This is a genomic window from Shewanella sp. KJ2020 (assembly GCF_024197625.1).
In the GTDB taxonomy this organism is placed as follows: domain Bacteria; phylum Pseudomonadota; class Gammaproteobacteria; order Enterobacterales; family Shewanellaceae; genus Shewanella.
In genome coordinates, this window is the sequence record NZ_JAKUKD010000002.1 from 1 (window position 1) to 57,671 (window position 57,671).

General features: G+C 46.0%; 55 protein-coding genes and 1 riboswitch (1 of these 56 running past the window's edge). Of the genes, 28 read left to right on the forward strand and 27 right to left on the reverse strand.

The window, feature by feature from the left end:
* Positions 1-161 precede the first annotated feature (161 nt).
* From MJO46_RS00290 to MJO46_RS00310, 5 genes are all read right to left on the reverse strand, one after another.
* Positions 162-437, reverse strand: a complete 276-nt coding sequence (locus tag MJO46_RS00290) for an HU family DNA-binding protein (RefSeq protein ID WP_253987605.1) — start codon at positions 435-437, stop codon at positions 162-164.
* Positions 438-693: 256 nt separating this feature from the next.
* Positions 694-1,623: an ABC transporter ATP-binding protein gene (locus MJO46_RS00295; RefSeq protein ID WP_253987606.1), complete on the reverse strand. Its 930-nt coding sequence runs from the start codon at positions 1,621-1,623 to the stop codon at positions 694-696.
* Positions 1,620-2,450: an ABC transporter permease subunit gene (locus MJO46_RS00300; RefSeq protein ID WP_253987607.1), complete on the reverse strand. Its 831-nt coding sequence runs from the start codon at positions 2,448-2,450 to the stop codon at positions 1,620-1,622. The genes MJO46_RS00295 and MJO46_RS00300 overlap by 4 nt, the downstream gene beginning before the upstream one ends.
* A 69-nt stretch (positions 2,451-2,519) precedes the next feature.
* Positions 2,520-3,173 (reverse strand): YceH family protein, encoded by a 654-nt coding sequence (locus tag MJO46_RS00305; RefSeq protein ID WP_253987608.1) that lies wholly within the window; start codon positions 3,171-3,173, stop codon positions 2,520-2,522.
* A 133-nt stretch (positions 3,174-3,306) separates the two neighbouring features.
* The gene (locus MJO46_RS00310; RefSeq protein ID WP_253987609.1) at positions 3,307-4,149 is read right to left on the reverse strand and encodes a S1 RNA-binding domain-containing protein; all 843 of its coding nucleotides are present in this window, start codon (positions 4,147-4,149) and stop codon (positions 3,307-3,309) included.
* Positions 4,150-4,683: 534 nt separating this feature from the next.
* Between MJO46_RS00310 and MJO46_RS00315 the strand changes: the two genes are divergently transcribed.
* The 8 genes from MJO46_RS00315 (at position 4,684) to MJO46_RS00350 (ending at position 11,341) form a co-directional block, all read left to right on the forward strand.
* Positions 4,684-4,836, forward strand: coding sequence for a hypothetical protein (locus tag MJO46_RS00315; RefSeq protein WP_253987610.1), 153 nt, complete (start codon positions 4,684-4,686; stop codon positions 4,834-4,836).
* Positions 4,837-5,323: 487 nt separating this feature from the next.
* Positions 5,324-7,237: a biosynthetic arginine decarboxylase gene (gene speA / locus MJO46_RS00320; protein WP_253987611.1), complete on the forward strand. Its 1,914-nt coding sequence runs from the start codon at positions 5,324-5,326 to the stop codon at positions 7,235-7,237.
* Positions 7,238-7,383: 146 nt separating this feature from the next.
* Positions 7,384-8,325 (forward strand): S-adenosylmethionine decarboxylase proenzyme, encoded by a 942-nt coding sequence (locus tag MJO46_RS00325; RefSeq protein ID WP_253987612.1) that lies wholly within the window; start codon positions 7,384-7,386, stop codon positions 8,323-8,325.
* A gap of 151 nt (positions 8,326-8,476) precedes the next feature.
* Complete coding sequence (gene pdxH / locus MJO46_RS00330) at positions 8,477-9,115, forward strand: pyridoxamine 5'-phosphate oxidase (protein WP_253987613.1); 639 nt, start codon at positions 8,477-8,479, stop codon at positions 9,113-9,115.
* Positions 9,116-9,157: 42 nt separating this feature from the next.
* Positions 9,158-9,610, forward strand: a complete 453-nt coding sequence (locus MJO46_RS00335; protein ID WP_253987614.1) for a YaiI/YqxD family protein — start codon at positions 9,158-9,160, stop codon at positions 9,608-9,610.
* A gap of 200 nt (positions 9,611-9,810) precedes the next feature.
* Entirely contained in the window at positions 9,811-10,386 is a 576-nt protein-coding gene (locus MJO46_RS00340; RefSeq protein ID WP_253987615.1) for a YceI family protein, read from the forward strand.
* Between the two features lie 174 nt (positions 10,387-10,560).
* Positions 10,561-10,917, forward strand: coding sequence for a DUF3802 family protein (locus MJO46_RS00345; RefSeq protein WP_198780289.1), 357 nt, complete (start codon positions 10,561-10,563; stop codon positions 10,915-10,917).
* Between the two features lie 43 nt (positions 10,918-10,960).
* Complete coding sequence (locus MJO46_RS00350) at positions 10,961-11,341, forward strand: STAS/SEC14 domain-containing protein (RefSeq protein ID WP_253987616.1); 381 nt, start codon at positions 10,961-10,963, stop codon at positions 11,339-11,341.
* A 90-nt stretch (positions 11,342-11,431) separates the two neighbouring features.
* Here the strand turns inward: MJO46_RS00350 and MJO46_RS00355 are convergent, their stop codons facing one another.
* From MJO46_RS00355 to nhaB, 3 genes are all read right to left on the reverse strand, one after another.
* A complete protein-coding gene (locus tag MJO46_RS00355; protein WP_253987617.1) occupies positions 11,432-14,041 on the reverse strand; it encodes a PAS domain-containing protein in 2,610 nt (869 codons plus the stop codon).
* A 173-nt stretch (positions 14,042-14,214) separates the two neighbouring features.
* Positions 14,215-14,742 (reverse strand): disulfide bond formation protein DsbB, encoded by a 528-nt coding sequence (gene dsbB, locus MJO46_RS00360; protein ID WP_253987618.1) that lies wholly within the window; start codon positions 14,740-14,742, stop codon positions 14,215-14,217.
* Between the two features lie 152 nt (positions 14,743-14,894).
* Positions 14,895-16,493, reverse strand: coding sequence for a sodium/proton antiporter NhaB (nhaB, locus tag MJO46_RS00365; RefSeq protein WP_253987619.1), 1,599 nt, complete (start codon positions 16,491-16,493; stop codon positions 14,895-14,897).
* A 304-nt stretch (positions 16,494-16,797) separates the two neighbouring features.
* Between nhaB and fadR the strand changes: the two genes are divergently transcribed.
* Positions 16,798-17,514 (forward strand): fatty acid metabolism transcriptional regulator FadR, encoded by a 717-nt coding sequence (fadR, locus tag MJO46_RS00370; protein WP_253987852.1) that lies wholly within the window; start codon positions 16,798-16,800, stop codon positions 17,512-17,514.
* Positions 17,515-17,599: 85 nt separating this feature from the next.
* On the opposite strand, the gene MJO46_RS00375 is transcribed toward fadR, so the two are convergent.
* From MJO46_RS00375 to sodB, 4 genes are all read right to left on the reverse strand, one after another.
* Positions 17,600-19,120, reverse strand: a complete 1,521-nt coding sequence (locus tag MJO46_RS00375) for a SpoVR family protein (RefSeq protein WP_253987620.1) — start codon at positions 19,118-19,120, stop codon at positions 17,600-17,602.
* A 9-nt stretch (positions 19,121-19,129) separates the two neighbouring features.
* Entirely contained in the window at positions 19,130-20,398 is a 1,269-nt protein-coding gene (locus MJO46_RS00380; RefSeq protein WP_253987621.1) for a YeaH/YhbH family protein, read from the reverse strand.
* Between the two features lie 65 nt (positions 20,399-20,463).
* A complete protein-coding gene (locus tag MJO46_RS00385; RefSeq protein WP_198780282.1) occupies positions 20,464-22,398 on the reverse strand; it encodes a PrkA family serine protein kinase in 1,935 nt (644 codons plus the stop codon).
* Between the two features lie 258 nt (positions 22,399-22,656).
* Positions 22,657-23,241, reverse strand: coding sequence for a superoxide dismutase [Fe] (gene sodB, locus MJO46_RS00390; protein ID WP_198780281.1), 585 nt, complete (start codon positions 23,239-23,241; stop codon positions 22,657-22,659).
* Between the two features lie 225 nt (positions 23,242-23,466).
* Between sodB and MJO46_RS00395 the strand changes: the two genes are divergently transcribed.
* Positions 23,467-23,799 carry a Grx4 family monothiol glutaredoxin gene (locus tag MJO46_RS00395; protein WP_253987622.1) on the forward strand — a complete coding sequence of 111 codons (333 nt, stop codon included), beginning with the start codon at positions 23,467-23,469 and terminating at the stop codon, positions 23,797-23,799.
* A gap of 140 nt (positions 23,800-23,939) precedes the next feature.
* On the opposite strand, the gene MJO46_RS00400 is transcribed toward MJO46_RS00395, so the two are convergent.
* A complete protein-coding gene (locus MJO46_RS00400; protein WP_253987623.1) occupies positions 23,940-25,178 on the reverse strand; it encodes a uracil-xanthine permease family protein in 1,239 nt (412 codons plus the stop codon).
* Between the two features lie 217 nt (positions 25,179-25,395).
* Here MJO46_RS00400 and MJO46_RS00405 point away from each other — a divergent pair, with 217 nt between their 5' ends.
* Both MJO46_RS00405 and hda read left to right on the forward strand, forming a co-directional pair.
* Entirely contained in the window at positions 25,396-26,487 is a 1,092-nt protein-coding gene (locus tag MJO46_RS00405) for a DUF2066 domain-containing protein (protein ID WP_253987624.1), read from the forward strand.
* 80 nt (positions 26,488-26,567) lie between these two features.
* Positions 26,568-27,278: a DnaA inactivator Hda gene (gene hda / locus MJO46_RS00410; protein ID WP_198780278.1), complete on the forward strand. Its 711-nt coding sequence runs from the start codon at positions 26,568-26,570 to the stop codon at positions 27,276-27,278.
* 85 nt (positions 27,279-27,363) lie between these two features.
* On the opposite strand, the gene MJO46_RS00415 is transcribed toward hda, so the two are convergent.
* The 4 genes from MJO46_RS00415 to MJO46_RS00430 all read right to left on the reverse strand — a co-directional run bounded on the left by MJO46_RS00415 (position 27,364) and on the right by MJO46_RS00430 (position 31,944).
* Positions 27,364-29,313, reverse strand: a complete 1,950-nt coding sequence (locus MJO46_RS00415; protein WP_253987625.1) for a hypothetical protein — start codon at positions 29,311-29,313, stop codon at positions 27,364-27,366.
* A gap of 237 nt (positions 29,314-29,550) precedes the next feature.
* Positions 29,551-29,931: a DUF2069 domain-containing protein gene (locus tag MJO46_RS00420; protein ID WP_253987626.1), complete on the reverse strand. Its 381-nt coding sequence runs from the start codon at positions 29,929-29,931 to the stop codon at positions 29,551-29,553.
* A gap of 62 nt (positions 29,932-29,993) precedes the next feature.
* Positions 29,994-30,344, reverse strand: a complete 351-nt coding sequence (gene arsC, locus MJO46_RS00425) for an arsenate reductase (glutaredoxin) (protein WP_253987627.1) — start codon at positions 30,342-30,344, stop codon at positions 29,994-29,996.
* Positions 30,345-30,474: 130 nt separating this feature from the next.
* The gene (locus MJO46_RS00430; protein ID WP_253987628.1) at positions 30,475-31,944 is read right to left on the reverse strand and encodes a M48 family metalloprotease; all 1,470 of its coding nucleotides are present in this window, start codon (positions 31,942-31,944) and stop codon (positions 30,475-30,477) included.
* A gap of 114 nt (positions 31,945-32,058) precedes the next feature.
* Here MJO46_RS00430 and MJO46_RS00435 point away from each other — a divergent pair, with 114 nt between their 5' ends.
* On the forward strand, positions 32,059-32,283 hold the full coding sequence (locus tag MJO46_RS00435; protein ID WP_198780273.1) for a sulfurtransferase TusA family protein: 225 nt from the start codon (positions 32,059-32,061) through the stop codon (positions 32,281-32,283).
* Positions 32,284-32,377: 94 nt separating this feature from the next.
* Positions 32,378-33,460, forward strand: a complete 1,083-nt coding sequence (locus MJO46_RS00440) for an AI-2E family transporter (protein ID WP_253987629.1) — start codon at positions 32,378-32,380, stop codon at positions 33,458-33,460.
* A 77-nt stretch (positions 33,461-33,537) separates the two neighbouring features.
* Here MJO46_RS00440 and MJO46_RS00445 read toward each other — a convergent pair whose 3' ends face one another.
* Entirely contained in the window at positions 33,538-34,458 is a 921-nt protein-coding gene (locus MJO46_RS00445) for a LysR family transcriptional regulator ArgP (RefSeq protein WP_253987630.1), read from the reverse strand.
* 124 nt (positions 34,459-34,582) lie between these two features.
* Between MJO46_RS00445 and MJO46_RS00450 the strand changes: the two genes are divergently transcribed.
* A complete protein-coding gene (locus MJO46_RS00450) occupies positions 34,583-35,200 on the forward strand; it encodes a LysE/ArgO family amino acid transporter (protein WP_198780270.1) in 618 nt (205 codons plus the stop codon).
* A 129-nt stretch (positions 35,201-35,329) separates the two neighbouring features.
* On the opposite strand, the gene bcp is transcribed toward MJO46_RS00450, so the two are convergent.
* On the reverse strand, positions 35,330-35,800 hold the full coding sequence (gene bcp, locus MJO46_RS00455) for a thioredoxin-dependent thiol peroxidase (protein ID WP_253987631.1): 471 nt from the start codon (positions 35,798-35,800) through the stop codon (positions 35,330-35,332).
* A gap of 3 nt (positions 35,801-35,803) precedes the next feature.
* Positions 35,804-36,352, reverse strand: coding sequence for a glycine cleavage system protein R (locus tag MJO46_RS00460; protein ID WP_198780268.1), 549 nt, complete (start codon positions 36,350-36,352; stop codon positions 35,804-35,806).
* Positions 36,353-36,524: 172 nt separating this feature from the next.
* On the opposite strand from MJO46_RS00460, the gene dapA reads away from it, so the two are divergent.
* The 4 genes from dapA (at position 36,525) to MJO46_RS00480 (ending at position 43,043) form a co-directional block, all read left to right on the forward strand.
* A complete protein-coding gene (gene dapA, locus MJO46_RS00465) occupies positions 36,525-37,409 on the forward strand; it encodes a 4-hydroxy-tetrahydrodipicolinate synthase (RefSeq protein WP_253987632.1) in 885 nt (294 codons plus the stop codon).
* Positions 37,410-37,412: 3 nt separating this feature from the next.
* Positions 37,413-38,510: an outer membrane protein assembly factor BamC gene (bamC, locus tag MJO46_RS00470; RefSeq protein WP_253987633.1), complete on the forward strand. Its 1,098-nt coding sequence runs from the start codon at positions 37,413-37,415 to the stop codon at positions 38,508-38,510.
* A 358-nt stretch (positions 38,511-38,868) separates the two neighbouring features.
* A complete protein-coding gene (locus tag MJO46_RS00475) occupies positions 38,869-39,951 on the forward strand; it encodes an efflux RND transporter periplasmic adaptor subunit (protein WP_253987634.1) in 1,083 nt (360 codons plus the stop codon).
* Positions 39,948-43,043: an efflux RND transporter permease subunit gene (locus tag MJO46_RS00480; RefSeq protein ID WP_253987635.1), complete on the forward strand. Its 3,096-nt coding sequence runs from the start codon at positions 39,948-39,950 to the stop codon at positions 43,041-43,043. The genes MJO46_RS00475 and MJO46_RS00480 overlap by 4 nt, the downstream gene beginning before the upstream one ends.
* Before the next feature lie 115 nt (positions 43,044-43,158).
* Here the strand turns inward: MJO46_RS00480 and MJO46_RS00485 are convergent, their stop codons facing one another.
* The 4 genes from MJO46_RS00485 to MJO46_RS00500 form a co-directional block, all read right to left on the reverse strand.
* The gene (locus MJO46_RS00485) at positions 43,159-43,593 is read right to left on the reverse strand and encodes a GNAT family N-acetyltransferase (protein WP_253987636.1); all 435 of its coding nucleotides are present in this window, start codon (positions 43,591-43,593) and stop codon (positions 43,159-43,161) included.
* Between the two features lie 65 nt (positions 43,594-43,658).
* Positions 43,659-44,855 carry a PQQ-dependent sugar dehydrogenase gene (locus MJO46_RS00490; protein ID WP_253987637.1) on the reverse strand — a complete coding sequence of 399 codons (1,197 nt, stop codon included), beginning with the start codon at positions 44,853-44,855 and terminating at the stop codon, positions 43,659-43,661.
* Positions 44,856-44,980: 125 nt separating this feature from the next.
* Positions 44,981-45,730, reverse strand: a complete 750-nt coding sequence (locus MJO46_RS00495; RefSeq protein WP_253987638.1) for a sulfite exporter TauE/SafE family protein — start codon at positions 45,728-45,730, stop codon at positions 44,981-44,983.
* A gap of 119 nt (positions 45,731-45,849) precedes the next feature.
* Positions 45,850-46,176 carry a cytoplasmic protein gene (locus tag MJO46_RS00500; RefSeq protein ID WP_253987639.1) on the reverse strand — a complete coding sequence of 109 codons (327 nt, stop codon included), beginning with the start codon at positions 46,174-46,176 and terminating at the stop codon, positions 45,850-45,852.
* 424 nt (positions 46,177-46,600) lie between these two features.
* On the opposite strand from MJO46_RS00500, the gene MJO46_RS00505 reads away from it, so the two are divergent.
* Complete coding sequence (locus MJO46_RS00505; RefSeq protein WP_253987640.1) at positions 46,601-46,951, forward strand: cytochrome c3 family protein; 351 nt, start codon at positions 46,601-46,603, stop codon at positions 46,949-46,951.
* A gap of 131 nt (positions 46,952-47,082) precedes the next feature.
* On the opposite strand, the gene MJO46_RS00510 is transcribed toward MJO46_RS00505, so the two are convergent.
* A complete protein-coding gene (locus tag MJO46_RS00510) occupies positions 47,083-47,829 on the reverse strand; it encodes a cytochrome b/b6 domain-containing protein (RefSeq protein ID WP_253987641.1) in 747 nt (248 codons plus the stop codon).
* 302 nt (positions 47,830-48,131) lie between these two features.
* Between MJO46_RS00510 and MJO46_RS00515 the strand changes: the two genes are divergently transcribed.
* Complete coding sequence (locus MJO46_RS00515) at positions 48,132-48,767, forward strand: LuxR C-terminal-related transcriptional regulator (protein ID WP_198780257.1); 636 nt, start codon at positions 48,132-48,134, stop codon at positions 48,765-48,767.
* Positions 48,768-48,974: 207 nt separating this feature from the next.
* Here MJO46_RS00515 and MJO46_RS00520 read toward each other — a convergent pair whose 3' ends face one another.
* Entirely contained in the window at positions 48,975-50,741 is a 1,767-nt protein-coding gene (locus MJO46_RS00520) for a M61 family metallopeptidase (protein ID WP_253987642.1), read from the reverse strand.
* A gap of 145 nt (positions 50,742-50,886) precedes the next feature.
* On the opposite strand from MJO46_RS00520, the gene hinT reads away from it, so the two are divergent.
* The 6 genes from hinT to tsgA all read left to right on the forward strand — a co-directional run bounded on the left by hinT (position 50,887) and on the right by tsgA (position 54,943).
* Positions 50,887-51,243 (forward strand): purine nucleoside phosphoramidase, encoded by a 357-nt coding sequence (hinT, locus tag MJO46_RS00525; RefSeq protein ID WP_007649030.1) that lies wholly within the window; start codon positions 50,887-50,889, stop codon positions 51,241-51,243.
* Positions 51,240-51,767: a PaaI family thioesterase gene (locus MJO46_RS00530; RefSeq protein ID WP_253987643.1), complete on the forward strand. Its 528-nt coding sequence runs from the start codon at positions 51,240-51,242 to the stop codon at positions 51,765-51,767. Before hinT ends, MJO46_RS00530 begins: the two co-directional genes overlap by 4 nt.
* Positions 51,754-52,284 carry a PaaI family thioesterase gene (locus MJO46_RS00535; protein ID WP_253987644.1) on the forward strand — a complete coding sequence of 177 codons (531 nt, stop codon included), beginning with the start codon at positions 51,754-51,756 and terminating at the stop codon, positions 52,282-52,284. The genes MJO46_RS00530 and MJO46_RS00535 overlap by 14 nt, the downstream gene beginning before the upstream one ends.
* A 13-nt stretch (positions 52,285-52,297) precedes the next feature.
* Positions 52,298-52,693: a YcfL family protein gene (locus MJO46_RS00540; protein WP_253987645.1), complete on the forward strand. Its 396-nt coding sequence runs from the start codon at positions 52,298-52,300 to the stop codon at positions 52,691-52,693.
* A 319-nt stretch (positions 52,694-53,012) separates the two neighbouring features.
* On the forward strand, positions 53,013-53,717 hold the full coding sequence (deoD, locus tag MJO46_RS00545) for a purine-nucleoside phosphorylase (protein WP_253987646.1): 705 nt from the start codon (positions 53,013-53,015) through the stop codon (positions 53,715-53,717).
* A gap of 50 nt (positions 53,718-53,767) precedes the next feature.
* Positions 53,768-54,943, forward strand: coding sequence for an MFS transporter TsgA (gene tsgA / locus MJO46_RS00550; protein WP_253987647.1), 1,176 nt, complete (start codon positions 53,768-53,770; stop codon positions 54,941-54,943).
* A 66-nt stretch (positions 54,944-55,009) separates the two neighbouring features.
* Here the strand turns inward: tsgA and MJO46_RS00555 are convergent, their stop codons facing one another.
* Positions 55,010-55,690 (reverse strand): Crp/Fnr family transcriptional regulator, encoded by a 681-nt coding sequence (locus tag MJO46_RS00555; protein WP_253987648.1) that lies wholly within the window; start codon positions 55,688-55,690, stop codon positions 55,010-55,012.
* A 210-nt stretch (positions 55,691-55,900) separates the two neighbouring features.
* A riboswitch (TPP riboswitch) is annotated at positions 55,901-56,025 on the forward strand.
* 54 nt (positions 56,026-56,079) lie between these two features.
* Between MJO46_RS00555 and MJO46_RS00560 the strand changes: the two genes are divergently transcribed.
* Positions 56,080-57,671, forward strand: partial view of a TonB-dependent receptor gene (locus MJO46_RS00560; RefSeq protein ID WP_253987649.1) — the 5' portion only. The gene runs 598 nt beyond the window's last position; 1,592 of the gene's 2,190 nt are visible here — the first part of the coding sequence; its start codon is at positions 56,080-56,082; its stop codon lies beyond the right edge, outside the window.

The following is a 57,671-nucleotide window of genomic DNA, read 5'->3' on the forward strand; positions in this document are numbered from 1 at the left end:
TAGCAATATACAACGATATGAGACCGCATCTGAGTTTGAATATGGCAACCCCTAATCAGGTGCACAATAGAAAAGGCCAGCTACTGGAGCTGGCCTAAAAACTGTCAACCTATCTTAGGACGGGACAAACCTATCTTAGGACGGAACACACTTGCGTTATCCTAATTGTTAATCGCTTGTTTTAGCGCCGTTGCCGCCTTAAAACTTGGCTGATTAAACCCTGCGATCTCCATTGTTTCACCTGTCTGCGGATTACGGCCAGATTTAGGCAAATGATAACGTAACTCAAAGGTGCCAAATTGGGGCAAAAAGACCTTTTCTCCTTCACTCAAGGCTATATGGATCTGTTGCAGGATTTGCTCGACTACCGGCTTAGTGCTGGCTTGGGACTGTTCAAGCGATGTGGCAATACGTTGAATAAGTTGTGCTTTGTTCATTGAAACCTCTGAATTCAGCGAAAGAGCAGGAAGGGGGGAGTTATAACAAGCTTAAGATCAGATTGAAAGCCAAGGTTTGCCAAAGGGACTTAACTGCTGTTTTATTGATTATTGGTGGCTGTCTATTGTGCAACGAGCTTATTTATTGGCTTTTATTAGAATAGGGCTTGTTGGGTGGCGTTGAGCCATGGATACGCAAATTCGCGACTAACCATGATCCGTGGGGAAGCGCCCTCGCGGGCGCAATGGGTTATTGTTATGAGAACAAGGTTTCTTCTAATGTGCGCCCCTTCATCAGCATCTTGTATTGCCAATGGTGATGGTTAAAGAGGGAAAGTAGTTTCATTTCAAACTGATAGTTATCGATCGCAGATTGTTCCGCCGTCTTATCTTCATTCGGTGCGAGTTGGATAACAAAGCTATTGCTTTGCTTGGCACTCACATTGATGACGCCGCTAAGCTTAGCCACTTCCTGCAATAATTTTTCACTGTCGCAGTTCTGCATGGTCAAGGTGAGATAGTCACTGTCGGTGTTGGCGCGCATGGAGACGGATTGGCTTAGTTCACCCTTATCTAAGTACAGCACTTGATCGCAGAGTTTTTCCAGCTCGTCTAAATTATGGGAGCTGATCATGAATGTCGTTGTGGGTGAAAGGGCTTTCACCAATTCACGTACTTTTTTGGCATTGGCGGGGTCGAGTCCTGCGGTAGGTTCATCCAGCAGAACGAGTGTCGGTGAGCCTATCAAGGCTTGGGCTATGGCGACACGTTTTCCCATGCCGTGGCTTAAACTCGGTGGCTTTTGCTGAGCGACATCGACCAAATCCACTAAGCTCAGAACCCGTAAAGCTTCTTCTGCGGCTAATTTGGCATTCATGCCCTGCAGACGGGCAAACAGAGCCAGTTGACTGGCAATGGTTAAGTTAGGATCTAGGGTTGCATCCTGTGGTAGCGCCGCGACTTTGCCTAAGAGTTTAGGGCTGTTTGGGACTTCTCCTAGCAAATGGATAGTGCCTTCACTCGGCGATAAATAGCCACATAACAGGCTAAATAGGGTGGTTTTACCCGCACCATTGGGGCCGACAAGGGCAATGGGCGCCCCCGGGTTTAAGCTAAAGCTGACATTCTTTAATGCCTTTTTGCTGCCGTAGGACTTAGATAAACCTTGGCACTGGATAAGACTCATACTGAGCTCCTTTGCATGTAAACTCGGCCAAGTAATAGGGCTGCCGCAGTTTGTAATAATGGGATGTAGGCAAAGGCTAAACTATTGAGACCATTAGTATTGATCATGTTGGAAAGCTGAGCGCCAGGCAGCAACCATTGAAGTTCAGCTAACAGGCTCGATTGATGACTCAGGAGTAATATCGCGAGTGACACTAATGTCCACAGGATAGTTGCCAATACCATCGCCTGACGCGCGGTGCGGGCATATAAAGATAATAGGGTCATCACTGCAGTAAAGGGCAAAATCACGATGATCAAATTCAAACCTACTAAGGCACCAGAGCTTATTGCCTGTAAAAACAACTGACTGTCTCTGCTAAGGGCGAGGGCGATAGTGGCTATTATCGTCAGTAAAATCAGCAGGCCTTGGATCAATATTTGCCCGAGGAAGCGGCCAAATAATAAGCTATCACGGCTGGTGCGAATGGTGTAGAAACGCAGCGTGCCACGGGTTTTGTCCGATGAAAACTGATCGGCGGCAATCAAGATGCTAAACATCGGGAATAGATATAGCGCAAAACACCAAAATACCGCCATCTCTGCCACTGGCCATTCAAATAAGACATTAAGGGTATTTTCGCCAAAGAGGCCATCGATTAAGTCTTTGATATTCGGTTGCATCAACATCGCCGATGCCCCTTTAATGGGGTAGAGCAACAAAATTCCCCACACCAGAGCAAAGGCTATTAGTGCAATAATGCCACGGGTATTAAAGAAAAATTTTCGCAGTTCAAAGACAGCGATAATAAACATGTTATTGAATGTACTGGGCGGATTATGTGTCATTCGCTGTCTCTATTTTTGAAAGTTCGAACTGTATACAAGCAGCATAAAAGCCCTACTTGCATAAAAGCATTAGCTAAGTGATGCGAGCAGCTCATCAAGCTTCTCGGTCAGGGCCGCAACTTGCTGTTCTAATTGTGTCACTCTGGCGACCAGTTCTGCATCTGTCGTTTGTTCAAGGGCCGCACTGGCCACTGGCGCATTTGAGCTCTGAGTCTGGGCGGATGCCTCTGAAAATAGCTCAATATAGCGACACTCCCTACGACCAGGCTCCCTTGGCAGCTGTTTTAAAATCGGTTTTTCACGGCTCATAAGTTGCTTGATGCAATCTTCAACGTCTGTGACATCCTTAAATTCATGGAGTCTATTACTGCGGGTGCGCAGTTCTCCGGGAGTTTGCGGGCCGCGAAGCAGGAGTAAACAGACGATAGCGACGGCGGCAGGGGATAATTGCAACTCACTGAATTCGGTGTTGCAGAATCTATGTTTATACTTGACCACACGGCTACCAAAGCCAGATTGCTCGCTGATCAAACGTTTTTTATTCAGGGAATCAAGGGCATCTTGGACTTGGGTTTCGCTTAAGTCCAACACGGGCTCGCGGCTGGTTTTTTGATTACAGGCTAAGGTCAAAGCGTTTAGCGAGAGTGGGTATTGCTCGGGAGTGGTGATTTCTTTTTCCAGCAGGCATCCGATGACTCTGGCTTCGTGTAACGTGAGTTCCATATAAGCTCCAAAGAAAAAAGCATGGCTTTGTTTATAACAGAGCCATGCTTAATATCCTAGACGTTGTCAGTTAAACTCAGCCTTAGTGGCGGTAAACTGTACAATTTTAACGCTAAGTACTGAATAGAGTTGATTATTCTGCGGTTGTAGTTAAACGCAATCCATCATTATCTATACTCAGTTGGCCATTTTTAAAGAGGCCACCTATGGCTTTTTTAAAGGCTTTTTTACTCATTCCTAGCTGATCGTAGATGATTTCAGCGTCGGTTTTATCGGTTAAGGCCAAGAAGCCGCCAGAGAGTTTGAGTTTACTTAAGATAATGTGGGCGTGTTTATCTAACTCTTGCTTACTGCCCTGTTGCAGTACTAGATCGATTTTACCATCACGGCGTACTTGTTTAATAAAGCCTTTGACGCGCTGGCCAAATCGCAACTTTTGGAAGACTTCATTCTGGTAAATCACCCCCCAATGGGCATGATTGATAATGGCTTTGTAACCTAAATCTGTGGTGCCGCCGATATACAAATCCACTTGTTCGCCCACCTGATAGTCAGGTTCAGTTTTGTCGAGGAATTTATCGATTTTAGATGAAGCGACAATTCGCTCATCGGCACGGTTGGCATGCACATAGACTAAATAGGAGCGACCCTCTTCGATTGGCTTATGCTGCTCACCGAAGGGGAGTAACAGATCTTTATCTAAGCCCCAGTCTAAAAAGGCGCCATAGGGCCCAGTAGATACCGCTTTTAAATAGGCAAACTCACCCACCTGTGCCAATGGACGGCGAGTGGTGGCGATCACTATATCTTCAGAATCTAGGTACAGAAACACCTCAAGCCAATCACCGACTTGGCAGTCCTTTGGGGTGGCTTTATTTGGCAGCAATACTTGCCCTAGTTCGTGCGCGTTGAGATATACGCCAAAACTGACTTGTTTTACAACTTCAAGTTTGCAGGTTTTACCTATCTGTACCATGGATTTCTCTGTGCATATGGATGTGATTCAGCGGCGATTATAACCGCTTTAGCATTGAAACAGCAGCTTTATTGCCACTGAGATTGATCATAGTGGGCCTGCAAGGGAGTTAAAATATGACTGTGCTGCTGACTCATATCCAAGCCACGCCGAGAGAAAGAAATCCAACAGCAGCAGATGTGAGGTTATTCTTATAGTTGGCATTGTCAATTTTTGTGCTAAAGCTATTAAAAAATATTGAACAGAGCTAATTTGCGATATCTAGCTAAGCCTCTTATTTTTATGAGTAAAAATGGTGGTAATGGTCGATGTTTGTTACGCGGGTGTTTATTATATTTTAACGTAAAATATTAAATGAGATTCTTGCTTGCATTCTGTGACATTGCGCGGTTTAATTGCGCCGTTTAACGAGTTAGCTCGTTGCAAATAGATCAATATTACGTGAGTAGTAAAGGTTTTATGGTTCACTGGTCATTAACCGTGTAACAAACAATCTATAGCTGTTACATGGGGTTAAGAGGGTTTTTTTAGCTAATGCACAAGCATCCATTTTTTGCACTTTGCCTTAAAGCATCACAATGTCAGCATGCTATTGTCGTACCCTACGATGATACTGGCCTTAAGCATCTCACGTTAATTCGCATCAACTCTGGCCGTGAAGAAGCCAACAGTCCCCAGTTTCTTTAATCTTGTCTTTTATTAGGTGGATAAGCTCAAGCTGTGCCACCTAATGTGTGATGTTGTTCCCTAGTGTTATTTGTTTTTGGTGTTGTTTGCACTCTTTATAGAGGGATTGCGGCCGTTTGGGCTTAAACCGCTAAAGTGTGACTCTCACTGTAACTTCGGCTTTTTGAGTGTTTTTTAGCCATAGCTAGGGGTATGGTAAACACTCCGCTGATCGGTAGAACTCGGTTGGCAAAAAAGGAATACATAGATTTGTATTTCCTATAATTGAATACCCAATAATGCGGCATTGGACTACTCCCTGCGGTATTAATGAAAATAGCATCAAGGTCGCCTAAACTTGCGTGATTTTGCTGCACCAATAAAAGGTGATATTCACCTTTAATGTATGTCAGGTAAGGTATCCCTTTGCCTGGGTTTGTCGAACGGGCGGTCTTGTAACAAGCAAATGGCCGTCCAACCCATTTTTTAATAGACGGGCTAAATAAAAATGAATGATTGGTCTATTGATGATGCTCGTGCTGGGTACAATGTTACTCACTGGAGCCAAGGTTTTTATGGGATCAGCGACCAAGGTGAGGTGACAGTGTCACCGGATCCTAAAAATCCTGATTACAAGATTGGTTTAAATGAGCTAGCCAAAGATATGGTTAAGGCGGGGGTCGCTTTACCTGTGTTGGTGCGTTTTCCGCAGATCCTGCATCACAGAGTCAACAGCCTGTGCCAAGCATTTGACCAAGCGATACAAAAGTATGAGTATCAGGCGGACTATTTGCTGGTTTACCCCATTAAAGTAAACCAACAGCAAACCGTGGTGGAAGAGATCCTGGCGAGTCAGGCATCAAAAGAAGTACCACAACTGGGTTTAGAAGCGGGCAGTAAGCCTGAGCTGATGGCTGTGTTAGCCATGGCGCAAAAAGCCAGTTCAGTCATTGTATGTAATGGTTATAAAGATAATGAATATATCCGTTTAGCACTGATTGGTGAAAAGTTAGGCCACAAGGTTTATATCGTATTAGAGAAACTGTCTGAGCTTAAGATGGTGTTGGCAGAGTCTAAGCGTTTGGGTGTTAAGCCTCGTTTGGGCTTACGTGCTCGCCTTGCCTTCCAAGGTAAAGGTAAGTGGCAGGCCAGCGGCGGTGAGAAATCTAAGTTTGGTTTATCTGCTGCCCAGATTTTGACTGTGGTCGATCAGTTAAAGCAACACGATATGCTGGATTCGCTGCAGTTACTGCATTTCCATTTAGGTTCGCAAATTGCCAATATCCGCGATATTCGTCAAGGTGTGAGCGAAGCGGGGCGCTTCTACTGTGAATTGCGTGAGCTGGGTGCAAGCGTGAACTGCTTCGACGTGGGCGGTGGTTTAGCGGTGGATTACGACGGTACTCGTAGCCAAAGTAATAATTCGATGAACTATGGCCTGACCGAGTATGCCAACAATATCGTTAACGTATTGACCGATATCTGTAATGAATACGAGCAGCCAATGCCACGTATTATTTCAGAATCTGGCCGTTACTTGACTGCGCACCATGCCGTGCTTATCACAGACGTGATTGGTACCGAGGCTTATCTGCCTGAGGATATTCAACCGCCAGCGGAGGACTCGCCACAATTATTACACAACATGTGGCATTCATGGTCTGAGATCAGTGGCCGTGCCGATCAGCGTGCCTTGATCGAGATTTACCATGATAGTCAAAGTGACTTACAGGAAGCGCAATCCCTGTTTGCCTTAGGTCAGTTAACTCTGGCGGAGCGTGCATGGGCCGAGCAGGCCAACCTGCGTGTTTGCCATGAAGTGCAAGGCCTGTTGAGCACTAAAAACCGTTACCACAGACCGATTATCGATGAACTCAATGAAAAGTTAGCCGATAAATTCTTCGTTAACTTTTCGCTATTCCAGTCGTTACCGGATGCCTGGGGTATTGATCAAGTGTTCCCAGTACTCCCATTGTCGGGCTTAGATAAAGCCCCAGAGCGCCGTGCTGTAATGCTAGATATTACCTGTGACTCCGACGGTATTGTGGATCAATACGTGGATGGTCAAGGCATTGAAACCACGCTACCAGTACCGGCCTGGAGCGCTGAAAGCCCGTATTTGATTGGTTTCTTCCTGGTGGGAGCCTACCAAGAAATCCTCGGCGATATGCATAACCTGTTTGGTGATACAAACTCAGCAGTGGTTCGTATCGAAGATAACGGTGTGACTAACATTGAGTCGGTATTGGCGGGTGATACTGTCGCTGACGTATTGCGCTATGTTAACTTGGATGCGGTCGATTTTATGCGTACCTATGAAGAGTTAGTGAACCAGCACATAGCGGAAGATGAGCGTGCGCAAATTTTAGAAGAGTTGCAAGTAGGCCTGAAAGGCTATACTTATTTAGAAGATTTTTCATAAAATTTAGTGTGTTAAAAGGAATCAGCCTAGGGTAACTTAGGCTGATTTTTGTTTTTATAGCCCTATGCTTTTTACTTTGCTTGCCCAGTGAGTCGTGTAAAATTGCGCTGGGATGAGTTACTAACGGCAGAGGAGTCAAAGAGTTGATGTTTTTTGAAGGCTCAGAAAAAAAGCTTGAGATTACAGTGAGCCCAGCGGTGACGAATTTACGTCAATTAGATCTGTCATTTTGGGTTGCGCTAGTGCGACATGCAAATGCCGATATCCTCTCCAGTCTTAAAAATGACCACTGTGATGCCTATTTACTCAGCGAATCGAGCCTGTTCGTCTGGGAGCATAGGATCTTAATATTAACCTGTGGTAACAGTACCTTAGTCAACGCCGCCTGTTATTTTATTGAGCACTTTGGCGCGGCTAATATCGCCTTCTTAAGTTATCAGCGTAAAAATGAATACCATGCCCACCTGCAAAATAGCACCTTTGCCGAGGATATTATCCAATTACGGCGGTTGATTGCAGGTAAAGCCTTTCGTATGGGGCACTTAGATTCGCATCACCATTATTTTTTCTGTACAGAGGGGCATTATAAAGCCCAAGCAGAAGAACGCACGATAGAACTGCTGATGTACCATATCCGCGGTGAACTGGCAGAATACCTCAATGGTGAAACACAGACCCTAGGGGATATTTGCCGCAAGCTTAAGTTGGATACCTTGTTCCCACAGTTCATATTTGATGCGCATCTATTTGAACCCTACGGCTTTTCAATGAATGGGCTCTGGGGTGAATATTATATTACCCTGCATATTACCCCACAGGCGGGGCAGGCCTATGCCTGCTCCTACGTGAGTCTTGAAACCAATCTTGATTTGTCGCTATATCCTCACGCTGTGCTAGGGCACCTGTTACATCTGTTTTCACCCGTGAGTTGGGACTTGATTGGCTTTAATCATCCCCTCGAGGCCCAAGGAGCCCCTGAGCATTTATGCTTAGGACGTTGTTCATTAACGATGGAGCAGGGCTACCATATTGGCTTTAATCACTATCAGCAGCGGCAGGCTGAAGTCTTGAGCCCTGAACTAATGTAAATATGAGGCTTATGTAAATGTGGGCGTTTGCCCCAGCTTTTGTGGAAATGTTATTTTATCCGCAGGGCTAACGTCGCAGAGCTAACGTTTTTATTATCATGTTAGACTCTCGCCAATATGCAATTGTGTTGTGTGCCTATAAGGAAATCCTATGACAGATCTCAGTGATATCCGCCGCGAATACGCAAAAGGTGGCTTACGTCGCGCCGATTTACCGCAAAACCCAATGGACTTGTTTGAACTGTGGATGACGCAGGCGAGGGATGCTGAGCTTAGCGATCCGACGGCTATGTGTGTCGCCACTGTGGATGAACATGGCCAGCCGTTTCAACGTATCGTATTACTGAAACGGTTCGATGATACTGGGTTCGTTTTTTTCACTAATTTAGGCAGCCGCAAGGCGCAGCAGATTGCCGCCAATAATAAAGTCAGTTTGCATTTTCCTTGGCATCCTTTAGAGCGACAAGTCTCAGTGCTCGGTGAGGCGCAGCCGCTCTCAACCGCAGAAGTCGTAAAATATTTTATGACGCGCCCGAAGGAGAGCCAAATTGCCGCTTGGGTATCACAGCAGTCGAGTAAACTCAGTGCCAGACAAGTGCTCGAGGGCAAGTTTATGGAGATGAAGGCAAAATTTGCCAAGGGAGATGTGCCCCTACCGAGTTTTTGGGGTGGATACCTGATTAAGCCTTCCAGCATCGAGTTTTGGCAAGGTGGCGAGCACAGATTACACGACCGCTTTATTTATACCCGCCGCGATGACACATGGGATATTGACCGCCTAGCGCCATAATGCCACCAACTTGCTGATGTTTATGATATTGGAGTGACTGATTTGAGTCAGTATAAAATTTGGGTCGATGCCGATGCTTGCCCCAATCCCATTAAAGAAATCCTCTTTAGGGCAGCGGAGCGCAAAGGGATGGCGCTGGTGCTCGTCGCTAATCAGCTGATCCGTATACCGCCATCGCCTTATATTAGCCAAATCCGCGTCGGCTCGGGTTTTGATGTGGCGGATCAATATATTGTCGATCATGTCGAACCAACGCATTTAGTGATCACTGCGGATATTCCCCTCGCGGCGTTAGTGATTGAAAAAGGTGCATTGGCGCTCAATCCCCGCGGTGAGTTGTACACCGTGGACAATATTAAGCAAAAACTGACCATGCGGGATTTTATGGAGGATTTGCGCGGTTCTGGTGTCCATACTGGTGGACCAGAGGCATTTTCCCAGGCGGATAAACAAGCTTTCGCCAATAGTTTAGATAAGTGGTTGGTGCGGGTTTAAGTGATAGTTTACTGGTCGCTAATGGATAAAAAGAGTATCTTTAGTGACGCATAGCTCATCGATACCTACACTTATCTAACATTTATATCCTAGGGTGGTTTGGGGAGTAAGTGGCAGATAACTGAGCAAAATCTGAACCCGATACCTAGGTTTAATATGGCCACGGTATCTTTTTAACCCCACTGTTGAGGACTGATACAATGAACAAATGGATTGGAATTGTTGCCTTATCTGCGATGGCCAGTTTTAGTTGTGCCGCCAAATGGCAAGTGATGGAGCAGGATTCGAGAGTCAGTTTTATTTCGGTGAAAAAAGGCGATATCGGTGAAGTGCATTATTTTAAGCAGCTTAAAGGGACGTTAGCAGATAGCGGTCAATTTGACTTAACTATCCCCTTAGCGGGGGTGGCAACAGGTATTGAAGTACGTGATGAGCGCTTACAGAATCTGTTGTTTGAAGTCTCGCTTTATCCTGAGTTGAAGCTTACATCACAGGTCGATAGCAAGATGCTTAAGGATTTAGCCGTAGGTGAAAGCAAAGTTGCCGATTATGATGGTAAAATTTCACTGCATGGCAAAGAGCAAACAAAAACTTTTTCGGTAATTATAACCAAAGTATCTGATAATAAACTGATGGTTAGCAGTTTTCAGCCGATAATAGTCAATGCTAATGAATTCGATTTAGTGGCTGGTGTCGATAAATTACGTGATATTGCGGGTTTATCGAGTATTAGCCAGGCTGTTCCTGTGTCATTTGTACTAACCTTAACTCAGTAACTTCAATAAGATTGGCATAGATCAACACGTCAGCTAACTTATTTAGGGTATGGTGAGTCGGTAGCTGACGTGGTGCATTGGAGCCTTGGTTGAGTGTAAGGTGTCTCAAGGTTTTCATTTTTGTTGTAATAGGGCCGTAAGTGGCACTAAGTTTATGGGTGTTAAGGGTAAAAAATGGTCACAGATAAAGACGGTTACATGCATTTGATCCAGTATTTGACTGAGCACCTTGGCTTATTTGAAACGCCAGATACCCAAAGTGTTTCCGATGATACTGTGATGGAGTTATTTGAAGAGCAATTGTCTGCCCAAATTATTATGGTCTGTGGCCAGAATCCTTCCTTATCCTTTGCCGAACGTAATATGATCATCCGAGAAGTGGATGCCATAGTCTACGACTTAGAGGAAATTTTAGCCTCGGTGGCAAATCATAAAGCCACTCCCGCGCAGATGCTCTTTGTGGCGGAGTTTTCCGGTTTGATTAAAAATCTGTTCGACCAAGAAATTGCTAAATTGCAGGCCCATGCTTAATTGATATCTGCTTCCCATGTTATCTGTTGATAGGGGATCTTATATGTTGACCATATCACCCGGTTATGCCGATGATATTTTGACTATTGTAGTTTCTGGCAGAGTGAGCCATCAAGATATCGCTTCCCAACTTATCCCCGCCATTGAGGCCAAGTTACAGGATCACGCCTGTATCCGTTTATGGTATGAGTTTAGCCCTGAATTTGTGGGTATTTCGGTGGGCGCCTTGTGGGATGACGCTTGGTTGAGTTTATTTCACTTAAGTGATTTTGCGCGTGTGGTGATGATTGCCGACACCGAAAGCATGGGGCCTATGGTCAATGCGTTAGCCTTAATCTTGCCTTGCCCGGTCAAAGTGTTTTCTGTCAGTGAGCGTCAGCAAGCTCAGATTTGGTTAGACCAAGTCGAAGTGGTTGAAGTGTAGTTGCCCCTTTTGTTGTATGAGTTGTGTCCTTTTGCGACATGAATAGTTGTGGCATAAATAGCTTTGGCCCTAAGGAGCGAGTATTCGTGTTTATAATGGCCAACTGCAAACCACCCGCGTGCCTTTATTGAGTTCACTTTCAAGGTAGAACACACCGTTAAGATCGTTTTTCACCCACAAACTTAAGCAGGTGAGCGTCCCAAGACAGAGATCCTGCGACATTTCCTGTCTCAACTGGTTCAGCTGTAATTCGGTCATCCCCACGCCATTGTCTTCGAGTTGTAAATGGAGTGTATTGGCTTGCCTTGTGATATTTATGTGCAGTACCCGGGACTGATTGTGCTCTTTGAATGCATGGTTCAAGGTGTTGCTAATGAGTCGATAGAAGAATTGCAGGTATTGCCATGAACTCCCATCGATGATCAAATTTTCATCGCATGTTAGGCTGACGTTGACATTCACCCGGGTAAGTTGTCCCTGCAATAGCCCGAGTAAATGGCGAATAAATTGAGCAAGATGCAATGGCCTAATATCGGATTGATGGGCGGTAAATAACTGTGAAATGTGCCTTAATCTATCGGCTTGGTGTGCCATTAACTCGATAATATGGGTTTGATATTCAGAGCTTGCCTCGGCTTGGGTTTGACAAATTTGCCCTAGCAGATGGTCTTGCTCCTGCATTAGCTGTGTCATGATATCGGCAAGAAAGTTCTGCATTAATTTTTGGCTTTGTAACCGACTTAAGTTGAGTTGCTGCTGCGCTATTTCATCATGAGTGAGCGCAAGTTGCTGGCGTAACTCAGCGTTTTCATCATTGGCTAACTGGGTTTTGTCTTGTTGTTTTTGTATGCTGATAACCTGAGTTTGCAGTAGCTTTTCTAGCTCCCGTTCTTGGCGTTTACGCAGTTCTATATCAAAGCCGATGGCGCCAACGGCGATTGAATTGTCTTCATCATCTTTAATATCGAATTTTGCCATCTGATACACTAATTCTCCGCGGTGGGAGGGGATCACTTCTTCAAAATTGATGGCGTCACGGCTATGGGTGACCCGTTGATCATTTTGCTGGTAAATCTGGGCAAGTTGGCTATGGAACAGGTCGAAGTCAGATGCACCAATAATGCGTCTACGTTCAATGCCAAGCACTTCACAGTATTTATCGTTAACTAGGATGTATTTCCCATTTAAATCTTTGATGTAAATCAGATTGGGTGAGAACTTTAACAAGGCTCGTAACTGTTCTTTATGGCAGTTTAGTTCCTGTTGAAAGAGCTGTTGACTCTGTAGTTGTTGCTCTAGGGCAAGGTTACTGGCATCTAAGCTGGCCATCGCCACTTCGAGTTGTTGGGTGCGTGATAAAAAGGTTTTTGCCAATAAGCCAATTTCATCCTGGCGTTGATTCGCTTTGATTTCAATGGAGGCCGGATCGTTGCGTTTAAGCGCTCGCACCATCTCCATAATGGGTGAAATCAGCAATCTATGTTGCAATAAGAACAGTAAAATGAGCCCAAGCAATTGAATCAAAACCAGATATATGCCTATTTTCTCCACCAAATGCATCGCTGTATCTTGTAATGGTGCAATGGGCGTGACGACTAATATCTTCCAATAGGTATTAGGCATAAGGAAAATGGACACGAGCGAGGGCGTGTTCAAGATAGGGTCCGTCGCTAAGGACATTGAGGCCAATAATTTAGGTACGGTAAATTGGTTTAGCGCGCTGTTATTGACTATGGCGGCAAGCATTTCACGCTCGTTGCCTTTACTTAAGCGGGTGAGGTTGTCCATTTGCTCTTGGGTAAACACGCGCTGGGCAATGGCTTGCTCGACAAAGGTACGATCCGCACTGTTTAGCGCCGAGGCAACAGGCGCGAAGGCTATTGTTGATTTGGCGAGTGCATCGAAGGTGAGTAAGGTGTGAGTCGTATTGGCTTCTGGTTGGTTATGATCTTTGGTGTGTGGATAGGCGAGTACTTGATTTTGATGGTCCAGTGCAATGACATAACCTCCGACATCTGCCATGGCATTTCGCAGCAGGATATCGAGCTTACCTAAGTTGATATCTACCGTTGCAGCACCAATAAACTGATGTTCCATCCACATAGCCCCAGATGCCGTGATCATAGGTTCATGGGTAGTAGGATCGACGTAGGATTTAGACCAAAAGGTTTTTCCTGCCGGGAAAAACCGTGTCGGACGATACCATTCCTCGGTGTGATAACTTGGAAAAGCTTCATCGTTGTAGGTGTCTATTGCAATCAATTCATTGTGAATATTGTGTGACCAGAAGAGACTGTCGCGAAATTTCTGCTGATTGAAGCTGCCTGGTTCTGGCCAAATGCCACCACCAGAAATAATCTCTTTTTGATTTTCAATAGAAAATAAGGCTGGTATGGCTGTGCTCAATTGCTGTTTATCATAACGGTAAAGCATGGCGATATTGCTGATCGCGCTGACAAGATTTTCGACCTGGGATGTCATTTCCTGCAATTTTGCGATAACAATTTGGCCGTGGTTTTGATTCAGTACCGCTTGCTGCTCCGAGAGCTGTTGATTTTGAATGCTAAGCATCACCCAAGCAGTGCTAAAAATCAGAATACTGGCGATAACGAGTTGAATAAGACTGAATTTAAAGGGCAAACTGTTTTGCCATGGCGTCAAGGTGGATTGTGATTCAGTGCTTGAGCTTTTGTCCGTCATCGCAGCGTTCCGTAATACGCTTTCCATTGAGCCAGTGTAGCGCTTTTTAACTCTTTTGCTATTAGCTTATATCAAAGATGAGGGGATTTTTATGGCGGAACTCACTGATTAAAACCGTAAACTTCACCAGTGGTAGTGGATAAAGGCAGGTATAACACCTGCCTTAGCTTAAGCTATTTATAGAGTGAAGGTTTAGCCGAGCGGCTGAGGATTGGCACGATAAACAGTAGCCATACAACCAGAAAACCACTGAATGCCACCACCATCCATTCTGCCATTGTCACCCCCATAAAATGCCATGGAGCATCGGTACACATGCCCGTAGGGAGCATAATCGATGGAAACCATTCGTGAAGCGGCATCCAAGCAGGGAAGTCAGGTAAAAAGGAACAGGTTGAAAAAGGCGAGGGGTTATTTTGCATATCCACTAATGCGAGGGCGAGTTTCAATCCCCATGTCGCACTTACAGCCCAACCGAGCGCGGCAACAATCCTCACTATCAAATACTTAGGGGCTATCATTCCAATCAGCCCAGCCGCAAAAATACCAAATACGGCTAATCTTTGGTAGATACACATCACGCAGGGATCGAGTTTCATAACATATTGAAAATACAGTGCAGCCGCCTCTAGGGATAGGGCTGTGCCACCGAGGGCCAACCAAGAGATTCGGGAATGGGCAAAGCGAGTAAGTACAGTCAAAGATATGGGCTCCATAGTAACGAAAACGCCCTCAAAGGCTGGGGGCGTTTTTTGGACTCTACTCATTTAAGAAAGTTCAGTCAACTCAGAGATATATCCAATTTACCTGAAGATACGAGTTTCAGCATCTTCAGGTTGTTTGGAGAGATATATTAGTGCCCAGTGGCACCCTCTATGGCTTCCTGCACGCTGTGGTGCATGATAAGTTGCGAGTCGTAGAAGTATTGCGTTGCCTGCTCTAAGAAACCAGTCTCAATCGCTAACACGCCGACTATCGATAAGACGATAGTGTAGGGGAGAGCCATCCAGACCATTCTGCCATAGGATAAGCGAATGAGCGGGGCGAGGGCTGAGGTTAATAAGAATAGGAAGGCGGCTTGGCCGTTTGGTGTGGCAACTGAAGGTAGGTTAGTACCAGTGTTGATTGCCACCGCCAGTAAGTCGAACTGATCGCGGCTAATTTGTCCGTTAATTAATGCGGCTTTGACTTCGTTAATATACACAGTGCCCACAAATACGTTATCGCTCACCATCGACAATAAACCATTGGCGATATAGAAGATGACTAACTGTGTATTGCCTTGATAGCCCAATGCCCATTGGATAACCGGAGCGAATAGGTGTTGGTCAATAATAACCCCTACCACGGCAAAAAATACCGCTAAAAGTGCTGTAAAGGGTAATGCCTCTTCGAAGGCTTTTCCGAGAGCGTGTTCATCGGTCACGCCGTTGAAGGCGGTGGTTAAAATGATGACAGACAAACCAATTAGGCCGACAGAGGCTAAATGCAAGGCTAGGCCGGCAATCAACCAGATCCCTACTAACGCTTGTACTATTAGCTTGATATTGTCTTTATTGGTACGACGGGCATCTTCGTAGGCCGCATATTCACATAGGATCCTATGTACTGCATCGGGAAGTTTGGCGCCATAACCAAAAATATGGAATTTTTCAACTAAATAGCAAGTTAGGATCCCCGCAATCAACACGGGTACTGTCACGGGCGACATGCGGATGGCAAACTCACCAAATTGCCAATTTGCCTGGGCGGCAATGATCAAGTTCTGTGGCTCGCCCACCATAGTGCAAACCCCACCGAGTGCGGTTCCTACACCCGCATGCATCAATAGGTTACGTAGAAAACCACGGAATGACTCTAATTCTGCTTCATCAAGCTGGTTATCATCGCCGCTCTTGCCTTCTGAGGTATGGTCATGATCGGCCGAGAAGTCTTTTCCAGAAGCCACTTTGTGATAAATCGCATAAAAGCCAACAGCCACTGCAATAATGACCGCAATAACCGTTAATGCATCTAGGAATGCGGATAAGAAGGCGGAAGCGAGACAGAACATCAAGGACACTAAAATTTTTGAGCGTACTTTAGTGATCATTTTCGTGAAGGCAAATAACAGCAATTGCTTCATGAAATAAATACCGGCCACCATAAAGACCAGCAATAGTAATACTTCGAGGTTGGCTTCTATTTCATGTAAAACTTGACTGGCCGAGGTCATACCAATTGCAACGGCTTCTATGGCTAATAGACCACCGGGCTGCAGCGGGTAACATTTTAAAGCCATGGCTAAGGTAAAAATAAACTCAAGCACTAATACCCAACCAGCCACAAAGGGGCTGACATAGAAAAAGAGTATTGGATTGATTATTAAAAATGACAGTATTGCGATTTTGTACCACTTAGGGGAATTTCCTAAGAAGTTTCCAATAAACGCCTGGCTCATTGTCACCGGCATGGCATCCTCTCTTCTAATTATGTTAAAAAATTTGCACGTGTTATGTTGTATTTACCCGTACTTGGAAAATCAGTCTAGCCTAAAGAGAATGCTAATGTAATGAGATACAGGGGCTCATATTTCAAAAAGCGGAGCTAATCGGCAAAATTGACTCAATAAGCTTTGATATTAGTCTATTTATTGAGCGCTTTTGTGACATTTATACTGGCACTGTGCGGGGATTTTCAGTCAATGGTTTCCATTTTTTACCGCTCTGGTATGATCAGTGACCATTACGACGCACAACAACTGGATAAGTGGGCTGATGATTATCAACGCCAAAGGACCTGCAAGTTTTGCAGAGAAGTATATTGTGAGATCAATTTGGGAAAATAAATTCCCACCAGGGTCCATTTTACCGGCTGAACGTGAGCTTTCTGAGTTGATTGGCGTGACGCGCACCACCCTGCGTGAAGTGCTACAACGCCTAGCCCGTGACGGTTGGTTGAAAATTCAACATGGTAAACCGACACGGGTGAACAATTTTTGGGAAACCTCAGGTTTAAATATTCTTGAGACGATTGCCGATCTCAATCCCGAAGGTTTTCCTGTGCTGGTGGATCAACTGCTCTCGGCCAGAACCAATGTGAGTGCCATTTATTTTCGTGGTGCACTGCGTTACAACCCTGAAACTGCGGTCGGTGTGTTGGCAAAAATCCACCAATTAGAAGACACGGCTGAATCTTTCGCTGAATATGACTATTTATTGCACCACACCTTAGCATTTTCATCCGGCAATCCACTCTATGTGCTGATCTTAAATGGTTTTAAAGGTTTATATAGCCGAGTGGGGCGCTATTATTTTAGTAGTTCTGAGGCGCGTTTGCTGGCCTTAAACTTCTATAAAGAATTAGAACTGCTGGCAAAGGCAAAAAATTATGTGGATGTACCCGCGCTAATGCGTACCTATGGCATTAACAGTGGCAAAATGTGGTTACAATTACGGGACGATATGCCAGCATCCATAGCGCAGGATAATTAATTTCTCCCTTTGAGGAACATTGTCGGTAGTTTTATAAAAGCCGTTTCCATTGGAAACGGCTTTTGCTTTTTACAGTTTTACAAAACTACAATTCCGATTTAACGGGTTCTGGGCAGGTCGCTAAAATATTAATACTGGCATCGGCATTTTTTTGTTCAAGCGTCACTGTAAATCCCCATAGTCTATGCAAGTGTTTTAATACTTCTTTATAGGTATTAGCGAGGGGGATATCGTTATTCGGTACATACCTTAAGGTTAAAGAGCGATCACCATTGATTTCCACATTATGGACTTGGATATTAGGTTCAATATTTGACAGGTTATACTGCTGCGATAATAACTGCCGAATATTTTGATAACCTTGTTCATCGTGGATTGCAGACACAGAGAGATAATTGCGTTTTTCATCGTCATGGATACCAAATAATTTAAATTGGCGGATGACCCGAGGGGAAAGGTATTGGCTGATAAAACTCTCATCCTTAAAATTTTGCATGGCAAAATGCAATGTTTCTAGCCAGTCACTTCCAGCGATCTCGGGAAACCAAACCTTATCTTCTTCGGTGGGATCTTCACAAATACGCCGGATATCGGTGAACATGGCAAAACCTAAGGCATAGGGGTTAATGCCATTATAGTAACGGCTGTTGTACTCGGGTTGTGCCACAACACCCGTATGGCTCTGTAAAAACTCCATCATAAAACGGTCTGTGACCACGCCGTCATCGTATAGGTGGTTTAAAATGGTGTAATGCCAGAAGGTTGCCCAGCCTTCGTTCATCACTTGTGTTTGTTTTTGTGGGTAAAAATATTGGGCCATTTTACGTACTATGCGGATAATCTCCCGTTGCCAAGGCTCGAGCAACGGGGCATTTTTTTCGATGAAATAGAGAATATTTTCCTGCGGCTCTGCGGGAAAACGACGTTTTTCAGCTTGGGATTGACCCTGTTGTTGGTTCGGGATCGTGCGCCAAAGGTCATTCACTTGACTCTGTAGATAGGCTTCACGGTCCTTTTGCCGAGCTTGTTCCTCACGGAAGGAGATTTCAGAAGGCCGTTTATAACGGTCAACCCCGTAATTCATCAGTGCATGGCAGGAGTCAATCACGCTTTCGACTTGTTCAGCCCCGTATCTCTGCTCACAGTCACTGATGTAGTTTTTGGCAAAGACTAAGTAATCGATGATCGAACTGGCATCGGTCCAAGTTTTAAATAAGTAGTTATTTTTAAAGAAACTATTGTGTCCAAAACAGGCGTGCGCTATCACGAGTGCCTGCATAGTGATAGTGTTTTCCTCCATTAAATAAGCAATACAAGGGTTTGAGTTAATTACAATCTCGTAGGCAAGGCCCATTTGCCCCCGTTTATAGCCTTGCTCTGTTTCGATAAAACGTTTGCCGAAGGACCAATGGGTGTAGCCTATGGGCATGCCTATCCCCGCATAGGCGTCCATCATTTGTTCGGCGGTGATGACTTCAATTTGATTCGGGTAGGCGCTGAGTTTGTATAGGGCGGCTACCCGTTCAATTTCCTTCAGATAGTCCTGCAGCAACTCAAAGCTCCAATCGGGACCATCGCTCAGTGGTGTTGTTGATTTCTTCCCCATAATACCCCCTTAAACCGCCTGCTTCTTAAATAACTCTCTAAATACAGGGTAGATATCTTCCGCTTGACGAATATGTTGCACCGCAATGTTATCGTAATGCTGTTGTAGGGATTCGTATTCGCGCCACAGGGTTTGATGGGCGCGATTGGTGATTTCGATATAACTAAAGTAGCGTACTAACGGCAGAATTTTTTGCTCTAATAACTGCCGACAGGTTGGCGAATCATCCGCCCAGTTATCGCCGTCTGAGGCTTGGGCGGCATAAATATTCCATTCATCGGCGGGATAGCGTGCCTGTTGAATTTCATGCATCAATTTCAAAGCACTTGAAACAATCGTTCCGCCCGTTTCTTGGGAGTAGAAAAACTCATGTTCGTCGACTTCTTTGGCTTGGGTATGGTGGCGAATATAGACCACTTCTAAGTTTTTATAGGTCCTAGTCAGGAACAGATAAAGCAAGATATAAAAGCGTTTTGCCATATCCTTAGTGGCTTGATCCATTGAGCCTGATACGTCCATCAGGCAAAACATGACCGCTTGGCTAGAGGGAATTTCCCGTTTGGCAAAGTTATTAAAGCGTAGATCGAAGGTATCGATAAAGGGAACATTTGCAATCTTTTGTTTTAACTCCTCTATTTGGGCCTTTAAATCGAGAATTAGCTCTGCCTGAGTCCCTGGAATATTCTCAAGCTCCGCCAACTCTTGTTCTAATTCCACTAATAGCTTCTTTTTACTCGCCGACATCGCAATACGGCGTGCCAGTGATGAACGTAGGGAGCGGACAATATTAATGTTTGCGGGTACGCCATCGTTGGTAAATCCGGCGCGATAAACCTGATATTCCACCAATTTATTGAGGCGGTTTTTTTGTAGATTCGGTAATTCTAAGTCTTCAAATAGTAGCTCTAGGTATTCATCCTTTGAAATTTCAAAGACAAAATCATCGTTCCCTTCGCCTGAATCCGAGGCATCGCCTTTGCCCGCACCGCCGCCTGAACCCCCGAGCGGCCTATCGATTTTATCTCCACGGGTAAATTGATCATTTCCGGGGTGTACTCTGTCCCTGACACCGCCCTTGCCTTGGTGAAACATAGGTTCACTGATATCCCGCGTAGGGATACTGATTTTTTCGCCTTTATCTACATCCGTTACACTGCGACGTGTCACCGCATCGCTGACGGCTTTTTTGATTTGTTGCTTATATCTATTGATAAAGCGTTGACGGTTGACTGTGCTTTTTCCTTTCGCATTCAACCGTCTGTCGATAAAGTTCGCCATACGCACCTCCCAAACCCCAGCGAAGGCTTTGGTAGCACCAAAGCCTGTACTTAGCGAGCGCAAGTTTAAGAGGATTTACGCACCCGTAAATACCACTCAGACAAGAGTCGGACTTGCTTCTTGGTATAGCCTTTCTCCATCATGCGATTGACAAAATCATCGTGTTTGCGTTGATCGTCATTCGAGGTTTTGGCGTTAAAGGAAATCACTGGCAGTAAATCTTCTGTGTTGGAGAACATTTTCTTCTCGATCACAGTGCGAAGTTTCTCGTAGCTGGTCCAGAGGGGATTATTACCCTCATGGTTAGCGCGGGCGCGCAGCACAAAGTTGACGATTTCATTACGGAAATCTTTGGGGTTGCTGATCCCAGCGGGTTTCTCAATTTTTTCCAGTTCGGCATTGAGGGCGGCGCGATCGAACAGTTGACCGGTTTCTGGATCGCGATATTCCTGATCTTGGATCCAAAAGTCGGCGTAAGTGACGTAGCGGTCAAAGATATTTTGGCCGTATTCAGAGTAAGACTCTAGGTAAGCGGTTTGAATTTCTTTACCAATAAACTCCACGTATTTAGGGATTAAGTAGCCCTTTAAAAATTCAAGATAGCGTTCGGCGGTATCGCTGGGGAACTGCTCTTGCTCTATCTGGCGTTCAAGCACATAGAATAAATGCACCGGATTGGCGGCGATTTCAGAGTGATCGAAGTTAAATACCCGCGATAGGATCTTAAAGGCGAAACGGGTAGATAGCCCATTCATCCCTTCGTCGACACCGGCATAATCGCGGTATTCTTGGTAGGATTTAGCCTTAGGATCGGTATCTTTTAGGCTTTCCCCGTTATAAACCCGCATCTTAGAGTAGATGGAGGAGTTTTCCGGTGCTTTTAGGCGCGATAGCACACTAAATTGCGCTAGGGTTTCTAGGGTGCCAGGGGCACAGGGGGCTTTCGATAGCTCGGAGTTAATGAGCAGCTTTTGATAGATTTGCAGCTCTTCAGATACCCGTAAACAGTAGGGTACTTTGACGATATAAACACGGTCGAGGAAGGCTTCGTTATTCTTATTGTTTTTAAAGGTTGACCATTCCGATTCATTCGAATGAGCCAGAATGATGCCACTATAGGGCAGGGCAGATAGGCCTTCGGTGCCGTTATAGTTACCTTCTTGGGTGGCAGTAAGCAGGGGATGTAGCACTTTTATCGGTGCCTTAAACATCTCGACGAATTCCATCATTCCTTGATTCGCGCGGCATAATGCCCCCGAATAGGCATAGGCATCGGCATCATCTTGGGAAAAATGTTCAAGCTGACGAATATCGACTTTACCCACTAAGGACGAAATATCTTGATTGTTTTCATCCCCAGGTTCCGTCTTAGCTATCGCAATTTGATCTAGGATCGAAGGGAACACTTTAACAACGCGGAATTTAGAAATATCGCCACCAAACTCGTGCAGTCTTTTCACTGCCCAGGGAGACATTATGGTCTTTAGGTAGCGGATAGGGATGTTAAATTCATCTTTTAATAGTTGGCCATCTTCGTCGGCGTCAAAGAGGCAGAAAGGATGATCGTTCACTGGGCTGCGTACCCCGTTTGCGCTTAGGATATAAATGGGGACTTTTTGCATTAGTGCTTTGAGCTTTTCAGCCAATGATGATTTACCGCCGCCCACAGGACCGAGCAAATACAGGATTTGCTTCGATTCCTCTAAGCCTTGAGCTGAGTGTTTGAGGTAGGCCACGATTTGCTCAATCGCATCTTCCATGCCGAAGAAATCTTTAAATGCGGGGTAACGTGAAATAAGACGGTTGGAAAAAATACGGCTAAGTATTGGATTTTTTGCGGTATCTATGACTTCTGCTTCGCCAATGGCAAGCAAGAGCCGTTCTGATGCTGACATGTAAGCACTGCGATCTTCTTTACAGATGTCGAGAAACTCCTGCAAAGTGTATTCTTCATCGAGTTTTTGTTCGTAGCGCTTTTGGTAATGCTCGAAAATGCCCATATAAACCCCCTGAAACGCCAGTGATGTCATGGAACGGAGAACTGGTTTGCCAGCTTCCTATACTAATCTTAGACACAAACTCGATACCTGTGTCAAAAAAAATATCAAATAAAACAATAACAAATGATTGCAAATGCAATTGTTGCACTTGTAGTGATATCAATTCTAAGATGGGGGAAGAGGGAATATGGCAGGTTAATGATATAAAAAAGAGCCACAAGGGCTCTTTTATTAGCGTTAATTCTTTGGGTTAAAGAATTAGCCTGCGAAGTTTTGGTTCACAAAATCCCAGTTCACTAATTGCCAGAAATGGGCAAGATAGTCTGGACGCACGTTACGGTAATCGATGTAGTAAGCGTGTTCCCACACATCTACAGTCAGGATTGGCGTAACAGTGCTGTCAGTCAGTGGTGTAGCAGCATTGCTAGTGTTAACGATAGCAACAGTGCCATCGGCTTTTTTCACTAACCAAGTCCAAGCGCTACCGAAGTTGTTTACAGCTGAATCGGTAAATTGGGCTTTGAATGCGTCAAATGAACCGAAAGCCGCATTGATGGCATCGGCCACTGGGCCTGTAGGCTCGCCGCCAGCGTTAGGCGCTAGGCAGTTCCAGTAGAAAGTGTGGTTCCACACTTGAGCCGCGTTGTTAAATACGCCGCCAGTAGAAGTTTTGATGATATCTTCTAAAGACTTACCAGCGAAATCCGTTCCTTCGATTAAGCCGTTGAGCTTAACAACATAGGTGTTGTGATGCTTGCCGTAGTGGTATTCAATGGTTTCTTGAGAAATGTGTGGTTCTAGTGCGTTCTTTGCATATGGTAATGCGGGTAATTCGAAAGCCATTAGTATCTCTCCATGGTCTTAGGTTATCGTTTTTTAAACGTGCTCACTGGGCACTATTGTACCGATAAAATTTGTGATGTGAATCATTGTTTGGCTATTTGATTAGATAGGGGCCATCGAAAAATCAAATCTCGACATAACCTTACAAACTGTGGGATTTTGTTCTGCGCCTAGCTGTCGTACAATAGCGCCATTGAGTCAATGTCATCGCACTTAGGAATTAAAATGGAAACAGTAGAGAAAATTAAGCAGCAGATCGCCGAAAACCCCATCATTGTTTATATGAAAGGTTCGCCTAAGTTACCGAGCTGTGGCTTCTCGTCTCAGGTCGCCCAGATCATGATTAACTGTGGTGAGCAATTTGCGTTTGTGGATATTCTGCAGCATCCAGACATTCGTTCCGAATTACCTAAGTATGCAAACTGGCCGACCTTCCCACAGCTGTGGATTGAAGGCGAGCTGATCGGTGGCTGTGATATTGTGGTTGATATGTATCAGAAAGGTGAATTACAGCCGTTAATCAAAGCCACTGCTGAAAAGTACAAAACCGCTGAGTAATCACTTGTAAGAGAGTGATGAAAGAGTAACAAAAAGCCGCTAAATGAATTATTTAGCGGCTTTTTTATTGCTTAGCCATGACTCATGTATGAGTCATGGCTAAGTGTTAAACGATCTTCTATGGCGAGAACTAACGCAGCTTAATGTGATGCCGTATCACGCTCGTGGTGTTTGCTCGCGGGTAACAATAAGTTCATGGTAATGGCCACAATACCGCACAGACTAATACCGGTCAGACTAAATGAACCTATGCCAAATGCCATGCCACCAATACCAAATACCAAAGTGACGCCCACAATGCTTAAGTTGCGTGGCTCGGATAAATCCACATGATTGCGGATTAAGGTATTAAGCCCTACAGCGGCAATAGAGCCAAATAACAAGCACATAATACCACCCATCACAGGCACGGGAATGGTCTGCATCAGGGCACCTAGTTTACCAACGAAGGCTAAGGTAATGGCCGTGATGGCGGTCCAAGTCATAATCCTAGGATCAAAGTTGCGGGTTAGGGTCACGGCGCCTGTGACTTCTGAGTAGGTTGTGTTTGGTGGGCCACCAAAGGCTGCGGCTGCAATCGTGGCAATACCGTCGCCAGTTAGTGTGCGATGCAGGCCGGGTTTTTTCATAAAATCCTTACCCGTGACATTGGATATCGCCAGAATATCGCCAATGTGTTCAACCGCAGGGGCAATGGCCACAGGGATCATAAAGGCGATGGCATGCCAGTTAAATTCGGGCGCGACAAATTTAGGTATCGCAATCCAACTCGCCGCAGTCACTACCGCAAAATCGACAATACCAAAGGCGAGGCTGAGTCCGTAACCTACAACGATACCCGCTAGAATTGGCATTACTTTCAGTATGCCTTTGGCAAATATAGCGACCGCAATGGTAGTACCGAGTGACGCAAGTGAAATGATCAGTGCCGTATTGGTTGGGACTAAGGTCAGACTGCCGTCTCCGCTTTTACCCAGAGCCATATTCACCGCCACAGGCGCTAAACCCAGGCCGATGATAATGATCACAGGTCCAACCACGACAGGCGGTAACAGCCTATGGATAAAGTCGGTGCCGCGCACTTTGACCAAGGCGCCGAGGCATACATACACAGCGCCTGCCGCCATAATGCCGCCCATAGTGGATGGAATGCCCCAGGTTTGCACGCCGTAAAGAATCGGGGCGATAAAAGCGAAGGAGGAAGCAAGGAAAATAGGCACTTGGCGTTTGGTCACCAGTTGGAACAGTAAGGTACCAATACCCGCAGTGAACAGGGCGACACTGGTGTCGAGTCCTGTCAGCAACGGCATTAATACCAAGGCACCAAATGCCACAAACAACATTTGGGCGCCCTGTAGGGGAATAGCGAGTCGTCTCATTTATTATTCTCGTTAATTTTAGGGTAAACCGCGAAATGATATCAGTTTGTTGCATTGAAGGTGCAATAAAATACCCAGATTGTGGGTTGGGATCACTGTTTTTGGCGGGCGTGGTTAGCCTCTCCGCATTAAAGTGGGCTAAATTTTGCCAAGACTCGCTTAAGGCGTTAACTATGGTACAATTTGCCCTATCTAACGTTACTTCAACTACTCAAAGATGCTGAAATTCCTATTGAAGCCGAGCTTAATTGCGTTTTTATACTGCCTGTTCACGATTAATAGCCTGCATGCTGTTGAAGTGAGTAAATTAGATGAGGCCGATGTACCTGTCTCCTCCCGTGCCGTACCTGAGCGTAATCAGGCATTAAAAAAAGCATTGGAAAAAGTGATCATCAAAAATACCGGGACTGCGCGTTCACTCGAGAATAGCGTTATCCAAGCCCAACTGTCCAACCCAGATGCGCTGCTGAGTCAATATGGTTACCTTGAACAGAATGGTCAGTTGTTGCTTAAAGCTAACTTTGAGCATCGCCGCGTTGTCGCATTATTACGTCAGGCACAATTACCCGTGTGGGGGACACAGCGTCCGCTGACCCTATTTTGGGTCGCCATGCCGAGTGAAGGCGATACCATTTTATTAAGCGATTCTTCAACCTTAGCCGAGCGTCAACAATTCTCGACTTTTTCCGATGAACGCGGCATTCCTGTGCTGCTACCTATTTTAGATCTTGATGAGTTGATGGGAATCAACCCCAACGATGTCAAAGGGATGTTTGCCGATATCGTGGCCAGTGTCTCTGGACGTTATCAAGCGGATTTCCTCGCGTTAGTGGCTATCGAGCCCGCGGGTAATCAAGTGCGCTATCGCTTAAATCTTTATACCAAGTCCACAATTGATTCGTTAACGCCGCCGCTGTTTAGCTTTAATGGCAGCGCAGAAAATTCGACCCAGGCGGTAAGTGCCATGATGGCGGCATTAGGGGATTATTATTTTACTAAGTATGCCATTGCCGATACTGGTACTCAGGTCGGTGCCAGCGTTACTTTTGTTAATATCGAAAAAATGTCACAAGTTGTTGAGATTGAAAAATATTTTAAACAGCTGAGTGCAATAAAAAGTGCAACTTTGACACGTATTCAGGGAAATACCGTGACCTTTTCTTTAGATTTATTTGGCTCTGAAACTGATTTTGAGCGTTTATTGAGTCTAGAACCTAGGATCTCTGTGGTTGCCCCTGCAAGTTCTGGGGAGTTCAGCCCTGTGTCGAGCCCATTAGGTAAACCCGTCTACCAGTGGCGCTTACCTTAAAACCGTGGAAGGCAAGTTGGGGCGGATGTATTTTTTCGCCCGCTTTATGTGATTTTTAGCTAATTTATTGAGACGTACGAGTGCCATTTAACTCACCTCTACAACTCTCATTACCCGTGTATTTACCGGATGATGAAACCTTTAACAGTTATTACCCCGCCGCGGGTAATGATGAACTGATCCAAAAGCTTAGAGCCAATGCCGAAGGCCATGGCGAGGCCGCGATTTATTTATGGGGCCCAGTTAAATCCGGACGTACCCATTTAATGCATGCGGCTTGCGCCCACGCCAATGAACTCGACCGCCGTAGTTTCTATATTCCCTTAGGCATTCATGCGAGTATCTCGACCGCATTGCTCGAGGGTTTAGAGCAGTTAGATTTAATTTGTATCGATGATGTGGACGCCATTGCAGGGCATCCAGTGTGGGAGGAGGCGATATTTGATCTCTACAACCGTGTTGCCGAGCATAAACATTGCGCTTTAGTGGTCAGTGGTCGTTCATCTCCTGCCGAGGCCGGATTCCTGTTACCCGATCTCGTTTCCCGGATGCAATGGGGGCTTAATTACCAACTTCAGCCTATGGCCGATGATGAAAAACTTGCCGCATTGCAGCGCCGAGCGGCCATGCGAGGCTTACAATTGCCCGAGGATGTTGGTCGCTTTTTGCTCAATCGAATGGCGCGGGATTTACGCACGCTATTTGATGTCCTCGATAAGTTAGATAAAGCCTCATTGGTTCACCAACGTAAGCTCACTATTCCGTTTGCGAAAGAGACGCTGCATCTATAGCGATAGCAAATTAAGATTTGCAAGAGACAAAAGCCCGCCATGCTGAATGCCTGCGGGCTTTTTGTTTATCTAAAACTCAAACACTCTATTGCTGAGGATGACGGTGACGGTCGCCACTTAAACGCAGTTTGGGTTCTGTGATTACTTGGCTGTTCGTTACAGCGTTCTGCTGACCTTTACGCTGTGCATTAGACGGTGAAATCCCTAAGGCTTGGCGCCAGCTTTGGCCTTGGGTCATAGCGATAGGAGCGGGTAGGCTCGCTATTAAGCTTATCCCATCAAGTTCGGGCAACATCTCATCTATGACTAATGCGGCTCGATTTTCTAGGCTGCTGTCGCCAATTCGACCTCTTTGTCCCCAATCGACAATAACAGTATCCGCAGTTAAGACTTCGGGTTTATTGGTGACTGCGACATCCCGCAGGATTTGGTAACGGTAACTCATCATAGCCTCTTCAAACAGCATCGCCGTGTCTTCACGGGTGCTGGAATAGGCATAGAAATCACTGGCGATATCCGTAGAGAAAAAAGTTGTAATATCTGATGGTTGATAGGCCTTTTGAGTGGCATTTGCACTTGCCCCTAAGAAGCTGACCCCCGCAAGCCCTGCCATTTCAGTGCTCGTGAGCGGGTACAACTTGCTCACTTGATCCGATACCAGACTCTTATTGGTATTGCGGCGATTATAGTCATCAATCAATCTGGGCCCTGTGAGTGAGGCATGAACGCTACGGGGGAAGAAGTCATTGGCGTGTGCCAGCTCATGGTACAAGAGTGACGCCAAATCAGGGGTGATCTGGGTAAGTGTCCGAGTGGCGCGGGTCGTCATCGGGAATCCTAGCGACGCATATTGATTATCTTTGACATAACGCCAGGGCATAATGAAATTCAGATCGTTTCCAAAGTCGCTGCGATAATCCGGTGCTTCATTGATGCTGTCTCGCTGTGCGGGTGTTAGCCACAGATCGTTTGGGTCCAAATAAATTGCCCCCGTCAGCACCCAATAGAAGGAGGGGCGAACATCATAACTGATGACGACGGCGGTAACGGATTGTAATAGGCGGGCAAAATCACTATTAGGGTCCATTTGTGCTAAAAATGCGGCGAAATTATCGCCCATCCAATCGTGTGACACTAGCACTCGATCGAGAATTGCCTCGGTATCGAGGGTATTGGATATTTGGCCAATCAGAGGTAATTGATTAATAGTGCAAGCATTATTCAATTGGTTTGAATAAACACAGCTTGTGAGTGCGTTGGCATAGGGTGAATCTTCATGGTATGCATAGGTGCGTGCGACCGGCGTATCGAAATACGGTGAGCTAATCGCAGGTGCCGCAGTCGTCAGGACAAAAGCATCGTCTTTGACTTGGGAACCATTGATATTGGCGCTCGCTTGGAGTCTTAATACTGTATCTTGACTGGCGATGGGAGCGGTAAAAAGAGGCCTAAAGGGATCGCTAAGATCGAGGGAGATGTCAGGGCCTGAGGCGATACACCAAGAAATATTCGTAGCACTTAACCCTGCTTGCTGTCCAATCCTTAGGCTGACCCCATTGCCTTCAACCACTTGATGATCTTGTCGAATATTGAGTAATCCATCCGTTGCAACATCGGCGTTAATGCCAATTTCCCCGGTCACATCTAGATTGTTGCCCGTCACATGCAGGCTAAAGCGGTAACTGCCGCTGGTGGGAATATCGAAGGCTAATACAGGGCTGTTTTGGCTGACGAGTTCAATGGCTGGACCATCTATTTGCTGCCAACGAAAATGCAGATCTTGGCTATCACGGTTTTGAATACTGGCGATAATGGCGCTGGATTGTCCTGCAACATATTGCGCCTCTGTTTGGAAACGGATGGAGGATGAGCTAGTGGTGACTAATGCTGGTATGGCTGAAGTACAGCGCGGTATATTGCTCGTGGGTGGAGTGACGGTGCCGCCGTCGGCTTCGCTATCACCGCCGCCACAGGCAACCAGAATTGCGGAGCAGCTAATGAGCCCTAATAGGCGAATTGGATCCCATATCCCCATAATTCCACACTCCAATGCTAACTGACTTTAGTGGTTAGATTTATCGCCCTGTTATCGACCCGAGGGGGGCCATAGTTAGGCATGAAAATGACTATAGCATGGGAGTGAGGTTGCAAAAAAGTGATAAAAGGTAGCTAAAGTGTTCTTAATTCAGGGGGAGTACAAAGCGCAGTCCACCGGGGACTGCGCTCTAAGATTGGTTTTTATGGAGTAACTGAGATGACGACTGTCGTTGGCCTAAGCCTCTTTATCGGATTTTTTCTTTAAACCTAAGCCTAATTCTCTACCACGAATACGGGCATAGAAGGGAAAGGCGACAAGGAGGGCACCAACTAATAATGCTTCAATTAACGCAAAGGCAAATGCATCCGTCGTGACATAGAGCAAGGTTAGGGCATGCAGCATATACAGGCATAAAATAAAGCTGGCCCATGCATAGGTATAGGGATGACCTTTGATAATACCTTTGGCGGGTAACAGGAGTGGCACAAGCCATAGGAGGCTAAATAATAACGTATATTCGCCATTAAGCCCTTGACCAATAAACCAGCCGCTAAGTAGCAGCACCAGAGTAAGATAGCCTAAGCGGCTGAGAGTAAATAGGGTATTTGAGGTCATGGTCTACCTAATATTGATGAATAACAGCATATAAAAAATAACAGAGAAAATAATGGCTTCAGCTACAGGATCGCCAACACATTTTCAGGGGGACGGCCGATAGCAGCCCCTTTCACCGTCAGCACAATTGGGCGTTCAATCAATTTAGGCGTGTTAACCATGGCGGCGATCAGTTGTTCTTCAGTGAGTGATCCTTCTGCCAGTCCTAGCGCTTGATATTCATCTTCTTTGGTACGCATTAACTCGCGGGCACTGATATTAAGTTTGGCTAATATGTCGCGGATGTCAGTGGCGCTCGGCGTATTTTTGAGATATTCCACCACAGTAATCTCACAACCTTGCTGCTCGAGTAAGGCTAAGGTCTCACGGCTTTTAGAACAACGTGGGTTATGGTAAATCGTCGCTTGGGTCATAGTGCAATAGGCCTCAATCTGGGCTGAAATGACAATGCTGCGGATGATAACAGAAAAATGTGCGCCCCGTCAGGGTGTTCGGGGCGCAATTGGCGTGACTAGATTGAATTTTTAACCACAATTTGGCCGCTTATTTAAGGGCATCCATTTCTTTATCTGCTTGTTTAAATTGGCGAATCCGCGCTTCAATTCGAGCAAGTTGTAACGGGTTGCCTTCAGATGCGCGATAGGCAAAGTTGAGCTGATCAATCGCCCCCTTATAGTTAGCCCCTAGCGCCATGAGTTCGGCACTGGAGAAATATTCCATGCCTTGGTTACCCATTTTTTTGTAGGCCAGATTGAGCAGTTGATAGGGCAGTTGATTCTGTTTATCGAGGAAAATCATATCCTCTAGCAATGGGATGGCCTTGGAGGGCTCACCCGCCTCAATATAAATATTGGCTAAGTTAGCGTTAATAACCTGCGAGGTGGGCTTCATTTTACGTTGCGCCTCGAGGAGTTTAATCGCCTTAGGGTAATCTTTGCGCTCAGTGAGTAAATCGGTTTTAGTGTCGAGATAGAATAAGTTGTTAGCGTCAATTTTTAACAGTTCATCGATAAGTTTTTCTGACTCATCAAATTTTTTGAGCCTAAAGAGCGCGAGGGCTTTGCCATAGAGTGCAGCTTCTTTAAAACCATAGGATTGTTTATTTAGCTGCTTTTCAAACAGGCCCAACACCGCATCATCGCTGTAGCTCGAAAAACGCACTTGGATACGTGCCTTCGCGAGTTGGAAATTAAGGTTATCTGGAATGTATCTATGGGGATATTGATGTGCCCGATCGCGGGCCTCGGAGATCCGCGACTCAGGCAAGGGGTGAGTCAACAGCATTTGCGGTGGTGTTGTGGTAAAGCGATATCGTGTCGCGAGCTTACCAAAAAACTCCGCCGCCGCATTGGGGTCAAACCCCGCATCCACTAAAATTTGCATACCGATGCGGTCGGCTTCTTTTTCATGCAAGCGGGTATAGTTAATTTTGGACTGGGTCGCTAAGGCTTGGGTGGTGGCAAGTGCTGCCATGCCCGCTTGGGGAACCGCGATGGTCAGTAAAATCGCCCCGAGTAATCCCGCGACCGTTGCTGGACCGGTCTTTTGTTGCGCCTCGAGCGAACGGGCTAAGTGACGTTGAGTCACGTGGGTGATTTCGTGACCTAAAACCGAGGCCAGTTCGCTCTCATTGTCGGCGTTGAGGAATAATCCCGTATGCACGGCAACGTGTCCGCCGAAGAAGGCGAAGGCGTTAATCTCATCATTCTGCAACAAGAAAAAATAGAAAGGTGTTTTTACCCCGGTTGCATGGGCGACTAACTTATTGCCAAGTTCGGTAAGATATTGACTTAATACGGGATCATTGAGCATTGGGGCCGATGAGCGGATAACGCGCATGTAGGCATCGCCATAGACCATTTCTTTTTCGAGGCTGAAGGTGTTAACCGCAGCCGTCCCTAAATCGGGTAAATCATTGTTCGCAAAGCTTTTGGCGGTACCAGTCAGCAGCATCAAAGAGAGAGCACCAACGACAAAAGGTTTACATTGAGTCAAAAACGTCAATTTACGCAAGCGGATCCTTTATTTCTTCTAATTATCTCAACTAAGGCTGCGACACTGCAGTTAGCTTGTAGTTTGAGTGGCAACTTAGGATAATAGCCCAAGTTCGTTCATAGCAAGTTCATTATGATTTTTATTGATTTAACACCATTTCGCTGTCCTGTCCCTTTGGTCAGAGTCAAGCTTGCATTGAAGTCCATGTCTTCGGGCGAAACCTTGCACATTTTACTCTCTGACTCAGGTTCAAGGCGAGATGTTCCCCTCTTTTTAAAAAAACAGGGCCACAATATCCAAGTCCTGTGTGATGATGCGATCCAACTAGCCTTAATGGTCACTAAAGTTGATTTATGACAGTGTTAAGTCAATGATATAGCGTTAATGATCTCTGAATAAACCGCTTTCTTGCATATAGGGAAAGCCTAACCATCATTATTGGAACGAATCCATGCTTACTTTTTTCTCTCGTTGGTATCAAGAGCGGTTTAGCGATCCACAGGCAATCACCTTAATGGCTATTTTGGTGGGTTTGGCTTTAGTCATTTATTTTGCGGGGGGATTGCTTGCCCCTTTGCTTGTGGCGTTAGTGTTGGCATTTTTACTCGAGTGGCCCGTCGCACAAATGCTCAAATTAGGTATTAACCGCACGACGGGGGCATCCCTGATGTTAGTGCTTTTTCTTGGGGTTGTGGTGCTGCTGACCTTTGGCTTGATCCCAAGCATTTGGCGTCAAGGCGTGAGCCTAATGACTGATTTACCGAGCATGATAGATAAAGGGCTGCAAACTCTGCAGGCGTTGATTAATCAATACCCACAATTTATTAATCCAGAGCAGCTCAATGTGATGGTGGCAGAGCTTAAAAAACTACTGGATACTCAACATGTCATTGATATTGCTAAACAAATTATAGGTTATTCCGCTTCGCTGCTGGTACTGATGGTGTATGCGATTTTAGTGCCTCTGTTGGTGTTCTTTTTTTTAAAGGATAAAGATCAACTGATTAATGGCAGTAAGCGATTTTTCCCCACCAATCGGCAGCTAGCCCGTAAGGTGTGGTTCGAGATGCACCAACAGATATTTAACTATATTCGTGGCAAAGTGATTGAAATCGTCATTGTAGGCATAGCGAGTTATGTATTATTCGCCGTGATGGGACTCAGCTATGCGGCTTTGCTCGGTGTGCTCACTGGCTTATCTGTACTCATTCCCTATGTGGGGGCCACCTTAGTGACCCTGCCAATTACCTTAGTGGCGTTTTTCCAATGGGGATTTAGCGCTGAGTTTGGCTATCTGATGTTAGGTTACGGCATTATTCAGGCACTCGATGGTAACTTGCTGGTGCCAGTCTTATTTTCGGATGCGGTGGACTTGCACCCTGTGATTATCATAGCAGCGGTGTTGGTTTTTGGTGGATTGTGGGGGGTATGGGGAGTGTTCTTTGCTATCCCCTTGGCATCCTTAGTTAAGGCTGTGATTAATGCCTGGCCGAAAACGGAAATTGAACAGCCGCTCCCTTCGCCGGAAAGCTAAGCCGGTAGGGATGTCATTTCAGCCTAAAAACTGCGCCAAAGTGCGTAGTTTTTTGTTTTATATCAGAGACTCAATGGCTAGTTTTGCTGCAAATGGTGCTGCGCCGTGGCGGCAAGGGCGCGGTAAACTAAGGTTGTCTGTTTAGCTTTGATATTCCAATGTTGCCAATAAAGCGGCACGCGCATCCGCTGCTGCGGGGTGAGCTCGATAAGGATCCCGTTATCGATTAAGGGTTTGGCCTGTAAGTGGCCCACTAAACCATAACCAAGACTTAAGTTAATGGCCTCTAAAAAACTCTCCGATGACGGAATGCTGTGTTGCCACCATTGGCCTGGCAGCATTTGAAAATACTGGGCAAGGTATTTTTCATGCATTTTATCTTTGGTCGAAAACACCACGGCCGGGGCTTTAGTAAGCTGAGCTTGGGTAATTTGTGCACTGGTATTGTCGCTGGCTTTTGTCCATTCAAAATAGCGCGCCGCAAATTCAGGAGTGGCAACCGCTAAATATTCCATCGTCCCTAAAAACTCACTGCTACAACCGGCCATTGGATTGGCCGTGGTGGTCACACAACCTACGGCTTCACCATTTTTCAGTAAATGGTGGGTGTAGGACTCATCATCGACGATCAATTCCAATAGCCAAGCATGGCGACTGAACATGCCCGCAATGGCGGGCAAAAACCAAGTGGCAAGACTGTCGGCATTCACGGCAATGCGCACTGTCGTTGGATGGTTGGGATCGTCGGCATCTAATTCAGATCTTAATTCGCTTTCTAGTAATTGTACCTGCGAGTAGTGGCGTAAGAGACGCTTACCCGTGGGCGTTGCCACCACAGGGTTGGAGCGGATAAGCAGCGATTGACCGACTTTCTCTTCGAGCTGGCGAATGCGCTGTGAAACCGCAGATTGGGTAATGTGCAGCACTTTGGCGGCGCGGTCGAAACCGCCTTCTGAAACGACCACGGCGAGGGCTTTGAGATTAGCGTATTCCAGCATAGTCATCCTTCATTGATGTGCTTTGATGATTATTAATTTTACTTATGATACATAAAAAACATTAGTTATATTAATTTTGTTGTTTTGATTATGCTAGCGCCTTCTTCGAACAGGTGAGGTGGTTATGCAAGCGGCATTTATACAGGGTATGGGCATTGGTGGCAGTTTGATTATTGCTGTGGGCGCGCAAAATGCTTTTGTACTCAAGCAAGGTATCAAGCGCTCATATCCTTTACCTATTGCCCTGCTGTGCTCGGTTATCGATGCGCTGATGATCACCGCTGGGGTGGCTGGACTTGGGCATATTATTGAAGCATTCCCTACCATTAAGCATGTGGCGAGTTTTGGTGGCGCCGCTTTTTTACTTTGGTACGGTGCCAATGCGCTTAAGGCATCCTTTGTGGCAAAAGGCATGGAAATGGATCAAACGCAAAATGCTGATACTTTGCGAACCGCGATTCTTACTACGCTTGGGATCAGTTTACTGAACCCGCATTTGTATCTCGATACAGTGGTGTTGCTGGGGAGTATTAGCACTCAGTTTGATGATATGCACCGCCCTTGGTTTGGTGCGGGCGCGGTGCTGGCATCGTTTATCTGGTTTTTCGGTTTAAGTTTTGGTGCGCGTTTGCTGGCGCCGATATTTAGTCGCCCGGCGGCCTGGCGTTATCTCGACCGTTTTATTTGGTTAACCATGTGGAGCATTGCCGCGGCGATTATTTGGCCCTATGTGGCAGGTTAAGCTGGCGCAGTTATGGGATGACACGTCGGCTTAGCGAGCTGCGTTGAGTAGTTTAGTGAGTGCAAAGTGAAAATTTTTCATGAAAAAGGTCCTGATTTCAGGACCTTTTTGTTATCGATTGCCGATTATTTATTCAGCCGCAAGCTGTGCGAGCACGACTTGATGGTGATCCGTCGTCTTAAACTTATCAAACACATGGGCGATTGTGCCGTCGGGATTGATAAGGAAGCTGATTCTATGGATCCCGTCGTAGATTTTACCCATAAACTTTTTCTCACCCCATACGCCAAAGGCATCGGCGACACTGTGGTCTTCATCGCTCAGCAAGGTAAAGTTAAGTGATTGTTTTTCAGCAAACTTAGCCAGTTTTGTGACCGGATCTGGGCTAATGCCAAGCACAGTGACTTTGTGGTTATCTAATTCGGCTTTAGTGTCGCGCAGGCCACAGGCTTGCACTGTGCAGCCCGGGGTTGAGGCCTTAGGGTAAAAATACACTAAAACGGGGCCTTTTTTTAAACATTCCTGCAGTGAAACAGGGTTACCCTGTTGATCTTGTAAGGTAAATTGAGGTGCCTTAGCGCCAACTGTTAGTCTGTTCATCGATTATCCTCTATCGCTTGCCGTGGTCCCTTGCATGCGTTTAATGGTGCAATCTAACGCCATTTCTTGGGAGAGTTGATAGATACTCTGCTCGAGTTTTTCTAGTTCAACTTTTTCAGGAATATTAATGGTGAGCGATACATTTTGTGTCTGCTCACCATCCGGCAGTTCTTCTGAATAGGAGCGTACCGCCGCTAAATCTAATGAGCGATCCGCGAGAAACTGGGTAATGCGTTTCATGGTGCCACGCTGATCTTTGCCCGTGAAGCGAACTTCGAGGCGCGAAATATAATTTTGCGGGGTGTGTTTAGAGGTACGCTTCATCACAGTCATCAGTTCTAGTTCAACACTGAGACTCGGGAGCATGCTTTCAATTTTCGTTATTGATGCCCACGAACCTGACAACATCATGATTAGGGTAAATTCGTTACCAAATAATGCCATACGACTGTCGACGATATCGCAGTCACAGTCACTGGCAAGCCGTGCGAGTTTACTTACGAGTCCAGGGCGGTCTAAGCCCATTGCGGTGACGACCAGGAAATTGGTCATGAATTTTCCTCACTTTTTCGATATCATGGAGCGAAAACTCAGGGTTAATGCCGAGTTTTTGTGCGGGATGTAATGCTACCATAACTAAATCAATTTGAGAGCCCCGTTAATGCTTGTCATTAATGGTTGGCATCAGTACCATAGCGAATCCTGAAATCTTGGGGAAAGTCAGATGATAAACGGAAGCATCGTAGCCTTAATCACGCCAATGAACAGTGATGGCTCAGTAGATTTTGCAAGTCTTGAAAGATTAGTCGAATTCCATATAGACCAAGGCACAGATGCCATTGTGGCCGTGGGCACGACCGGCGAGTCTGCGACTCTGCCAATGAATGAGCATGTGACTGTGGTCGCGCAAACGGTGAAGTTTGCTGCGGGCCGTATTCCCGTTATTGGTGGTAATGGCGCCAATGCGACATCTGAAGCCGTCGAACTCACCAAGTCCCTTTCTAAGGTGGGTGTTGCCGCCATGTTAGGCGTAACGCCTTACTATAATAAGCCGACACCCAAGGGCTTAATCGCACACTACAAAGCGGTGGCGGCAAGCACTGATATCCCACAAATTCTCTATAACGTTCCTGGCCGCACCGCCGTCGATATGAAGCCTGAAACCGTGGCCGAACTCGTTGGCGTCAGCAATATTATTGGTGTGAAAGAAGCCACAGGTGATGTCTCACGCGTGCAGCGTTTACGTGAGCTTTGCGGTAATGACTTTATGTTATATAGCGGTGATGACGCAACGGCACGGGAGTTTTTACTCCTAGGCGGTAATGGCGTAATTTCTGTTGCCAACAATATAGTGCCAAAAGCCTTTAAAGCCATGTGCGACGCCGCGCTTGCGGGCAATGCCGAATTAGCGGCAAGCATAGATGAGCCACTGCGTGGTCTCTATAGCACACTGTTTTGTGAAGCCAATCCTATCCCTGTGAAGTGGGCTGCCCACCGTATGGGGCTGATTAAATGTGGCCATATTCGTTTACCTTTGACTGAACTTTCTGAGCAATGTCATGGTCTGTTGATAGATGCAATGACTCGCGCCCAGATAGAGGTTAAATAATTAATGCTAAAGAAAGTCACCCCACTGTTCTTAGTCGCTGCCGTTGCAGCCTGTAGCTCGCCACTCGAGCGTCGCCAAGCCAACGGCGGTGAAGACTATGTGCAGGCCGAGCAAGTGCCTAGGCTTAAGATCCCCGAGGGATTAAAAACGCCACCTTACAATAAAGAATATGAAGTGCCGTCCATTGGCCCCAAAGCCAATCCGGCACTTGTGGGTAAAAATCTGGACATACGTCCGCCACTACAGGTTCTGCCAATGGCAGAAGGAACCCATGTGGAAGAGGGCAGCGATAATATCAAGATTGTGGTTGAGTCTATCGACAATTCAGCAGACCTAAAGCAGGAGATCTTTGCTAACTTAGATGGTTTCCTTGCGAAGCAGTCTATTCCTGTGCGTAATCGCAATTTTGATAAGGGCAGCATTGAAACCGACTGGATTGAAAGCCGGGAAGTGATCGAATCGAGCATGTGGGGTTCAGACAAGGTTTACCTACTGCGCCAACGTTACCGTTTCGATGTAGAAACCCGTCCCCATGGTCGTACTGCTAATATTGTGATCCACTTAGTGGAACATGAAGAGTTTTATGATGATAAAGCGCAAGAAGTCCTTTTAAGCGGTGAAGATAAGCAACGATACACTATCGATATGCTCAACAGTGCCATTGCCTATATGAGTATCAAGCGTGAGCAAGTGATCCAAGCTAACCGTTTGAAGCAAACCTTAGGCATTAACGTCGACTTAGTCACACCAGAAGACGGCTCGGCTTATTGGTCGGCCAAGGCTCCTTACAAGCAAGTATGGGATCGTTTGCGCATTGTACTGCCGGAAATGGGCTTTGAAATTTCCGATATGGATAGTGCTAAGGGATTATACTTCATCAAGTTTTCTGATAACTCAGGCTTCTGGAGCTCGCTCTGGAGTGACGATAAATTATCCCTAAAAGAGGGTAGCTACCGTTTGCTGCTCCAAGACGGGGATACGCCTGAAGAGACTAAACTCTTTATAAGAGACGCCGAGGATAAACCTCTCGATAATGATGTGATTACGAGTGTGTATCAATCCTTATCGAACCTGATGAAGGAAGAACGTAAGTTACGTTAATCCTATCTCAAGAATAAAAAAGGGCGATTATCGCCCTTTTTTATTGGCCGTTGACCCACAATCTGGTGTTTATCTAAACGCTCATCGCTTTCATATTTCACTTTTTATACCAGTATATTTTAAGTGGCTTTAGTTTTAACATGAGGCCATTTTAATATTACTAGCGTTAATCACTACTCCATCCCGATATTGTGCAGTATTCAAAAGCCGTATCTTATTTTTAGTGCTAAAGATAAAGATTTACACATTTTTTGCGATATTGTCGTAATTTGTAAGAAAAAGTAAAACGTATTGATGTGATGATACGAGTGGGTAAACTAGCCGTCACTAATGCGAGTCTTCATCATTTGGAAGTCAGATGAAAAAAATTATTATAATAATCGCCATTTTGGCGTCGGCGTGGTTTGGATATCAAGCCATGCAGCCCCAAGGGACAGTTAAAGCCCAAGTCAAACTTGTGCCTAATGTGGTGATTGCTACCGCCGCAATGGCACCCGTACGCGATGAGGTTGAAGCCATAGGCACAAACAAGGCCTATGAGTCTGTGACTATTACGCCTAAGGTTACCGATGTGGTGATCTCATTGAAATTTGATGACGGCGATATAGTCAAAAAAGGGGACTTACTGGTACAACTGCAAAATGCCGAGCAAATTGCCCAGGTGAAAGTCGCCCAAGTGAAGTTGAGTGATAATCAACGGGAATTAAACCGGATAAGCTCACTCGTCACCAGCCGCACTGTGGCGGAATTAGAGCGCGATCGTCTGCAAACCTTGATCGACACCACTCGTGCTGAGCTTGAACAGGCGCAATCATCCCTTAACGATCGCAGCATTTTAGCGCCTTTTAATGGCCGGTTAGGATTACGCCAAGTGAGTGTGGGTAGCTTAGTCACCCCAGGTACTGAAATTACCACGCTCGATGATATCTCTACGATTAAACTGGATTTTTCGGTTCCTGAGCGTTTTATTCAAGATCTGCTCCCCGGCAAATTGGTCGAAGCCAAAGCCGTGGCATTTCCAGATTTTACCTTCAAGGGGGTGGTGACGTCGATTGACAGTCGCGTTAACCCAACGACCCGTGCCGTGATAGTGCGCGCCGAAATTCCTAATCCGGAACTGCGTTTACTCCCCGGCATGTTGATGAAGGTTAAGCTCATCAAACGTAGCCGTGAAGCCTTGATGTTGCCGGAGTCGGCGATTATCCCTCTGCAGAATAATCATTTTGTCTACAGCGTGAATAAAGACAATGTGGTTGAACGTAAGCAGGTCACCATCGGCATTCGTACCCGCGGCTGGGTGGAAATCCTCGAGGGAATAGATATTGGTGAAAATGTGGTGATCCGCGGTCTACTTAAAGTGCACCCCGGCGATGTGGTCAAGACCGAATTGGCTGAAAAGTTTAGCTATCTTTCCGATGCCAATGCGGAGCCAAGTGTATGATCCTGACAGATCTTTCAGTTAAGCGCCCGGTTTTCGCCTCGGTAATCAGCTTGCTGCTGGTGGCCTTTGGTCTGGTGGCTTTTGATAAATTGCCCCTGCGGGAATATCCCAATATCGATCCGCCGATAGTGTCGATTGAAACTAATTATCGCGGTGCCAGCGCTGCGGTAGTTGAGAGCCGCATTACCCAGTTGATTGAAGACAGGATCAGTGGCGTCGAAGGTATTCGCCATGTGAGTTCATCGAGTAGCGATGGCCGCTCACAGGTGACCTTAGAGTTTGATATCAGTCGTAATATTGAAGATGCGGCCAACGATGTTCGTGACCGAATTTCAGGCCTACTAGACAACCTGCCGGAGGAAGCCGATCCCCCAGAAGTGCAGAAAGCCAATGGTGGCGATGAAGTGATTATGTGGCTCAACCTAGTGTCGGATCAGATGACGACCCTTGAGCTCACCGACTACACCCGCCGTTATTTAGCTGATCGCCTGTCAGTTGTCGATGGCGTGTCTATGATCCGTATCGGCGGTGGTAAGGTTTATGCGATGCGGGTTTGGCTCGATAGGCAAGCCTTAGCCTCGCGCAGTTTAACTGTGGCCGATGTTGAAGCCTCGCTTAGGGCGGAAAACGTCGAATTGCCAGCAGGGTCGATAGAGTCTAAGGAACGCCATTTTACCGTGCGCTTAGAGCGCGGTTATCGCACCGCGGAGGATTTCGCTAATCTGGTGATTGCCCAAGGGGAAGACGGTTATTTAGTCAAATTAGGCGATGTGGCTAAAGTGGAAATTGGCTCTGAAGAAGAGCGCATCATGTTCCGCGGTAACAAAGAGGCCATGATAGGGCTTGGGGTATCGAAGCAGTCGACCGCCAACACCTTAGAAGTCGCACGTGCGGTCAATGCCTTAGTCGATAAAATCAACCCAACCTTACCCGCGGGCATGTCGATTAAACGCAGCTATGACAGTTCAGTGTTTATCGAAGCCTCAATCAAGGAAGTGTACGGGACCCTATTCACAGCCATGGTCCTCGTGATCATCGTGATTTACTTATTCCTTGGCAGTGTGCGTGCCATGTTGATCCCCGCGATTACTGTGCCTGTGTCCTTGCTCGGTACTTTTATCGTGCTCTATGCCCTTGGTTACACGATTAACTTATTGACTTTACTCGCGATGATCCTTGCCATTGGTATGGTGGTGGACGATGCGATTGTAATGTTAGAAAACATTCACCGCCGTATTGAAGAGGGGGATTCGCCCCTTAAAGCAGCGTTTCTCGGTGCCCGTGAAGTGGCCTTTGCTGTTATCGCGACGACCTTAGTGCTGGTGGCGGTATTTATGCCGATCACTTTCCTTGAGGGTGACTTAGGTAAGCTGTTTAAAGAGTTTGCCGTGACGATGAGCGCCGCGGTGATTTTCTCCAGTATTGTGGCTCTAACCTTGAGCCCTATGATGTGTTCGAAATTACTGAAACCCGCCGAGCAGGACTCATGGTTGGTACGTAAGGTCGATGGGATTATGACTCGAGTGTCCAATGGCTACCAAAGCGCACTGGAAAGGGCGATGGCACGGCCAATGTTGATGTCGATTCTGGTGCTGTGCGCCTTAGGCAGCAGCATATTCTTAGCCCAAAAAGTGCCACAGGAATTCGCCCCGCAGGAGGATCGAGGCTCGTTATTCTTGATGGTCAACGGACCTCAGGGCGCGAGTTACGAATATATCGAATCCTATATGAATGAAGTGGAAAGCCGCTTGATGCCATTGGTTGATTCGGGCGATATCAAACGGCTGTTGATCCGCGCTCCCCGTGGTTTTGGCCGCGCCGCCGATTTCTCCAATGGTATGGCGATTGTTGTATTGGAGGATTGGGGACAGCGCCGCCCTATGAAGGAAGTGATTGGCGATATTAACAAGCGCCTCGCCGATTTGGCGGGTGTACAGGCGTTCCCTGTGATGCGCCAAGCCTTTGGCCGCGGTGTGGGTAAACCCGTGCAATTTGTGATTGGTGGCCCAAGTTATGAAGAGCTTGCCCTCTGGCGCGATATTATGATGGAAAAAGCGGCGGAAAACCCACAACTGCTCGGATTAGATCACGATTATAAAGAGACAAAACCCCAACTGCGGGTGGTAATCGACCGGGATAGAGCGGCAAGCCTTGGGGTGTCGATTTCCAATATCGGCCGCACCTTAGAGTCTATGTTGGGGTCTCGCTTAGTCACCACCTTTATGCGTGATGGCGAAGAGTACGATGTGGTCGTAGAAGGTGAGCGCAGCAACCAAAATACCGCCGCCGATCTGCAAAATATCTATGTGCGTTCCGAGCGCAGTAAGGAGCTGATTCCCCTCTCTAACTTAGTGACAGTGGAAGAGTTTGCCGATGCCAGTTCGCTTAACCGTTATAACCGCATGCGGGCCATCACCATAGAAGCCAGTTTGGCAGATGGTTATAGCCTAGGTGAAGCGCTTGATTATATGAATCAATTGGCGCGCGCTTATTTACCAGCAGAAGCTGTGATCAGTTACAAGGGGCAATCCCTCGACTATCAAGAGTCGGGTAGTTCCATGTACTTTGTATTCCTGCTGGCGTTAGGGGTGGTATTCCTGGTCTTAGCCGCACAGTTTGAAAGTTATATTCACCCTATGGTGATTATGCTGACTGTGCCCTTGGCGACTGTGGGGGCCTTGCTGGGTTTGTGGTTTACGGGGCAAAGCCTCAATATTTACAGCCAGATAGGTATTATTATGCTCGTGGGTTTGGCGGCTAAAAACGGCATTTTAATTGTCGAATTTGCTAACCAGCTTAGGGATAAAGGCGTGGACTTTGACCGCGCGATTATTCAAGCCTCCTGCCAGCGTTTACGGCCTATTTTAATGACGGGAATTACCACTGCCGCTGGCGCCGTACCTTTGGTATTGGCCGCGGGGGCGGGCGCTGAAACCCGTTTCGTGATTGGTGTGGTTGTGTTATCGGGAATTTTGCTGGCAACCCTATTTACTATTTTTGTGATCCCCTCAGCATACGGTCTTTTCGCCCGTAACAGTGGTTCCCCTGAGGCCATCGCCCAACAGTTAGAAAAGGAACTCGCGCAGGATTAATCGCGATCCATGTAAATTAAGGCTCGCTTGGATCTATTGCTAGCCTGGTAAACCCCATACAAAAATAGGCGCTTAAGATATCTTAAGCGCCTATTTTTTTGTAGATGATGTGCTATCAGCAATGGTCTATAGCTTGAATATAGCGAAAAGAGGTTTTCTCAAATCCTATGGCCTCATAGTAGGCCTGCGTCTTTTCTCTTCGCATTGAAGTAGTGACCTCAAGCTTGCTACAACCCTGTTCATTCGCTCTTGTTTTGGCAAAGTTAATCAGTTGTGTTCCCACACCTAACCCCCTACAGGTCTCAGTCACTACCAGGGCGGTGATACGGCAAATCCGTTGCTGTGTAGGGAAATAATCAAAAAAAATTAAGCTTATCAGTCCAAGAATCTTCCCTTCAACCTCGGCGAGATAAACTTCATCCGTTCTATCACTTTTCCCAAGATATTTTTGTAATTGTTCTGGCGTTGCACTATATCCAAGTTGCAGTAGTAAACCAGCGATTACCTTAAGATCTGCTATCTGGATTTGTCTAATCTGAATTAAGTTCATCGTTATTCCTTAGTCATTAATCTAGGGCAGTGAGCTGGCTCCAAATTTAGTGCTATTCACCGATGTTATAGTGGCGATAACTGGTAGATTTTTGCATTAGCTTCGTCGGTAATCAGATAAATCAATCCATCTGGCCCTTGCACGACTGAGCGCAAGCGTTGGCCGAGCTCAGTTTTCAGCAGGCGTTCTTCCTTAATAATCTTGTCGCCATCAAGCACTAAGCGTACGAGTGTTTTTTCCTTTAGGCTGGCGAGTAAAATATTATTTTGCCACTGTGGAAATTTATCGCCTGTGTAGAATATAAAGCCCGCGGTGGCAATTGAGGGAACCCATTTATAGGCGGGTTGCTCCATTCCTACCTTGTGGGTGCCTTCGCCTATTTTGCCGCCGCCGTAATTTTCACCGTAGGTGATCACAGGCCAGCCATAATTTTTGCCCGCTTGGTCTATATTGAGCTCATCGCCACCCTGTGGCCCATGCTCGCCAGTCCACAATAATTTACTAATAGGATGAATTGCTGCGCCCTGCATATTGCGATGGCCAATTGACCAGATCTCGGGCAGGGCACCTGGCGTATTAACGAAGGGATTATCCTTAGGCACTGAGCCATCGGCATGAATGCGCACGACTTTGCCTAAATGATTATCCAATGTTTGCGCGCTCTCTTTTTCGCTGTAGCGATCGCCTAGGGTAATAAATAAACTGCCATCCGGCGCCCACACTAGACGAGATCCAAAATGGTGATTGCTGTTTATTTTGGGCTGTTGACTAAATACACGGGTGAGATTTTCAAGTTTGTTACCATTGAGAGTGACAAAACTGACCGCTGTGCTGTTGCTATCGCTTAAATCGCCTTCGCCGGGTTCGGCGTAGCTGAAATAGATTTTTTTGCTACTGGCAAAATCCGGCGCAAGTACCACATCGAGTAAACCGCCTTGGCCCTTGGTCGCGATCGGCGGTAAGCCCGTTAAGGGTTCACCCACTTTCCCGGTGGCACTGACAATGCGCATTCTTCCTGCTCGTTCAGTCACTAACATGCTGCCGTCGGGTAAAAAGGCCATGCCCCAGATGTTTTCTAACCCTTCAGCGATAGTGTTGACCTGAATATTACCCGCTTGCGTTTTAATCTTGATGGTGTTGGCGCTGATAGTGCTTGCGTTAGCGGCTTGGGGGAAAATTGCGGGTGAGCTTGCAAGTAGGCACAGTGCGAGGCTTAGGGTTCTCAGTCTGACTGTCCTTTGTTTCAAAGTACTCGGTTTCATTATTTTCCTTAACAATACCTTTGTCTAAGATGAAGGTTCAGGGTAACAAGTCAGTTACTCAAGGGCAATTTATCCGCGAAAAATTGAATCCCAAAACCCATGCACAAGCAAAACAGAGTGCATAGCTAGCGTATAAAAAATCCTATCGCCATGGCTAAACCGACACAGACAATAAAACCTCGTAATAGGGATTGGGGGATTCGGTAGGCGATTACGGCACCAATATAACCACCGATTATCGCCATAATGGCGAGCAATAGCAGATATTGTGCATCGATTAGATTTCCTGTGGCATACAAGGCAACGGCTATGGTGGTGAGTAGGGCGGAGAGTAAATTTTTAAGTCCGTTCATCCCATGTAATTGGGTTTGTCCCATTAGGCCTAAAGTGGCGAGCAGAATGATCCCTAAGCCGCCATTAAAATAGCCGCCATAAATACACACTAAGGTCAGTATGATGACAGCCGAGAGGGGGCGGACTGTGGTGGATGCGGTTGCAACAGAGAGTCGCTTCCTCAATAGCCAAGGTCCAGCGATAAAAGCGCCTGTTGCCAGTAAAATCAACCAAGGGACTAAATGGGCAAATAGCTGTTCACTGGTATTTAGCAATATGGCCGCGCCTAGGCATCCTCCTACTACAGCGATGAGACAGAGGTGTTTAAGGCTAAGATTAGCGGGATATTCAATATCTTTTCTAAAGCGCCATGCGCTGGCAAGGTAGCCAGGAAGCAGCGCCGCCGTGCCTGTGGCATTGGCGATAAGGGGAGGAATGCCGACAAAAACTAAGGCGAGTAGGGTGATAAAACTGCCTCCCCCCGCAACCGCATTAAGCATACCGCCGAGTAAGCCCGCAAATGCAATAATCAGCCAATCCATCGTTATTACTCCTTTTAAATTTAAACATCATCAAGTTAAAAATCATAGGGTGGCTAGAAAGTTACCCTTAAATATCGCCGTGGCGTTTGTTAACGTGTGACTCTTAATATTTAAGGGGCCTAGGGTGCTGGATGGTATTCACTATCCCAAAGACCAGACATAAAAATAGCGGCGGCAATGGCTTCACTTTGGTCACTAAAAACATCCTCGCCCCAGCAGTTCTGCCCCCGTTCTTGATAATAAACATGGAAGGTGGTCTGTTGCGGCGTTGGCACACAATACCAACCATCGAAGGTTTGTTTAGTAAAATGTACCCAATGCTTGGAATCTGCGGTTTTAACTTGTTGCATCAGCTCGTTATCCCTCGCCAGTAACGCGGCAAACTCATCTTGGCTGTTGATGTGATGGAGGTTTTTGAGGGTTTCAAGCAGATTTTTAAGCATCATTTTGGCGATCTCTGAATTGGGTTTCGGCGAATGCATTGGCGCTATGATTGTGATGGGGGCTTATTTTCAATAGCGAAGATTATTTACCGTGTACCCCGCTGGGCTCAGTCTTATCCCATAAATCCTAGGTTTCCAATCCCCTTTTTATTTAGGGCTTTTCTTTTTTTCTATTAGGCTAGGGCATTTTACCATGTAATCTTAGGGTTGTATGAATGTAAAACTCTTATATAAGCATGTGGTTACATGATACAGCGCACATTTTACCCTTGAGTATATTGGTAAAGTTACCTTTGCTTAGACTAAGGTTGCTTATTGTTCGATCCTTAGCTAAGTTAAATCGAGTCGTGCTATTTACTTTAGGTTGCGAGATGGAAGTCACCCTGACAAGAATTTCCACTGACAATCGCCATTGGAGGATACAATTGTGAGCAAAAAACTATTAAGTGCGCTTTTCGGGGCAAGTCTCGCAGCGTTAGCGCTGTCGCCAACCGCATTCGCAGCAGATCAAAAATTATCTGATTTCCATGCTGAGTCAGGTGGTTGTGAAAGCTGTCATAAGGATGGTACGCCTTCATCCGATGGTGCGTTTGAGTTTGCCCAGTGTCAAGACTGTCACGGTAAGCTTTCTGAAATGGATGCAGTGCATAAGCCACATGATGGCAATTTAGTTTGTGCTGACTGCCATGCGGTACATGATATGAACGTAGGTCAAAAACCGACCTGCGAAAGCTGCCATGACGATGGTCGTACATCTGACTCTGTTCTGAAAAAATAGTTCTGAATAATAGTTCTGAAAAATAATGTTTAGCACTGTTGGGTAACACCGACAAATCTAAATAAAAAAACGCCAGCAAATCGCTGGCGTTTTTTTTGACTCAGGATGACTCAAGTCATCCTGAGTTATTGTTAGTCATCCTTAGGTTGGCCTTGGATCATTTTCTTCCCGGAAAACATGGCGGAAATAATCCCAGGTTGACGTTTAACTTCGGTATAAATTACCGCGAATAAGTGCAATAAAATCAGTAATAAGAGTAGATAAACACCATAGACATGAATTTTACCCGCTAAACCTTTTATGGGTTTAATTGCACTGGCCTTTTCAGCGTTGACGCCAGTTTCATCATAGGGCTTTAAGCTTGCAGGCTCGGTATTGGTGTCGGCAAGATAGCTTTGGATGGTACTGCCCAGTGGCGGGTAGTAAATATCTGTTCCTGCGCGAAACAATCCCGTTAGCATGATGACAACTAATAACAGCATAATGGCCAATACGGCAAATTTCCCTTTCGGATTATGGCCTAAGTACTGTGGAGATTTCCCTGCCACTAACTCTGCTTGGTAAGCCAGTAATTCGCTTTTGCTGTTGGCATTGGGAAACATATGGCTGAAACGGGCATATTTGTTGCCGACAAAACCCCAGACAATGCGCACGACTAGGTTTAACGCAAATCCATAGCCGATACAAACATGTAAGGTTTTTAAGCCGATTTTGCCCGATAGTTCTGTTATGCCTAATTCAGTTCGATACATCATGATGCCACCGACTAAGGTGAGCGTGAGTACCAGAATGACGTTGATCCAATGGAATAATCGTGTGGGTTTGTCCCATACTGTATAAGATTTCATCTCAAGGGGGGTGGGGTTGCTACTAGACATCGCACTTCCTTAAAGTTTTCTAATAGGGTCGAGATGATTTTACGCCTTTCTCTTCAAAATACAGTCTTTTTTTAAGGTTAAATTCAGACTTCTGGTTGAGAGTGATAAAGCTGAAAGTTGTAGAAGCTACTGATTTGCGTACGGTAAATATTTTTTTAGTAAGTCTTTTGAATCTGTTTTATCTAATGCTAATATCGTAAACCAATAGACTCGGAGGTCTATTGAACGGATGTTGAAGTGGTATTGAGAGTCTGTTGAATTCTCAACATAAATAATCGTTAACCAGACAGGGAGTGAGCAGGATGTTCAAAATATTACATTGGATTGTAGTGTCAAGATCACAACTTCTAATGGAGTTACTCGCAGGACGTTGGCCACAGGAATTTCTTGTGAAGTTATCACACATCAATCCCGATGGCATGTGTGAGCATATCAAAGATAATCAAGCTTCTCTGGTGGTGATTGATCTCGCCACGGTCGATTTACAAAAAGCCTATCAATTCCAACGATTGCTTGCCCGCGAACACCCGAGTGTACGGGTGGTGTATATTCAGTTCCCGAAACTGGTGGATGCGCGGTTTTTAATGCAGGCTGCAACAACTGCAGGTGTGTTTTATCTCGATGCCGGGTTAACGGAAATTAGCTTAGGCCTTTCTAATATTCTGCGTGGTCATAGGGTTATCCCTCCTCAGCTCGCGAACGGAGTGAATGATGACTTTGGGCTGTTTGAAGATACAGAACCTTTGACCATCCGCGAACGTGAGGTGTTACAGGCCTTATTGTCGGGTAGCACTAATCTTGATATTGCCAATCAGCTATTTGTCAGTGAAAGCACGATTAAAACCCATTTATACCGGGTATTTCGCAAGATTGGTGTGTCCAGCCGCGGTCAAGCCATTGCATGGGCACAGACCTATCTACACGATGTGGTGGTTTAAATCTGTATTAGCGCTGATAGAAGACACCGATTTAGCAAGGAAGTACGGATCTAAAAATGGATATTGATGTCTAAACATTCCGTTTTGATACTTGCGTTTAGATATGTGCGTTTAGATATTAGTGCCTAAGTTAAGTGTTATCTCAGAAATGATAAAAGGGGCTTTTGCCCCTTTTTTTATTAAAATCAATTGAATCAAAACGTTAAATTAACGTCCTAACCACGCCGCGAGTTTAGTGTTGTCACTAATTGCTAGGGCGACAGTGTCCTTCGGCGCGGCAGTTATCATCAATTCACCCGTCATTAATTCATCCCGTCTAAACCAGTGCAATGGCAAGCGTTGTCCGAGTGGATACTGTTGCAGCTGCGCTTCAAATTGTCCTGTGACTTGCAGATTATCCGCGGCGATTAAGATATCTCCTGCGCTTAGGCCTGCAAGATGGGCGGGACTGCCTTGGGTGACTGTTACAACCTTTAACCCTATAGGTGCGGCTTGGGTTTTCGCGCCAAAGGCAATGTCGTAGCCCTTAGATTGATTACCGCCAACATCCTGGGCGCCTTGGCTGGAGCGAAGGGTAAAATCGACGCCAAATTCGGCCAGCAGTGGGGCGAGTGGAATATCGTCGGTATTGTCTAAGTAGCTGAACAGGTCTTGGCAATTACGTTCGAGTAAGCGCTCAACAATCTTTTGATGGCAATCATCTGTGGTGCCACGGTTTTGCAGGGCGTATTCCTGCCATAGAATGTTCATCACAGTATCTAGGCTGTATTTACCTTGGGTTTCACTTCTCAATGTGAGATCTAGATACAACGCAAACAGGGCGCCTTTGGTGTAATAGCTGATGATGGCATTTTGGGCGTTTTCATCCTGTTTATAGAACTTAGTCCAAGCATTAAAGCTTGAATCTTTTACACTTTGCTTGAACCGCCCTGGGCTTCGATAAACCCGGGTAAAGGTTTCGCTGAGCATATCTAAATAGCTTTGCTCATCGACGAGTCCCGCACGATAGGTGAGAAAATCATCGTAATAGGAGGTGATGCCTTCATAGGCCCAAAGCTGGGGCGTATAGGTTTCGGCCTCAAGTTTATAGGGTAAAAAGCATTCAGGCTTAATGCGTTTTACATTCCAGCTATGGAAATATTCGTGGCTGCACAGGGATAAATAGGTGCGGTAGTCGTTATTGATGGGAGCATCCAGCGAAAGGGGCAGATCCTTGCGGGAGCACATAAGCGCGGTCGATGCCCTGTGTTCGAGGCCGCCAAAACCATTGTCTAATACCGTGGTCATAAACACATAACGTTTGAACGGCGCGGGCGTACCAAAGAAGTTTATCTGATACTCACAAATGGCCTTTAAATCTTGGCAAAGCCTTGGCATACAGGCGCGGTGGCGACCATTGAGTACGATATCGTGCCGCACACCGCAGGCATCGAAGCTCCCTAGGGTGAATAACCCCATCTCCACGGGATGATCGATTAAATCATCATAGCTTTCGGCGCAAAATTGGCCGAAGGCGAAGTCCTCGCCACTGGTGCGTGTCATGCTGGTGGCAAGGCGCCATTCGCTCAAGGTTGACTCTGTTGGCGGCGCCATAGTGACAGTATGTAAAGTGTCTTCAAATCCCTGGGCGGCTAAAAACACACTGCTGCCGTTAAAGAAACCGTGTGTCATGTCTAGGTGGGCGGTTCGCACCGAGAGATCCCATGCGTAGATTTGATAGCTCAGGGTGATTTTGCTGCTGTTATTATCAATAGACCAGGTTTGCTTATCTAGTTGAGTGAGCTTAAGTGTTTGGCCTGTCTCGTCTTTTGCCGTGAGTTCGATAATATTTTTGGCAAAGTCGCGCACCATATAACTGCCGGGTAACCAAGCGGGGAGGCTGAATACTTGCACTGCCTTGGGCTTAGATACCGTCATAGTGACGGCAAATAAATGGGCTTTCGGATCGACGGGGGTTATTTGGTAATGGATCATTATTTATCCTGCAAAACCTACGAATGCTAATGGGCGTCATGCTGCCAAAAATACCGACAACTGGCAAATGCAACGTAAAATATCTGGAGACACAAAGCGTTGAATTGCTAGTATACTATGCCAACTAACCCAAGGAGGACGCCCCATGGCCGAAGAAACGATTTTCAGCAAAATTATTCGCCGCGAAATTCCAGCCGATATCCTGTATCAAGATGATCTCGTCACCGCCTTTAGAGATATTTCCCCTAAGGCGCCGACTCATATTTTGATCGTACCGAATCATTTAATTCCTACGGCAAACGAGATGAAAGCCTCGGATGAACCTGCACTTGGCCGAATGATGACGGTTGCGGCCAAGTTGGCGGCCGAAGCGGGCATAGCGAAAGATGGTTATCGATTGATCATGAACTGTAATCAACATGGCGGACAGGAAGTGTACCATATCCATATTCACCTCGTGGGCGGAGAGCCGTTGGGGCCCATGTTGAGCCAAGGTCGATGAAATTAAATCCGGAGTTTTTCCCGCTGACTCAAATGGCACAACGGTTTGTGGATCAATTAGCCCAGTGCCGTCGCCTTGGTTTAAAGGTACTCGAGGCGAGTGAGCACCATGTGCTGATTGAATTGCCCTACAGCACTGAATTAATTGGTTATCCCGATACCGGCGTTATCCACGGCGGCGTGATCACGACTTTAATGGATACCGCCTGTGGCAGTGCGGTGGTGAGTGCCATTTATCAAAAATATCAATCATTAGAGATCTCACCCACCTTAGATTTACGGGTGGATTATATGAAGCCAGCGCAGCCCCATAAGCCAGTGTATGGTTTTGCCGAGTGCTATAAACTGTCATCTAATATCGCTTTTACCCGGGCCATTGCCTATCAGGACAGTATTGATGACCCTATCGCCCATGCCGTGGGATCATTTATGCGTATTAGCCCTGAAATGGTCGGTGATGCCTTTCGGCAAGCATTGATGGGAGAAGCTGTGCCAGCACAGGGAGACACTGATGAGCTCAAATAAACACCTTGCTGGGACCGTGCCAATAAGCTCAAGCCCAGATACCAATGCCAATATTGCCAATACTACTGCTGAAAGTAAAACGCCCCTCGATGTGCAAAGTATTGTCAAACGGGCAACCGAGCTCAATGATTTTGGGCATTTACTCGAGCACGTTCCTTACGCCAAGTTTATCGGTATGCGGGTTGAGCGTTTTGGCGATGAATTAATTTTTAAACTGCCCGCCAAAGATGACAATATAGGTAACCCTGTTTTACCCGCCATTCACGGTGGCGTGATCGCAGGCTTTATGGAAATGTCGGCAATAGTGCAGTTAATGGTGTTTATGCAAACGGCAAAAGTGCCTAAAGTCGTCGACTTTTCTATCGATTATCTGCGCGCGGGTCTGCATAAGGACAGCTTTGCCGAATGCCGTATCACTCGTCAGGGGCGACGGGTTGCCAACGTTAATATCGATTGTTGGCAGACTAACCGTAAGCAATTGATTGCTACGGCAAGGGCACACTTTCTGATTGATTAATGAGGGAAACGAGATGAAACACATCTATACAGGATTGATACTGGCCGCAGCACTGACCCTTAGCGGCTGCGCCTCAGATACCGCCGGGATTTCCGTAAGTTCACAGGGCGAGACCCGTATCGACAGTAACAGTTTTGCCCGGGATATTGCCCTTGAAAGTGTCGATGCCCGCCGGGTAGGGGATTTAATTCAAGGCTCTGCGCTGATAGTCAGCAAGTCCTCTAGCGATATGCGCGTGCAATATAAATTCACTTGGTACGATGCCAGTGGTTTTACTATCGAAGATGAGGCCAGTAGTTGGAAATCGGTGAAACTCCACGGTAAACAACAGTTGCAAGTGTCTGCCGTTGCTCCCAATGCCCAAGCGGTGAAATTTGATGTGTATGTACGTGAAACCTATTCCTATTAAACTTGAGTTTGCTTCTGTGTAGCAGATTTCGGGTTTAGGTCGATTGGTATAGCGAATGGTTTGATATTAAACCCGTTGTAAAAAGGCTTGCTCCTTAAAAAGAGTAAGCCTTTTTATTGTTTTATATTCACTTTCGATATCTTAAGTTCATTCACATCTTATTCGATGTTGCCTTTTTGTTTTTTTACGATTGAAAGTTGCGATAATTTACCCATTTTTCAGCAAAAGGTTTACTGCAGGGTGAAATCCGGACTTTAGTCCTAAATATATTCAGTGATTGAGCACTACTATCAGCATATTACAACATGGGGATAGAAAGATGACTGCTCATATTAATGCTCAACCTACTGATTTTGCTGAAACTGTTATTATGCCGGGTGATCCACTGCGTGCTAAATATATTGCTGAAACCTATCTCACCGACGCAGTAGAAGTGACAAATGTTCGTAATATGCTGGGTTACACGGGCTTTTATCAAGGACAACGGATTTCCGTTATGGGCCATGGTATGGGGATTTCATCTATGGTGCTCTATGGCCATGAGCTGATTAATTATTTTGGCGTGAAACGCATTATTCGTATCGGCAGTTTAGGGGCAACCCAAAAGCATGTACAAATGCGAGATGTTATTTTAGCCCAAGCCGCAGGCACGGATTCACCCACTAATGCTAAGCGTAGTAGCGGTTACCAAATGGCGACTTCTGCGACTTTTTCTTTACTGCATAAAGCCTATACCAAAGCGAATGAGAAGGGCATTAGCGTGAAAGTTGGCAATATCTTTAGCGGGGATCTGTATTACGATCCAGATGAAGATATGATCCCCGCACTTGAACGTTTTGGGGTGTTAGGCATTGATATGGAAGTGGCGGGACTTTACGGTTTGTCACACCAACAAGGTATCGAATCATTAGCCATTTTAACGGTATCGGATCATTGTTTAACCGGTGAAGAAACAACGGCCGAAGAACGCCAACTTTCCTTTAATAATATGATCGAGCTCGCGTTAGAAACCGCCCTCAATTAGGGTTAAAGCCACCCTTTGAACCCTTAGCATTTCACTTATGGAATGACATAATGAAGAATAAAATTACTTTAACCGCTATCAGTTTTCTCGCTAATTTTATTATGGCGGGCTTTGCGACCCAATTTGGGATGTTGATTGAGCCCATAGCGGAGAAATTTGCCGCTAATGTTAACGACGTTGCCTCCATATTTTCATTACTTAATGGCGGTGCACTCGCGGGGACGATTGCGGCATTTTTCTTTATTGAAAAATTAGGCATCAAAAGAATAACCTTGATAAGTTACAGCTTAGTTGCTCTTTCTGCTTTGGCTTTACATTTAACCAGTTCCCTACAAGTTGTGATGATCGCCATGACCTTAATTGGTTTTTGTGGCGGTATTGGTCTGTGCATTGCGGGTACGATAGTGGTATCTGTGTGGCAAGAAAAATTACAAAGCACAATGTTAGTCGTGCAAGATGCAACGTTTAATATTGCAGGCGTTGTTTTTCCCTTGATAACGACTTATGCATTAACAAGTTCATTATCATGGAGTTATAGCTATTTAGCCGTAGGTTTAGTGGCCTTCTGTACCGTCATTATTACCTTGTTCACTCATTTCTCTATTTGTGAGCAGTCTTCTACAACAGAAGAGAAGCAACAATCTGAATGGAACCTTGGCATTATTAGTGGTGGTATTGGGTTATTTTTAGGAATGCTCGCGCTATACACTTTCTTAACTTGGGCTCCTTTATTTGTAAAACAGAAATTTGATATTCCGTTTGAAGAGGCCGGTAATATTATTACCCAGTATTGGTCTGCTGCGTTAATTGGTGCGTTAATTTCGACTGTGATTGTGACGCGTGTAAAAATCCACCATTTTTTAGTCGGCATTATTGCCTTAGCTATGGTGATCACCGCCGCGATTGTGAGCACAAATAACCTTAATTGGATAGCCTATTTAACCTATGGTTATGGTTTTGTGTGTGCCGCGCTTTATAATGCTTTTATTGCCTATGGCGTGTCTTTTGTAAAAAAAGCCAGTAGCAAAAATGTGTCATATATTCTTATTAGCGGCAGTGCAGGTGCGATGTTTAGCCCAGCGATCAGTTCTTTCTTTGAGCGTATTATCGGATTGCAAACCGTGATGTATGTTATTCCAGTGCTTTACGCAGCGATATTTATACTATTGATGGTTTCAAGCCGAATGAAACCTTCTATCGCACAACACTCGTTATCGGTAAATTAATTTACCTGTGAATAAACCCCACACTCACTATTTAATTAAGTCGAGTGTGGGTTATGCCGAAGGTGGTTATACGCCTGCTTCAACAAACTCCTTGAGTGCGTTGAGATCACAAATCCGAATGCCATCTTTTTTCCGCTCAATTAAGCCTCGCTCCTCAAGATTTTGTAGCGCCCGGCGGTAGACTCGGTCGGTCGTGCCAAATCGTTCAGCCTCTAAATAGCGTTTACTAAAGCCATCTACTGGCAAGTCATTTAAGTATTCATGGTAAATATCAAACGCCACGTTATAACTGATGGGGTAGAGCAGTCGCCGAGTAAAAATATCGACTGTGTCTTGGTAGTCAATGGCAATGGCACTGGCGAAAAATAGCGCGAGTTGAGGGTGTTGACCGAGGCAATGTTGCAGTTTTTCAGCGCTAATCAGCCTGATTTCTAAGGGTTCACTGGCAATAATGTCTAGTTGGCAGTGGTACTGAGTAAAGAACTCCATTTCGCCAAACAGTTGTGAATCACAATCAATAGTCCCTAATTGAAAACACCGACCATTTCTCGCGGTATGGCCGAGCGATACTCGACCTTGCTTCACTAATACCAGTGATGCCATCGCTTCCCCTTGCGTCATAAGGTGAGCGCCTTTTTTGAGCATTTTTATTTCGCTGACACAACTGAGTACAACCGCTTCAATAAGTGGATAGTCCTGCTCCCATCGCTGGCTATAACGTCCTTTCGATAAAGGTTTGAGCTGCATCGACTATGATCCTCTTACAGTGCTTGAAATCAGGGTTCGAAATGGCGACCTTCTATAGCATTATCATGCTAGGCGGTCAAATGGGTGAAAGGAATTAGACGATAACAAATAGGTATTCACTTTATGTTTAGTTCACTGTTAACCCCATGGAGTAATTTAAGGGAATATCAGATAAGTATGTCCTCTTTTTTATATTCGTCATGTATACTGGGGCCCGCCAAGGGGTGTTTGCAGCGAGTTTACTTTAATCAGTACTGCAGACTGAGATGTCATTCGACGAACCCTTAGAACCTGATCCGGCTAATACCGGCGTAGGAATGGGCCAATCAACAGCACACTTCTGAATCGCTTATTCGTTGCCGGATCTCAAACTAGATATTTGAGGTCCTATGTTTAACAGTAAAAATCCAGTATCCACTCAACCGTTAATGAGAGCGCCCTTGGCATTAGCCATTGCCACAGCGCTTAGCACATCCGCATTCGCCCAAACCGATGCTATCGATAAACCCGAACCTACCACTGAGATGGAAGTCATGGTGGTGACGGCGGATTTTCGCAGTGCCAGTTTAGAGAAAATGCCCTCAAGCGTTACGTTAATCGATGCCCAGCAAATTCAAGACGAAAGCGCCCAGCATTTCGAGGATGTGCTTAATTCCATTGCTAACGTTAACTGGTCTGGTGGGAGTTCTCGGCCTAAGTATTTTCAAATACGCGGCGTCGGCGAGCAGGAACAATACCAAGGCGCACCTAACTCCTCCGTGGGTTACATCATAGATGATATCGATTTATCTGGTATCGGCATGGTGTCGAGTATGTACGATCTTCAGCAAGTCGAACTGTTGCGTGGTCCACAGGGGACTCGCTATGGCGCCAATGCCTTAGCGGGGTTAATTTACCTAAAGAGTAACGACCCCACCGATGTATTTGAACACGGCGCCGAAGTCTCCCTCGGGGACGATGATTTACGTACCTTTAGTGGTTATAGCTCTGGCCCATTAACGGATTCGGGCAAGCTGCTGTACCGAGTCTCTTTGCAGCAACATCAACAAAATGGTTACCGCGATAATCTGTACCTAGAGCGTGATGACACGAATGGTCGCGATGAATTTACCGGCCGTGCTAAGCTGCGTTGGTACGCGACGGACGATCTGCAATTGGATTTAACCCTGCTGCACGCCGATTTTGATAATGGCTATGATGTGTGGAGTCTAACCAATAATCCTAAACAAACCCTCTCGGATGAGCCCGGTGTCGATAGCCAACGCACCACAGGTGCAGGCTTTAAAGCGACCTATTCTGGCGCAGAGCACTTTGAGCTAACGTCGTTAACTTCCTTTGCTAATACCGATCACCATTACAGTTACGATGGTGATTGGGCCAATCCAGAGTATTGGGCCTCCAAACAATGTGAAGATGAAGGCAGCGTTGCCCCCTGTCAGTACGATTATTTTTGGGACAAAACCGGCCAGCGCAAGACCCTATCCCAAGAGTTTCGTTTAAGTTCGACTGAGCAAGGCCGTATTTTTGCAGAGAGTACAGACTGGCTCATTGGCGTGTATGCCATGAATTTGAAAGAAGATAACCAATTGTATTCCGAGTATAACGCTTGGCCAGATGAGGTTTTAGACTCAGAGTATGAGGCGACCAATTATGCACTTTTTGGTCAGCTCGATACGGATCTGGGCTCGGATTACGCTTTGTCCGTGGGCTTGCGTGTAGAGCAGCGCAATAGCCATTACTCGGATACCAATCAGGATAACTTTGATCCGAGCGAAACCATGTGGGGGGGCCATATTGCGCTGAGTAAAATGCTAAGCGACTCCCACAATGCGTACGTTAGGGTGGCCCGTGGCTATAAGGCGGGTGGTTTTAACATGACCTTGCCCGTCGAGCTCAACGATAAGAAAGAGTTTGATACCGAGACTTTATATAACTACGAAATTGGCCTGAAATCCCGTTGGCTAGAAGGGCTTATCGATAC

Coding starts and splice junctions, on each gene's coding strand:
- MJO46_RS00315 (WP_253987610.1), top strand. CDS start 4,684: ATGCACAAGCATCCATTTTTTGCACTTTGCCTTAAAGCATCACAATGT.
- hinT (WP_007649030.1), top strand. CDS start 50,887: ATGGCCGAAGAAACGATTTTCAGCAAAATTATTCGCCGCGAAATTCCA.
- MJO46_RS00380 (WP_253987621.1), bottom strand. CDS start 20,398: ATGGCGAACTTTATCGACAGACGGTTGAATGCGAAAGGAAAAAGCACA.
- sodB (WP_198780281.1), bottom strand. CDS start 23,241: ATGGCTTTCGAATTACCCGCATTACCATATGCAAAGAACGCACTAGAA.
- MJO46_RS00295 (WP_253987606.1), bottom strand. CDS start 1,623: ATGAGTCTTATCCAGTGCCAAGGTTTATCTAAGTCCTACGGCAGCAAA.
- speA (WP_253987611.1), top strand. CDS start 5,324: ATGAATGATTGGTCTATTGATGATGCTCGTGCTGGGTACAATGTTACT.
- MJO46_RS00290 (WP_253987605.1), bottom strand. CDS start 437: ATGAACAAAGCACAACTTATTCAACGTATTGCCACATCGCTTGAACAG.
- MJO46_RS00355 (WP_253987617.1), bottom strand. CDS start 14,041: ATGACGGACAAAAGCTCAAGCACTGAATCACAATCCACCTTGACGCCA.
- MJO46_RS00415 (WP_253987625.1), bottom strand. CDS start 29,313: ATGGGGATATGGGATCCAATTCGCCTATTAGGGCTCATTAGCTGCTCC.
- MJO46_RS00300 (WP_253987607.1), bottom strand. CDS start 2,450: ATGACACATAATCCGCCCAGTACATTCAATAACATGTTTATTATCGCT.
- pdxH (WP_253987613.1), top strand. CDS start 8,477: ATGACAGATCTCAGTGATATCCGCCGCGAATACGCAAAAGGTGGCTTA.
- MJO46_RS00460 (WP_198780268.1), bottom strand. CDS start 36,352: ATGACCAATTTCCTGGTCGTCACCGCAATGGGCTTAGACCGCCCTGGA.
- MJO46_RS00450 (WP_198780270.1), top strand. CDS start 34,583: ATGCAAGCGGCATTTATACAGGGTATGGGCATTGGTGGCAGTTTGATT.
- MJO46_RS00555 (WP_253987648.1), bottom strand. CDS start 55,690: ATGCAGCTCAAACCTTTATCGAAAGGACGTTATAGCCAGCGATGGGAG.
- nhaB (WP_253987619.1), bottom strand. CDS start 16,493: ATGCCGGTGACAATGAGCCAGGCGTTTATTGGAAACTTCTTAGGAAAT.
- MJO46_RS00440 (WP_253987629.1), top strand. CDS start 32,378: ATGCTTACTTTTTTCTCTCGTTGGTATCAAGAGCGGTTTAGCGATCCA.
- MJO46_RS00405 (WP_253987624.1), top strand. CDS start 25,396: ATGCTGAAATTCCTATTGAAGCCGAGCTTAATTGCGTTTTTATACTGC.
- MJO46_RS00345 (WP_198780289.1), top strand. CDS start 10,561: ATGGTCACAGATAAAGACGGTTACATGCATTTGATCCAGTATTTGACT.
- MJO46_RS00540 (WP_253987645.1), top strand. CDS start 52,298: ATGAAACACATCTATACAGGATTGATACTGGCCGCAGCACTGACCCTT.
- tsgA (WP_253987647.1), top strand. CDS start 53,768: ATGAAGAATAAAATTACTTTAACCGCTATCAGTTTTCTCGCTAATTTT.
- MJO46_RS00510 (WP_253987641.1), bottom strand. CDS start 47,829: ATGTCTAGTAGCAACCCCACCCCCCTTGAGATGAAATCTTATACAGTA.
- MJO46_RS00340 (WP_253987615.1), top strand. CDS start 9,811: ATGAACAAATGGATTGGAATTGTTGCCTTATCTGCGATGGCCAGTTTT.
- MJO46_RS00310 (WP_253987609.1), bottom strand. CDS start 4,149: ATGGTACAGATAGGTAAAACCTGCAAACTTGAAGTTGTAAAACAAGTC.
- MJO46_RS00400 (WP_253987623.1), bottom strand. CDS start 25,178: ATGAGACGACTCGCTATTCCCCTACAGGGCGCCCAAATGTTGTTTGTG.
- MJO46_RS00420 (WP_253987626.1), bottom strand. CDS start 29,931: ATGACCTCAAATACCCTATTTACTCTCAGCCGCTTAGGCTATCTTACT.
- MJO46_RS00490 (WP_253987637.1), bottom strand. CDS start 44,855: ATGAAACCGAGTACTTTGAAACAAAGGACAGTCAGACTGAGAACCCTA.
- MJO46_RS00515 (WP_198780257.1), top strand. CDS start 48,132: ATGTTCAAAATATTACATTGGATTGTAGTGTCAAGATCACAACTTCTA.
- dapA (WP_253987632.1), top strand. CDS start 36,525: ATGATAAACGGAAGCATCGTAGCCTTAATCACGCCAATGAACAGTGAT.
- MJO46_RS00305 (WP_253987608.1), bottom strand. CDS start 3,173: ATGGAACTCACGTTACACGAAGCCAGAGTCATCGGATGCCTGCTGGAA.
- fadR (WP_253987852.1), top strand. CDS start 16,798: ATGATTATCAACGCCAAAGGACCTGCAAGTTTTGCAGAGAAGTATATT.
- MJO46_RS00350 (WP_253987616.1), top strand. CDS start 10,961: ATGTTGACCATATCACCCGGTTATGCCGATGATATTTTGACTATTGTA.
- MJO46_RS00485 (WP_253987636.1), bottom strand. CDS start 43,593: ATGAACTTAATTCAGATTAGACAAATCCAGATAGCAGATCTTAAGGTA.
- MJO46_RS00480 (WP_253987635.1), top strand. CDS start 39,948: ATGATCCTGACAGATCTTTCAGTTAAGCGCCCGGTTTTCGCCTCGGTA.
- MJO46_RS00385 (WP_198780282.1), bottom strand. CDS start 22,398: ATGGGCATTTTCGAGCATTACCAAAAGCGCTACGAACAAAAACTCGAT.
- MJO46_RS00530 (WP_253987643.1), top strand. CDS start 51,240: ATGAAATTAAATCCGGAGTTTTTCCCGCTGACTCAAATGGCACAACGG.
- MJO46_RS00500 (WP_253987639.1), bottom strand. CDS start 46,176: ATGATGCTTAAAAATCTGCTTGAAACCCTCAAAAACCTCCATCACATC.
- MJO46_RS00535 (WP_253987644.1), top strand. CDS start 51,754: ATGAGCTCAAATAAACACCTTGCTGGGACCGTGCCAATAAGCTCAAGC.
- bcp (WP_253987631.1), bottom strand. CDS start 35,800: ATGAACAGACTAACAGTTGGCGCTAAGGCACCTCAATTTACCTTACAA.
- MJO46_RS00445 (WP_253987630.1), bottom strand. CDS start 34,458: ATGCTGGAATACGCTAATCTCAAAGCCCTCGCCGTGGTCGTTTCAGAA.
- MJO46_RS00435 (WP_198780273.1), top strand. CDS start 32,059: ATGATTTTTATTGATTTAACACCATTTCGCTGTCCTGTCCCTTTGGTC.
- MJO46_RS00495 (WP_253987638.1), bottom strand. CDS start 45,730: ATGGATTGGCTGATTATTGCATTTGCGGGCTTACTCGGCGGTATGCTT.
- bamC (WP_253987633.1), top strand. CDS start 37,413: ATGCTAAAGAAAGTCACCCCACTGTTCTTAGTCGCTGCCGTTGCAGCC.
- MJO46_RS00395 (WP_253987622.1), top strand. CDS start 23,467: ATGGAAACAGTAGAGAAAATTAAGCAGCAGATCGCCGAAAACCCCATC.
- arsC (WP_253987627.1), bottom strand. CDS start 30,344: ATGACCCAAGCGACGATTTACCATAACCCACGTTGTTCTAAAAGCCGT.
- deoD (WP_253987646.1), top strand. CDS start 53,013: ATGACTGCTCATATTAATGCTCAACCTACTGATTTTGCTGAAACTGTT.
- MJO46_RS00375 (WP_253987620.1), bottom strand. CDS start 19,120: ATGGGGAAGAAATCAACAACACCACTGAGCGATGGTCCCGATTGGAGC.
- MJO46_RS00475 (WP_253987634.1), top strand. CDS start 38,869: ATGAAAAAAATTATTATAATAATCGCCATTTTGGCGTCGGCGTGGTTT.
- MJO46_RS00520 (WP_253987642.1), bottom strand. CDS start 50,741: ATGATCCATTACCAAATAACCCCCGTCGATCCGAAAGCCCATTTATTT.
- MJO46_RS00325 (WP_253987612.1), top strand. CDS start 7,384: ATGTTTTTTGAAGGCTCAGAAAAAAAGCTTGAGATTACAGTGAGCCCA.